Source organism: Chloroflexota bacterium (assembly GCA_020161265.1).
GTDB lineage: Bacteria > Chloroflexota > Chloroflexia > Chloroflexales > Herpetosiphonaceae > Herpetosiphon.
This window is the reverse complement of record JAIUOC010000003.1, coordinates 1-57,671: the sequence shown is the minus strand read 5'-3', so window position 1 is coordinate 57,671 and position 57,671 is coordinate 1. Positions and strand designations below refer to the sequence as shown.

53 protein-coding genes and 1 pseudogene (1 of these 54 running past the window's edge) are annotated in these 57,671 nt (G+C 51.0%); 25 read left to right on the top strand and 29 right to left on the bottom strand.

What is annotated here, in order from left to right:
- Positions 1–1,193, bottom strand: partial view of a cation:proton antiporter gene (locus LCH85_07450; GenBank protein ID MCA0351817.1) — the 5' portion only. 145 nt of this gene lie to the left of the window's left edge; only the first 1,193 of its 1,338 coding nucleotides appear in the window; its start codon is at positions 1,191–1,193; the stop codon falls past the left edge of the window.
- 264 nt (positions 1,194–1,457) lie between these two features.
- Here LCH85_07450 and LCH85_07445 point away from each other — a divergent pair, with 264 nt between their 5' ends.
- The 8 genes from LCH85_07445 to LCH85_07410 all read left to right on the top strand — a co-directional run bounded on the left by LCH85_07445 (position 1,458) and on the right by LCH85_07410 (position 9,946).
- A complete protein-coding gene (locus LCH85_07445; GenBank protein MCA0351816.1) occupies positions 1,458–1,826 on the top strand; it encodes a hypothetical protein in 369 nt (122 codons plus the stop codon).
- Complete coding sequence (mnmE, locus tag LCH85_07440; protein MCA0351815.1) at positions 1,826–3,190, top strand: tRNA uridine-5-carboxymethylaminomethyl(34) synthesis GTPase MnmE; 1,365 nt, start codon at positions 1,826–1,828, stop codon at positions 3,188–3,190. Before LCH85_07445 ends, mnmE begins: the two co-directional genes overlap by 1 nt.
- A gap of 22 nt (positions 3,191–3,212) precedes the next feature.
- Positions 3,213–4,241 (top strand): STAS domain-containing protein, encoded by a 1,029-nt coding sequence (locus LCH85_07435; GenBank protein ID MCA0351814.1) that lies wholly within the window; start codon positions 3,213–3,215, stop codon positions 4,239–4,241.
- A gap of 13 nt (positions 4,242–4,254) precedes the next feature.
- On the top strand, positions 4,255–4,533 hold the full coding sequence (locus LCH85_07430) for an acylphosphatase (GenBank protein MCA0351813.1): 279 nt from the start codon (positions 4,255–4,257) through the stop codon (positions 4,531–4,533).
- Positions 4,534–4,539: 6 nt separating this feature from the next.
- The gene (locus LCH85_07425; protein MCA0351812.1) at positions 4,540–5,106 is read left to right on the top strand and encodes a DJ-1/PfpI family protein; all 567 of its coding nucleotides are present in this window, start codon (positions 4,540–4,542) and stop codon (positions 5,104–5,106) included.
- A gap of 32 nt (positions 5,107–5,138) precedes the next feature.
- Positions 5,139–6,833 carry an iron ABC transporter permease gene (locus tag LCH85_07420; protein ID MCA0351811.1) on the top strand — a complete coding sequence of 565 codons (1,695 nt, stop codon included), beginning with the start codon at positions 5,139–5,141 and terminating at the stop codon, positions 6,831–6,833.
- 61 nt (positions 6,834–6,894) lie between these two features.
- The gene (locus tag LCH85_07415; protein ID MCA0351810.1) at positions 6,895–9,270 is read left to right on the top strand and encodes a response regulator; all 2,376 of its coding nucleotides are present in this window, start codon (positions 6,895–6,897) and stop codon (positions 9,268–9,270) included.
- Positions 9,200–9,946, top strand: coding sequence for a YdcF family protein (locus LCH85_07410; GenBank protein MCA0351809.1), 747 nt, complete (start codon positions 9,200–9,202; stop codon positions 9,944–9,946). Before LCH85_07415 ends, LCH85_07410 begins: the two co-directional genes overlap by 71 nt.
- Positions 9,947–9,994: 48 nt before the next feature.
- Here the strand turns inward: LCH85_07410 and LCH85_07405 are convergent, their stop codons facing one another.
- Positions 9,995–10,978 carry a glycine cleavage system protein T gene (locus LCH85_07405; GenBank protein ID MCA0351808.1) on the bottom strand — a complete coding sequence of 328 codons (984 nt, stop codon included), beginning with the start codon at positions 10,976–10,978 and terminating at the stop codon, positions 9,995–9,997.
- 15 nt (positions 10,979–10,993) lie between these two features.
- On the bottom strand, positions 10,994–11,599 hold the full coding sequence (locus tag LCH85_07400; protein ID MCA0351807.1) for a DsbA family oxidoreductase: 606 nt from the start codon (positions 11,597–11,599) through the stop codon (positions 10,994–10,996).
- A gap of 136 nt (positions 11,600–11,735) precedes the next feature.
- Between LCH85_07400 and LCH85_07395 the strand changes: the two genes are divergently transcribed.
- The 4 genes from LCH85_07395 (at position 11,736) to LCH85_07380 (ending at position 14,988) form a co-directional block, all read left to right on the top strand.
- Positions 11,736–12,980, top strand: a complete 1,245-nt coding sequence (locus LCH85_07395; GenBank protein MCA0351806.1) for an exonuclease SbcCD subunit D — start codon at positions 11,736–11,738, stop codon at positions 12,978–12,980.
- 292 nt (positions 12,981–13,272) lie between these two features.
- Positions 13,273–13,722: a hypothetical protein gene (locus tag LCH85_07390; GenBank protein MCA0351805.1), complete on the top strand. Its 450-nt coding sequence runs from the start codon at positions 13,273–13,275 to the stop codon at positions 13,720–13,722.
- 389 nt (positions 13,723–14,111) lie between these two features.
- Complete coding sequence (locus tag LCH85_07385) at positions 14,112–14,564, top strand: hypothetical protein (protein MCA0351804.1); 453 nt, start codon at positions 14,112–14,114, stop codon at positions 14,562–14,564.
- Positions 14,557–14,988, top strand: a complete 432-nt coding sequence (locus LCH85_07380; protein MCA0351803.1) for a hypothetical protein — start codon at positions 14,557–14,559, stop codon at positions 14,986–14,988. The genes LCH85_07385 and LCH85_07380 overlap by 8 nt, the downstream gene beginning before the upstream one ends.
- Here LCH85_07380 and LCH85_07375 read toward each other — a convergent pair.
- Both LCH85_07375 and LCH85_07370 read right to left on the bottom strand, forming a co-directional pair.
- On the bottom strand, positions 14,977–15,585 hold the full coding sequence (locus LCH85_07375) for a trimeric intracellular cation channel family protein (protein ID MCA0351802.1): 609 nt from the start codon (positions 15,583–15,585) through the stop codon (positions 14,977–14,979). The two genes, LCH85_07380 and LCH85_07375, sit on opposite strands and share 12 nt — an antisense overlap.
- 114 nt (positions 15,586–15,699) lie before the next feature.
- A complete protein-coding gene (locus tag LCH85_07370) occupies positions 15,700–16,266 on the bottom strand; it encodes a GNAT family N-acetyltransferase (protein MCA0351801.1) in 567 nt (188 codons plus the stop codon).
- Between the two features lie 75 nt (positions 16,267–16,341).
- Between LCH85_07370 and LCH85_07365 the strand changes: the two genes are divergently transcribed.
- Both LCH85_07365 and LCH85_07360 read left to right on the top strand, forming a co-directional pair.
- Complete coding sequence (locus LCH85_07365; GenBank protein ID MCA0351800.1) at positions 16,342–16,719, top strand: hypothetical protein; 378 nt, start codon at positions 16,342–16,344, stop codon at positions 16,717–16,719.
- Entirely contained in the window at positions 16,707–17,690 is a 984-nt protein-coding gene (locus LCH85_07360; GenBank protein MCA0351799.1) for a hypothetical protein, read from the top strand. Before LCH85_07365 ends, LCH85_07360 begins: the two co-directional genes overlap by 13 nt.
- A 50-nt stretch (positions 17,691–17,740) precedes the next feature.
- Here the strand turns inward: LCH85_07360 and LCH85_07355 are convergent, their stop codons facing one another.
- A complete protein-coding gene (locus tag LCH85_07355; GenBank protein MCA0351798.1) occupies positions 17,741–20,665 on the bottom strand; it encodes a protein kinase in 2,925 nt (974 codons plus the stop codon).
- A gap of 404 nt (positions 20,666–21,069) precedes the next feature.
- Between LCH85_07355 and LCH85_07350 the strand changes: the two genes are divergently transcribed.
- From LCH85_07350 to LCH85_07340, 3 genes are read left to right on the top strand one after another with little or no spacing between them, the layout of a single operon-like run.
- On the top strand, positions 21,070–21,930 hold the full coding sequence (locus LCH85_07350; protein ID MCA0351797.1) for an alpha-L-glutamate ligase: 861 nt from the start codon (positions 21,070–21,072) through the stop codon (positions 21,928–21,930).
- Complete coding sequence (locus tag LCH85_07345; GenBank protein ID MCA0351796.1) at positions 21,927–22,403, top strand: DinB family protein; 477 nt, start codon at positions 21,927–21,929, stop codon at positions 22,401–22,403. The genes LCH85_07350 and LCH85_07345 overlap by 4 nt, the downstream gene beginning before the upstream one ends.
- Positions 22,400–23,005 carry an HAD-IA family hydrolase gene (locus tag LCH85_07340; GenBank protein ID MCA0351795.1) on the top strand — a complete coding sequence of 202 codons (606 nt, stop codon included), beginning with the start codon at positions 22,400–22,402 and terminating at the stop codon, positions 23,003–23,005. The genes LCH85_07345 and LCH85_07340 overlap by 4 nt, the downstream gene beginning before the upstream one ends.
- 20 nt (positions 23,006–23,025) lie before the next feature.
- Here LCH85_07340 and LCH85_07335 read toward each other — a convergent pair whose 3' ends face one another.
- The 11 genes and pseudogenes from LCH85_07335 to LCH85_07285 all read right to left on the bottom strand — a co-directional run bounded on the left by LCH85_07335 (position 23,026) and on the right by LCH85_07285 (position 37,061).
- Complete coding sequence (locus LCH85_07335; GenBank protein ID MCA0351794.1) at positions 23,026–23,475, bottom strand: hypothetical protein; 450 nt, start codon at positions 23,473–23,475, stop codon at positions 23,026–23,028.
- Positions 23,472–24,566 (bottom strand): bifunctional GNAT family N-acetyltransferase/class I SAM-dependent methyltransferase, encoded by a 1,095-nt coding sequence (locus tag LCH85_07330; GenBank protein MCA0351793.1) that lies wholly within the window; start codon positions 24,564–24,566, stop codon positions 23,472–23,474. Before LCH85_07330 ends, LCH85_07335 begins: the two co-directional genes overlap by 4 nt.
- A gap of 65 nt (positions 24,567–24,631) precedes the next feature.
- Positions 24,632–26,314, bottom strand: coding sequence for an RluA family pseudouridine synthase (locus LCH85_07325; GenBank protein ID MCA0351792.1), 1,683 nt, complete (start codon positions 26,312–26,314; stop codon positions 24,632–24,634).
- A gap of 459 nt (positions 26,315–26,773) precedes the next feature.
- Positions 26,774–28,381 (bottom strand): methylcrotonoyl-CoA carboxylase, encoded by a 1,608-nt coding sequence (locus tag LCH85_07320; protein ID MCA0351791.1) that lies wholly within the window; start codon positions 28,379–28,381, stop codon positions 26,774–26,776.
- A gap of 54 nt (positions 28,382–28,435) precedes the next feature.
- Positions 28,436–28,864, bottom strand: a complete 429-nt coding sequence (locus tag LCH85_07315; protein ID MCA0351790.1) for a YkgJ family cysteine cluster protein — start codon at positions 28,862–28,864, stop codon at positions 28,436–28,438.
- A gap of 201 nt (positions 28,865–29,065) precedes the next feature.
- A complete protein-coding gene (locus LCH85_07310; GenBank protein ID MCA0351789.1) occupies positions 29,066–29,731 on the bottom strand; it encodes a hypothetical protein in 666 nt (221 codons plus the stop codon).
- Positions 29,728–30,411, bottom strand: coding sequence for a TlpA family protein disulfide reductase (locus LCH85_07305; GenBank protein MCA0351788.1), 684 nt, complete (start codon positions 30,409–30,411; stop codon positions 29,728–29,730). Before LCH85_07305 ends, LCH85_07310 begins: the two co-directional genes overlap by 4 nt.
- 232 nt (positions 30,412–30,643) lie before the next feature.
- The gene (gene bglX, locus LCH85_07300) at positions 30,644–32,809 is read right to left on the bottom strand and encodes a beta-glucosidase BglX (GenBank protein MCA0351787.1); all 2,166 of its coding nucleotides are present in this window, start codon (positions 32,807–32,809) and stop codon (positions 30,644–30,646) included.
- A 288-nt stretch (positions 32,810–33,097) separates the two neighbouring features.
- Positions 33,098–34,831: a rhamnogalacturonan lyase gene (locus LCH85_07295; protein MCA0351786.1), complete on the bottom strand. Its 1,734-nt coding sequence runs from the start codon at positions 34,829–34,831 to the stop codon at positions 33,098–33,100.
- 192 nt (positions 34,832–35,023) lie between these two features.
- Positions 35,024–35,419 (bottom strand): annotated as a pseudogene (locus LCH85_07290) (cellulose-binding domain-containing protein).
- A gap of 205 nt (positions 35,420–35,624) precedes the next feature.
- The gene (locus LCH85_07285) at positions 35,625–37,061 is read right to left on the bottom strand and encodes a cellulose binding domain-containing protein (GenBank protein ID MCA0351785.1); all 1,437 of its coding nucleotides are present in this window, start codon (positions 37,059–37,061) and stop codon (positions 35,625–35,627) included.
- Between the two features lie 950 nt (positions 37,062–38,011).
- Between LCH85_07285 and panC the strand changes: the two genes are divergently transcribed.
- The 6 genes from panC (at position 38,012) to LCH85_07255 (ending at position 47,510) form a co-directional block, all read left to right on the top strand.
- Positions 38,012–38,842 (top strand): pantoate--beta-alanine ligase, encoded by an 831-nt coding sequence (panC, locus tag LCH85_07280; GenBank protein ID MCA0351784.1) that lies wholly within the window; start codon positions 38,012–38,014, stop codon positions 38,840–38,842.
- Between the two features lie 283 nt (positions 38,843–39,125).
- Entirely contained in the window at positions 39,126–40,760 is a 1,635-nt protein-coding gene (locus tag LCH85_07275; protein ID MCA0351783.1) for a response regulator, read from the top strand.
- Positions 40,761–40,764: 4 nt separating this feature from the next.
- A complete protein-coding gene (locus tag LCH85_07270; GenBank protein ID MCA0351782.1) occupies positions 40,765–43,641 on the top strand; it encodes a GAF domain-containing protein in 2,877 nt (958 codons plus the stop codon).
- Between the two features lie 117 nt (positions 43,642–43,758).
- The gene (locus LCH85_07265) at positions 43,759–45,615 is read left to right on the top strand and encodes an arylsulfotransferase family protein (GenBank protein MCA0351781.1); all 1,857 of its coding nucleotides are present in this window, start codon (positions 43,759–43,761) and stop codon (positions 45,613–45,615) included.
- A 132-nt stretch (positions 45,616–45,747) separates the two neighbouring features.
- Positions 45,748–46,833 carry a hypothetical protein gene (locus LCH85_07260; GenBank protein MCA0351780.1) on the top strand — a complete coding sequence of 362 codons (1,086 nt, stop codon included), beginning with the start codon at positions 45,748–45,750 and terminating at the stop codon, positions 46,831–46,833.
- On the top strand, positions 46,833–47,510 hold the full coding sequence (locus LCH85_07255; protein ID MCA0351779.1) for a hypothetical protein: 678 nt from the start codon (positions 46,833–46,835) through the stop codon (positions 47,508–47,510). The genes LCH85_07260 and LCH85_07255 overlap by 1 nt, the downstream gene beginning before the upstream one ends.
- On the opposite strand, the gene LCH85_07250 is transcribed toward LCH85_07255, so the two are convergent.
- A complete protein-coding gene (locus tag LCH85_07250; protein ID MCA0351778.1) occupies positions 47,486–48,382 on the bottom strand; it encodes a LysR family transcriptional regulator in 897 nt (298 codons plus the stop codon). The genes LCH85_07255 and LCH85_07250 overlap by 25 nt on opposite strands.
- A gap of 170 nt (positions 48,383–48,552) precedes the next feature.
- Here LCH85_07250 and LCH85_07245 point away from each other — a divergent pair, with 170 nt between their 5' ends.
- Entirely contained in the window at positions 48,553–50,283 is a 1,731-nt protein-coding gene (locus LCH85_07245; GenBank protein ID MCA0351777.1) for an FAD-binding protein, read from the top strand.
- Positions 50,284–50,408: 125 nt separating this feature from the next.
- Here the strand turns inward: LCH85_07245 and LCH85_07240 are convergent, their stop codons facing one another.
- The 5 genes from LCH85_07240 to rpoN all read right to left on the bottom strand — a co-directional run bounded on the left by LCH85_07240 (position 50,409) and on the right by rpoN (position 53,815).
- Entirely contained in the window at positions 50,409–50,711 is a 303-nt protein-coding gene (locus tag LCH85_07240; GenBank protein ID MCA0351776.1) for a hypothetical protein, read from the bottom strand.
- A gap of 69 nt (positions 50,712–50,780) precedes the next feature.
- Positions 50,781–51,746 carry a diacylglycerol kinase family lipid kinase gene (locus LCH85_07235; protein ID MCA0351775.1) on the bottom strand — a complete coding sequence of 322 codons (966 nt, stop codon included), beginning with the start codon at positions 51,744–51,746 and terminating at the stop codon, positions 50,781–50,783.
- Positions 51,743–52,123: a hypothetical protein gene (locus tag LCH85_07230; protein ID MCA0351774.1), complete on the bottom strand. Its 381-nt coding sequence runs from the start codon at positions 52,121–52,123 to the stop codon at positions 51,743–51,745. Before LCH85_07230 ends, LCH85_07235 begins: the two co-directional genes overlap by 4 nt.
- Positions 52,110–52,400 (bottom strand): hypothetical protein, encoded by a 291-nt coding sequence (locus tag LCH85_07225; protein ID MCA0351773.1) that lies wholly within the window; start codon positions 52,398–52,400, stop codon positions 52,110–52,112. Before LCH85_07225 ends, LCH85_07230 begins: the two co-directional genes overlap by 14 nt.
- A gap of 29 nt (positions 52,401–52,429) precedes the next feature.
- Positions 52,430–53,815 carry an RNA polymerase factor sigma-54 gene (gene rpoN, locus LCH85_07220; protein ID MCA0351772.1) on the bottom strand — a complete coding sequence of 462 codons (1,386 nt, stop codon included), beginning with the start codon at positions 53,813–53,815 and terminating at the stop codon, positions 52,430–52,432.
- A 152-nt stretch (positions 53,816–53,967) separates the two neighbouring features.
- On the opposite strand from rpoN, the gene LCH85_07215 reads away from it, so the two are divergent.
- On the top strand, positions 53,968–54,744 hold the full coding sequence (locus tag LCH85_07215) for a dimethylargininase (protein MCA0351771.1): 777 nt from the start codon (positions 53,968–53,970) through the stop codon (positions 54,742–54,744).
- A 52-nt stretch (positions 54,745–54,796) separates the two neighbouring features.
- Here LCH85_07215 and rplA read toward each other — a convergent pair whose 3' ends face one another.
- From rplA to tuf, 6 genes are all read right to left on the bottom strand, one after another.
- Entirely contained in the window at positions 54,797–55,510 is a 714-nt protein-coding gene (gene rplA / locus LCH85_07210) for a 50S ribosomal protein L1 (GenBank protein MCA0351770.1), read from the bottom strand.
- Positions 55,511–55,710: 200 nt separating this feature from the next.
- Positions 55,711–56,136 (bottom strand): 50S ribosomal protein L11, encoded by a 426-nt coding sequence (gene rplK / locus LCH85_07205; GenBank protein ID MCA0351769.1) that lies wholly within the window; start codon positions 56,134–56,136, stop codon positions 55,711–55,713.
- 35 nt (positions 56,137–56,171) lie between these two features.
- Positions 56,172–56,738 carry a transcription termination/antitermination protein NusG gene (gene nusG / locus LCH85_07200; protein ID MCA0351768.1) on the bottom strand — a complete coding sequence of 189 codons (567 nt, stop codon included), beginning with the start codon at positions 56,736–56,738 and terminating at the stop codon, positions 56,172–56,174.
- Positions 56,739–56,763: 25 nt separating this feature from the next.
- Entirely contained in the window at positions 56,764–56,979 is a 216-nt protein-coding gene (gene secE / locus LCH85_07195; GenBank protein MCA0351767.1) for a preprotein translocase subunit SecE, read from the bottom strand.
- A gap of 68 nt (positions 56,980–57,047) precedes the next feature.
- Positions 57,048–57,212 (bottom strand): 50S ribosomal protein L33, encoded by a 165-nt coding sequence (gene rpmG, locus LCH85_07190; GenBank protein ID MCA0351766.1) that lies wholly within the window; start codon positions 57,210–57,212, stop codon positions 57,048–57,050.
- A 151-nt stretch (positions 57,213–57,363) separates the two neighbouring features.
- On the bottom strand, positions 57,364–57,671 hold a 308-nt coding region (gene tuf, locus LCH85_07185), incomplete at its 5' end, for an elongation factor Tu (GenBank protein ID MCA0351765.1).

The window sequence follows — 57,671 nt, the reverse complement described above, 5'->3', positions numbered from 1 at the left end:
AGCACGGTCATGGCAAACACATCTTCGCCAATAATGCCTTGACGAATCCCAACACTAGCCACAATCAAGCCAACTTCGCCCCGCGAAATCATGCCCAAACCAACTTGCAGCGATTCTTTATTGTTCATGCCGCCAATTTTTGCCCCCAGCCCACAGCCTACAATCTTAGTAACCACTGCAATCACACACAGCACAGCGGCGAAGGCCACCAAATCGCTTGGCAACGAGAAAATATTGGCATGCAAGCCGATGCTCGCAAAGAAGATTGGCACAAAGAAGGCATAGGTCAAGGTTTGCACGCCATCTTCAATCCGGTTGTGATAGGGCGTGCGGCCCAAAAATACGCCCATCAAAAATGCCCCAGTAATCGCCGCCACCCCACCCAAGGCTTCGGCGCTCCACGAGGCAAACAGTACCAACACCAGCGCCGTGCTCACCAACGGTTGACTAATCGGCAATTTAGCAGCTTTACGAATAATCCATGGCAAAGCGCGTAGCCCAAAAATGCTCATCACCACGAAATACAGCAGCATCACGCCGACAATGCTCAGCACTGTCATAACCCCGCCGCCGCTGCTCGCCGTCAAGGCCACAAAGGTCGAAAGCAAGACAATTACCAACACATCATCGACAATCGCCGCGCCCAACAACGATAGCCCAACCCGTGAACGCAATTTGCCCAATTCAAGCAAGGTTTGGGCCGAAATCGAAACGCTGGTAGCGGTCAGCAAAATGCCAATAAACAGGCTTTTGGTGAATGAATAGTTATTCGGCCAGAACCATGCGAGGGCAAAACCACCAAGCAATGGGATGATGACCCCCAACACTCCAGCGATCGTCGAGACCTTGCCCGCCGCCAGCAGATCGGGCAATTTAACCTCAAGCCCAGCCACAAACATCAAGAAAATCACCCCAATTTCGGCAATCTCAAAAACCGTATCTTGTAAGTGGGTGCTGGTGAAAAAGCTTAGGTTGAGAAAATCCAAAACACTGGGGCCAAGCAAAATCCCCACTAAAAGCTCGCCTAAAACGGCAGGTTGTTTGAGCTTGGTGCTCACAAGCCCACCAATTTTGGCAGCGGCGATCAAAACGGCCAAAGCCAACACCAACTGCAACAGCGGCGACATTCCATCGCCTCCAGCAGCGGCGGCAGGCGAAGGGGCGACGTTGGATTGAACCAAGACCAGCGACATACGCTCCTCCTAATTTGGTCGTGCTTGCGGCTATACCCTGCTATATCCGTCAAATCAACCAAAACTAAACTAAAAAAGCCGCATTACTGCGACTGACTCCACCATGGTTGCCTCGGCTACGAGACAGTATTCATTTGGGCATGGGCCTCTATGCAAGAACTGTACCCGAAAAAATCGGCTTGGTCAAACACACGACCCAACTCACAGTATGATATGATCTAGCCGATTTGATTAACTAGCTCAATTCTAGAAGGATGTTGCCCTATGAGCGATGCACCTGAGATGCTGCCCGATGAGCAGCCAGATGCTGCGCCGGTTTTCGATAAAGCGGCAGCTCGCGCCCGCTATCGTGCGATGATGCGCAGTTGGCCGATGCGTTTGATGTTTGCCATGACTGGTGTGGTGATTGTGGCAACCTGGGTTTTTGCCTTTGCCGCCGCCTATGGCCCCGATGTCAAAGAACTGCCAAACCATGATTTATCGGTGGCAGTCGCCGATTGTAAAACCTGCCATAACGCTGGCTTGCCGACCGCTCCCAGTTTTAACCATAGTTTTGCGCCAACCTGTGGCTTTTGCCATGTGCAAAGTATGCCCGCAACTATGCCCTTGACCAGTACATCGAGGTTGCGCTAATGCTCTACGCTGATACGATCGCTGCGTTGGCCACCCCACCTGGCGTTGGCGGGGTTGGGATTATTCGGGTCAGCGGCCCCCAAAGCTTAGCCATCGCCCAAGCCTTGATCAAACCGCGCCGCAAAGGCGCTTGGCGCTCTTACCAAATGCGCTATGGCCATGTGCTCGATGAACATGGACAGGTTGTGGATGAAGTTTTGGCGGTTTTTTTCAAGGGGCCACGCTCGTTCACCGGTGAAGATATTTTAGAAATTCACTGCCACGGCGGCCCGCTGCCCTTGCGCCGCACCCTAACGTTGGCTCTGGCCCATGGCGCTCGTTTAGCTAACCCAGGCGAATTTAGCCTACGCGCTTTTGCCAATGGCCGCATCGATTTAGTGCAAGCTGAGGCAACCCTCGATGTGATCGAAGCTCAAACCAACTTGGGGCTTAGCTTGGCGCTCGATCAACTGGGCGGCGGGCTTTCGCGTGATCTGCGCACGTTGCGCGAGCAGTTGATGTATCCATTGGCCTATGTCACTGCCCTCACCGATTTTCCCGAAGATGATGTGCCCAGCGAGGAACTACAACAGCCCTTGCAGCAAGCCCAAAGCCTGCTCAGCCAACTGCTTGCTGGGGCCGATCAAGGCGTGGTCGTGCGCGAAGGGGCACGCGCCGCCTTGGTTGGTCGGCCCAACGCTGGCAAATCGAGTTTGATGAATGCCCTATTGCGCACCGAACGCGCCATCGTCACCGCTATTCCTGGCACAACCCGCGATACCTTGGAAGAAACCGCCAATCTGGGCGGAATTCCGGTGGTGCTGATTGATACCGCTGGAATTACCGAAACTGACGATCTCGTTGAACGAATTGGGGTCGAACGCTCACGCGCCGCCCTCAGCAAAGCCGATTTGGTATTACTCTTGATCGATGGTTCGCAGCCGCTAAGCCCAGAAGATTTGGCAATTGCTCGATTAACTCATGAACGACCCACAATCGTCATTGCGACCAAAGCCGATTTAGGTCAACATGCCGATTTAACCGCGCTGACTCAAAGCCACCCCAAGCTCCGTGGCAGCATCGCAATCTCGTCGCAGGCTGGCACAGGCTTGGATTATTTAGGTACAATGGTAGCCGAACAGTTGCTTGGTGGTTTGCCGCTCAGCGATGCCCGCTTAGTCACCAATCCACGCCATCGCGAGGCTTTGCGCCGCGCCAACGCCGCCTTAGAACAAGCCATCCAAGGCTTACGCGAAGGCCGCCCTGTTGATCTGATTGCGATCGATTTGCACGAAGCAATCGCCAGCCTAGGCGAAATTACTGGCGAAACGGTCGAACATGATTTATTGAATATGATCTTTAGTCGCTTTTGTATTGGCAAATAATCACGCCCACAAGGAGCCAGCCGTGCCCGATTCAAAGCAGCTACCCGTTGAACGTGCCAAATTGTATGCGCGAATTATGCTCGGCATTACAGCATTGTTTTTGCCAATTTCAATTTTTGATTGGGCCAATGTTCAATCACAAATTAATTTCTATGTGGCAATTATTCATGGATTACTAATTGTTGGTTATATGTTCTTACTCAAGCCAAACAATTTATATCCATTAACGCTTGTATTGCATTTTGCCAGTTCGATTACTGTAGCCGTGGTCAATCATAATATTGGTGGCTTTGTATCGTATAATTTTGCGATTATTTGTATTGAGTTAATGGGCACAGGTTTTATTTTGGCGCGGGCACGCTGGATTATTGCCGCAACAGCAATGAGTATTATCATTCACTTGATTGCAATTATCAATGAAATTACACTCTTTTGGGGCTTTAGTGATCCAAATTCGCTGATTATGATGAGTGTCAATGATAATTATAAATATCTTGCCATTGTTTCACAAACAATTTTATTACTTGGTACAGGTGCAATTATCACTATTTTGACCCATGTGATTAATCAACGTGAACATGAATTAGAACAATCGCGCCAAGCAATGCAACAGCGCTCCGACGAACTAGCTGCCTTGGCAATTCGGCTTGAAACTTCGAATCAACAATTAGTTTCAACCGAAACGACGCTGCGCCAAACGGTTGATGCCTTGACTGTGGCGGCCTTGCCCGTCGGCGATGATGTGGTGGTGCTACCACTAATCGGCGGCTTCGATACCCAACGCGCCAAAGCGGTGGAAGATTCCTTGCTAAGCTACATTCACGAACAACGGGCGAATACCTTAATTCTCGATTTAACCAGCGTTCTCGTCGCATCCGATAGCTTGCTGACCATGCTTGAACGAATTATCCAAGGGGCAAAATTATTAGGCACGCGGGTGATTTTGGCTGGATTACAACCCGAAGTAGCTCCAATGATGGTACAGTTAAAGCTCAACCGCCAAACCGTGCTGTCAGCACCAACCTTGGCGGCAGCCTTAGAACTTCGCTAAATAAGGGGGATATGTGGAAACAACGCGGGCTCATGTGATTGTCACTGGAACGGTTCAGGGAGTCAATTTTCGCGCGACCTGCCGCGATCAAGCGCGTTTGGCCAAAATTGGTGGCTGGGTTAAAAATTTGCCCGATGGCAGCGTCGAAGCGATTTTCGAGGGCAGCCAAGCTGGCGTGCAGCGCATGATCAGTTGGTGTTATAGCGGCCCAATTCATGCCAAAGTGCAACATGTTGAGGTCACTTGGCAAGAGCCAACCCACCGTGAGCCAACCTTTGATATTGCGTGGTAATCAATCATGAGCATTAAATCAATTGGTATCTTGATTTTCAACGATGCCGAGGAACTGGATTTTATCGGGCCGCTCGAAGTGTTTGGCATGGCAAGCAATTGGGTTGATCTCACAATTCACACGGTTGCTGAACAAACCCAAACGGTCAAAGCTCGTTATGGCCTGAAAATCCAGTCCGATTATAGTTTTGCCGATGCCCCAGCATTTGATGTGGTTTTAGTGCCAGGTGGGATTGGCGCACGCACCCATGCCCGTCACAACAACTTAATTCTCGATTATTTACGCCAACAACAGCAACGTGGCTGGGTTGTTTCAGTGTGCACAGGCGCGTTGGTACTCGCTTCGGCAGGCTTGCTCGATGGCAAACAGGCCACCACCCACTACACCGCACTGGATCTCTTGGCCGAAAATAGCCAGATTACTGTTGAACGCCAACAACGCTATACTATCACGCCACCAATCGCCACCTCGGCAGGGGTTTCGGCAGGCATCGATTTGGCGCTAGCCTTGTTGGAAACGTGGTTTAGCCCCGAACTACGCGCCCAAGTCGCCGAACGAATCGAATGGCGCTAACATCGCTCCAGCTTGGCTAGTTGAGAAACTTTATGTCAAATATTAATCAGCGGCGCATTCAATGGCTCTATTGGCTTTTGGCCTTGCCTGCGCTAGCTTTTTTTGTGCTCTTTTTTGGTGTGCCACTCTGGGCGATTATGCAACGGGCGTTTGCCGAAAAAGGCCTTGGCTCGGCAATTCAAACCGTATTCAGCAATCGCAGTTTGCTGCAAGTTGTGGCTTGGAGCGCCTGGCAAGCGACGCTTTCAACCCTGTTAACCTTGCTTTTGGGCGTGCCAACTGCCTATATTTTGGCTCATTATCGATTTCCGGGGCGGGCATTGCTGCGCTCGCTGATTGCCGTGCCGTTTGTGCTGCCAACCGTTGTGGTGGCTTTGGCCTTTCGGTCACTCTTGGGTGAGCGTGGTTTGATCAATCGCTGGTTGGTGGCTTGGTTGGAGTTGACCCAGCCGCCGTTGGAGCTTGAGCAAAGCCTTGGCATGATTTTAATTGCCCATGTTTTTTTCAATTTGACCGTGGTGGTACGTTTGCTGACAGCCTATTGGAGCAACCACGATCCACGATTAGAGGCTTCGGCTCAGGTTTTGGGTGCGCCGCGCTGGCGAGTTTGGCTCGAAGTGACCTTACCTTTGGCAATGCCCGCCTTATTGGCAGCAGCATTATTGGTGTTTACCTTCACGTTTTCGGCCTTTGGCACAGTGCTGTTATTGGGCAGCAGCCAGCAACGCACAATCGAAGTTGAAATTTATGATCAAGCGATTCATCAATTTAACTTGCCTGTCGCTGCAACCCTCTCGCTCTTGCAAATTCTCACCAGTTTGGGCTTGACCTTGGCTTATACGCGGCTGGTTCGGCGCAGCAGCGTGCCCCAAGAAGCCCAAGGATTGCCCTTGCGTCGCGCACGAACCTGGCCAAGTCGCGTGGCGGTTGGCGCGGTCATGCTGCTTACGAGTAGTTTAATCGTGCTGCCGCTAGCAAGTTTGGTATTGGGAGCAATGCGGATCGAAGGCCAGTGGAGCCTTGAGTATTTTCGCATGCTAGGGGTTAATCAGCGTGGTAGTTATGCCTATGTACCGCCAACCCAAGCCATGCTCAACTCATTGCGCTATGCGGGCATTACCACGATCTTGGCGTTAATTTTTGGTTTGCCCTGCGCCTATCTATTGGCCCAACCCCAAGGCCGCTTGAGCCGCTTGCTCGATGGTGTGTTGATGCTCCCCTTGGGCACATCGGCAGTAACAGTCGGCTTAGGCTATATTATCGCTTTTCGTTCATATGCATTTTGGGGTTGGGAAACACCCGATCTGCGCCGTTGGTCAGGTTTGTTGCCGCTTGCTCACACCCTGTTAGCCTTGCCGTTTGTGATTCGCACCATGGTGCCAGCCTTGCGCCGTTTAAACCCACAGTTGCGCGAAGCAGCTCGAATGTTGGGTGCAAAACCATGGCAGGCTTGGCGTGAAGTTGATTTGGGCTTGCTGCTGCCAAGCATCATGGCCGCAGGCTTATTTGCCTTTACTGTATCGTTGGGCGATTTTGGCGCAGCCTTGGTGGTGAGCGTAACCAGCCCAGCCACCGCCACCATGCCAGTCGTGATCTTTCGCTTTTTAGGCCAACCAGGGGCCAGCAACTATGGCCAAGCCTTAGCAATGAGCAGCCTTTTGATGGGCATAACCTTCATAAGTTTTCTGCTTTTAGAGCAATTTCGCGACCAAACGAGCGAATGGTGATCGCTAGACAGCATAGAGTATAATAGCAATGGAATCAGTTGGCTTGGCTAAGGAAGTTTGCATGAAACGCGGGTCGGTACGCCGTACAATGATCACGATTGCAGCGATCATTTTGAGCTTAATGACCGGATTAAATATCATCGGGGTTGTTGAGCGTAGCATGCTCAATAATGATATTGAATATGTGATTGATTTAGAAGATGCCGAACGTTTAGCTCGCGAAATTAGCCTCTATACTCAATATCAAGCCCATGCACTCGATGCCTATGCCTTAGGTGAAGTCGAGGAGCGTGAACACTATACCCGTTATCGCCAAGCCTTCGATGACAAACGCCTAGAGCTTGAACAATTCTTCAAGAACATACAGCCGAACCCAGAAACCAAAATCGCCTTCGAAAATGTCCAAAAACTCAGCACCGACTACCAAGATGCCGGTGTTGCCTACCTCGCTCAAATCGATCTACGTTTGCAAGAATCAGCGCCAACTCGCTCGGCGGCTGAACTTTACGCATGGGAAGTACTCGACGAACGCGCCGATCAACTCGACGAGGCCACCCAAGTGCTATCCGATATCATTGATGATCAATCTGAAGCACTTGAAACGACAATTACCAAGCAAAATGGCCGCATGATTGTGGCGCTGACTGGACGCAGCTTGGCCATATTTGTGTTGCTCATTCTGTTTGTCTACTATCTGCTGGGGCGGGTTGGCGGCCAATTCAAGTTGGTGCGCGATGGAGCACAGCGCTTTGCTGATGGCGATTTTACCACCGATATTCCAATTCGCCGTTATGATGAAGTAGGTCGCCTCGCCGCGATGTTCAATACCATGGCCCAAACGATTCGTGGCCAAATCGAACGGCTTGAGCAAGCCAAAGATCATGCCCAACGCTTGCAATTTGTGGCCGAAGAAGCCAATCGCGCCAAAAGTAATTTCTTGGCCAATATGAGCCACGAATTGCGCACCCCACTTAATGCGATCATCGGCTATAGCGAAATTCTCCAAGAAGAATGTGAAGACCTCGGCCAAACCGCGATGATCGAAGATCTCGATCGGATTCGGCTCTCAGGGCGACATCTACTGACCTTGATCAACGATATTTTGGATTTGGCCAAGATTGAATCGGGCAAGGTTGAGATTTTGCCTGAGGAAATTTCGCTGCCCCAACTGCTGCATGATGTGCGCTCAACCGTCGATCCCATGATCATCAAAAATGAAAATCGCTTGGTGATCGAATCAGCAGCTGGTTTGCTGACGATGATTAGCGATGAGACCCGTTTACGCCAGATTTTGGTCAATTTGCTGAGCAACGCGGCGAAATTCACTGAGCATGGCCGCATCACCCTACGCGTCCAACCAAGCGAGGAAGCAGGTTGGATCGATTTCAGCGTGCATGATAATGGTATTGGCATGAGCAACGCCCAATTATCACGCTTGTTTCAGCCATTTACCCAAGCCGATGCCTCGACCACCCGTAAATATGGCGGCACTGGGCTGGGGTTGGCCTTAAGTCGGCGCTTGGCTCAATTGCTCGGCGGCGATATTCGGGTACAAAGTGAATTGGGAGTTGGCTCAACCTTCAGCGTGCACCTACCACAATCAGTCATCGATATGGCTCCAGTTTCATTGTTTGATGAAGCGCCGATTATCATCAGCGATGCCAACAACAACCAACCCAAAGTGCTAATTATCGACGATGATCGTAATGTCCACCACCTGCTTTCACGCACGCTCAAGCGCGAGGGCTGGAGCGTACTCAGTGCATTTGATGGTGAAGATGGCTTAGCGATGGTGCGCAATCATCATCCAACGGCAATTTTGCTCGATGTGTTGTTGCCAGGCCATGTCAATGGTTGGGAGATTTTAGCCGAAATCAAGGCCGACCCCAAAATTGCGGCAATTCCGGTGATTATGCATACGATTGTGGCCGAACCAAACCAAGGGGTTTCGTTTGGGGTTTATGATTATTTGATTAAGCCCGTTGATCGCGGCCAATTGCTGCGCACGCTGCGTAGTTGTATCGACCCGCAAAATGCTAAAACCCAATTGGTTTTGGTGGTCGATGATGATCAGGATAGTCGGGCGATGCTGCGACGCATGCTCGAAGGCGCTGGATGGAAAGTCTATGAGGCTGCCAACGGGCGCGAAGCCTTGGGCGCATTGCATAGCCGCCCATTTGGCGCGATGATTCTCGATCTCATGATGCCCGAAATGGATGGGTTTGAAACGATCGCGGCCTTGCAAGAGCTTGAGCAATTCCGCGATTTGCCGATTATTGTGGTTTCGGCCAAAGAACTCACCGAAGCTGAGCGGCAACAGCTTGAAGAGACCGTTGAACGGGTGGTCAGTAAGGGGAATGTGCGGCGTGAAGAGATTTTGGCGTTGGTGCGCGAGCAAGTTCGGCGGCGAGTCGAGCAACCGCCTACAACCACGTAAATTGCTCAAATTTGGTTTACGCTTGGCATTGCTGGCAATTTTAGGTCTGTTACTGGTCAATGGTTGGGTGCGCTGGGCAACTGCCAATTATCGTTTTGCTGATGTGGCGAGCATTCCAAGCCAACAAGTTGCAATCGTATTTGGGGCTGGTATTCGCTACAATCAACCAAGTGCCGCCCTACGTGAGCGGCTTGATGGTGCAATTCAGCTCTATCAAGCAGGCCGCGTCCAGCATTTGCTCATGAGCGGCGATAATAGCCAAACCAACTACGATGAAGTAAGCGTGATGCGTGATTATGCGATCGCCCACGGCATACCAGCCAGCGCCATCACCCGTGATTATGCTGGTTTTAGCACTTACGAAACTTGTTACCGCGCCAAAGCCATTTTCGGCGTAAATCAAGCAATCCTGGTTACCCAAGATTACCATCTACCTCGGGCAATTTATACTTGTCGTGAATTGGGTGTGGCCGCGATTGGCCTGAGCATCCCCGATTGGAATTTCAAGCCAGAGCAAAGCACGACCTATTATCCACCAGCAACCCAAATCCGCTACACCACCCGCGAATGGCTGGCCCGTTGCAAAGCCCTGTTTGAGGTTCACATCAGCCAGCCCCAACCAACCTTTTTGGGGCCAGCCGTTGGCCTAGGCGAAATCGCCAGCACCCAAAAGTGAACCAGCAACCGCCAAAATCATTCCAATCTCAGCGGTTGCTGCTGCATGCTACTCAACCGTCGTTGGTTCAGTTTGCGCAATAAACGGCAATTCAACCACGGTAGCCTGCTGCTCACCAATAGTCAATTCGCTACCAAGCTCGTGGCCAGTACGCACATAGCCCAAACCAATGTACTGATTCAAGGCTGGCGACCAAACCACGCTGGTCAATGTGCCAGCATCTTGGCTATTTTTAGTCAGCGTTGCGGGTACTTCAACTGCGCCGCTTAGGCGTAAACCTTGCAGCTTTTTGGCCAAACGCCCGCGACTATCCATGCGGGCAATAATTTCTTGGCCGATATAACAACCTTTGTTGAAACTGACTGCATCCCACAAATTAGCTTCAAGCGGAATAAACTCCTCGTTGAGTTCATTCAGCGCCGGATAGCCAGCTTCGACCCGCAATGTGTGATACGTCGGACGGTCAAGTAAGGCAGCATTTGCATCATCGAAGGCTTCACACAATGCATCAGCCGCCGCAAGATCGGCAAAAATAGCCCAGCCCGCGCCGCGCATCGGACGAATTCGCGCTAAACGCACTGGACAGCCATCGATTTCAGCGCTGAGGTGTTGCCATAAACCAACGTGCTCCAAGCTTTGGCTGGTCAAGCGTTCGAGCATTGCGCTGGCTTGGCTGCCATACACCCGCATCTGATGGACGCTCTCGGTCACATCGCGTACTTTAAATTGGTCGCCATAAAACTTGTTACGGCCAAAATAGGTCGTTAATTGCGCCCCGCGATTAGCACTGGTAATCACCCAAATCGTATCATCATCAATTGCCAACACCGTAATTAAATCGATAATTCGCCCAATATTGGTGGTTAGCACAGTGATTTGGCCAGTGCCAGGCGCTAAATTGAGCACTGCATTGGTCGAAAGCCGATTGATTAAGACCAAACGGTCGCGACCAGTAATTTCGATACAACCAGCTGACGAGCGATCAAGATAAACTGCATGCTCGCTAGCGGCCCGATAGGCTTGTTCATTCATAATTGACAACCTCCTCTAGTTGCTGGCTGGTGGCTCGTTGGCTTGCTGCAACACATCAGCAAAGACTTCATAGGGTTGTGCGCCGACCACCAAGTAGCGCTTAGCAAACACACTCGCAGGCACGCCACTCAAACGGAGTTGCTGGGCTAAAGCAATATCTTCCTCAACCGCAGCATCATAGAGTGGATCAGCGAGAATGGCAGCGAGATTGCTGGCATCAAGCCCCACTGCTGCGGCGCACGCTGCTAAAACTGCTGGCTGGCTAATATCTTGGGCTTGCAACCAATAGGCCGAAAGTACGGCTTGGGCAAACGCATCGCCTTGGCCTTGTTGCTCAGCCCATTTGGCTGCTCGATGCGCCCAACGGCTATCGATGCCAAATGGCCCTTGATTAATATCCACGCCATATTGGGTTTTCGCCATTGCTACCATCGCTGGCGTTTTCTCAGCGATAAACTGGCGATATTGCGCATCGGGTGGCGGCGAGCCAAATGGCCGCAACTCAAAGGCATGCCAAGTTAATTGAATATCATGAGTTTCAGCCAAGCGTTTGAGGTTGGTTGAAACAAGAAAACAAAAGGGGCAAACAAAATCCGACCAGACATCGACACTAACCGACATGATCAAAATCCTTTCCGCGCAAGAACAACCGCCAAGCCCAAACAAGCTTGATTAACTGGCGGCCTTTTCAGTCTACCATGAGCCGCCGATTGTGGTAGACTAACCAAACACATGAGCTATTAAAGGTATCTTGGGCATGAAAATTCTTCACCTCGCAGATATTCACATTGGCATGGAAAATTATGGCCGAATCGATAGCACAACTGGCCTCAATACCCGCTTAATCGATTATCTTGATCGGTTTGCCGAGGCTTTGCAGATTGGCATCGAGCATGATGTTGATTTGGTGCTGATTGCTGGCGATATTTACAAAAACCGCACGCCCAACCCAACCCATCAACGTGAATTTGCTCGTCGCCTGCGCAGTGTGCTCGATCGTGGCATTCCAGTATTTATGTTGGTTGGCAATCACGATGTTTCAGCCGCCGCAGGCAAGGCTCATTCGGTCGAAATTTTCGATACCCTCGCCATCGACGGGGTAACAATTGCCGATCGGCTTGGGATTCATACGATCGAAACTCGCGCAGGTAGCATTCAAATTGTGGCCGTGCCATGGATCAGCCGCCACGCCATTTTGACCAAAGATGATATTCGTGAATTGCCATTTGCTGAACTCGAAGCTGAATTGTTGCGGCGGGTCGGGGCTTGGCTCGAACAAGTGCCTGAGCGGTTGCGCGGCGATTTACCAGCAATTTTGACCTTTCATGGCACTGTTTCTAATGCCACGTATGGCGCTGAACGCTCGGTGATGCTAGGCAACGATCTGATTCTGCCGCCATCACTTTTGGCCCAGCCAGGCATTCAATATGTGGCCTTGGGCCATATTCACCGCTATCAAGTGCTCAGCGAAAATCCCCCAATGATCTACCCAGGCTCAATTGAGCGCATCGATTTTAGCGAGGAATCCGAGCAAAAACAGGTGGTAATTGTTGAAATTGAAAATAATTGGGAAGATGCCAGCTATCAGCCCATTGCGGTACACCCGCGCCCATTCGTTACGATTAAAGTTGATGTAACTGGCAGCAGCGACCCCATGGAGCGAGTGGCCCAAGCAATTAGTAAGCGTGATTTGAATGGCGCGGTGGTGCGTTTGTTAATTAGTGCAGCTGCTGAGCAACGCCCACAACTTGATGAAACAGAACTGCGACGCTTGCTCGAAGCAGCCGAAACCCATGTGATCGCCAGCATTGCGATTGAGGCCCAACGCAGCGAACGCACTCGCTATGCTGCGGTTGCCAGCGAATTGAATGAAGGATTAACCCCGCGCCGTGCCCTCGAAATTTATCTTGAAAGCAGCAATATCAGCGCCGCCCGCCGCGAACAGATGCTCAAAGCCGCCGATGCCTTGATTAAAGCCGAACAAGCGCTTGAGCAAGGATGAAAGTCAAAAGTCAGAAGGCAAAAATCAAAAAAGAGGCCTCAGGCTTTAATGCAGAGGCGCAGAGGGTGTGAGGGGTCAGGATTCAGGGGCGAGGGGTCAGCAGCTTGAAACACGCTGTATTAACCTGATCCCTGATCCCTCATCCCTCGTCCTTCGTGTCCTTCGTGGATCAAAAATCAACTTCGTGTGCTTCGTGGTTTCAAACTTAGGCAGGAACAAAATCTGCTATGCTAGCGTTGAATTTAGTAAGCACGTTGGCACAAGGCCAGCATGATTAAAGGAGTTTTACCGAATGCGTAAGGGATTTTTGCTGCTCGTTTTGACCTCCGTTTTAGCAGCATGCGGCACCGCAGAAAGCACACCGACCACCGTTCCTACGGCCACCGTTGCCGCAACTCCCACCAGCGATAGCGCGGCTTACCCCACCCCCGATCTTGCGCAAAGTGAGATTAATCCGATGCTGATCGAAAGTGTTGCGGTTTCGGTCAAAGAATCAATGCCGCCCCAAGTATCGGTTGAAATTAACGGCATGCTCAACGATGGTTGTACCGCCTTCCATGAAGCCAAACAATCGATCGACGGCAACACAATCAAAATTGAAGTCACAACAATTCGGCCTAAAGATGCCATGTGTAACCAACAGATCTCGCCATTTAGCACCATTATTCAAATCGAGGGCGAGCTAAAGCCAGGTGAATATACGATTTTAGTCAATGATGTCGCCGAAGCGCTTAAATTGTAAACTTGCAGATAGCTTATTATGCAGCGGGGAGCTTTGGCTCTCCGCATTTGGTTTAATTTGAATGTTATTGAGGCTCGGAAAAATGGTAGATCCGACGTAGTTGTTGGACGAAATTACGGCTCCATGGCCAGCTAAATAGCACTGGATACAACATACACAACTCTTTCACGCGAGTTCAATCGTTGCGCAAGCCCAAATCAGGTTTTTTGCAACATCCACCGGCGCTTTGGGCTTGCTTAGGTTAACTGTACCAATTGCCTATGAAAAAGTTATGGAGAATGAGTGAACGTTTTTAACCGATTTTGGCAATTTGGGCTTGCCGAGTAGCAGTCAAGGTTGTAAGGTAGAGCGATATCAGCAATGGGGCTGATCTAGAAAGGGCTGCTGTTATGATTGTTGACCTCTCGACCCGCTTGGATTGTGCCGCCAGCACCGCAATTGAGCATGTAACAACTTCGCGTCTCTTAGAATATGTTGCCAAGCCTTTGGTGACCTTCGTGCCCAAACAACCCAACCAATTGCCTGATGTTTGGCGCGATGGCACCTATTGGGTCGAATTGCGCTTGTTTGGGGTGATTCCGGTTGGCAAGCAGGCAATTGTGATCTCGCACCCCCAGCAACATCCCTTTACTTTACGCGATAATGGCCATAGCCCACTCATCAAACGCTGGGATCACACGATCGAGGTCGCGGTCGAAGGCACAAGCACGCGCTATCGAGATCATGTGGTGGTTGAGGCGGGCTGGCTCACTCCATTGATCTGGCTGTTTGCTCAGGTGTTTTATCGTCATCGTCAGCGCCGTTGGCGACGCTTGGCAGCAAGGCATTTTCGCTATGAGTAATCCACTGCTTGATCAAACCAATCCGGTGGTGCAATTGTGCGTCACTGGAACCCAAGCCGAAATGCACGATCAGATTGGCCCAGCCCAAGCGGCCTATCAACAAGCTTGGGCTGCCGCCCAAACAGCGTTAGATCGCTGTATCGCGGCGCATTATTGTGCACGGCATCAACCCCTTGCCACGATGCTCGAATGGAATCAAATCGCCCTTGAACAGGCACAGTTGGTGGAATCAAGCGCAATTAGCGAATTTCTGCCTTCGCTCTATTTAAATGTGGCTTGGTCGTATGAGCAAACCGCCCAGATCGACCAAGCCGTGGAGCACTATCAAGCGTGTTTAGCCAGTTTAGTTGCCTTGGCCGAAAGCCCTTATCGCACAATGATCAACAATAGTGCGCAGGCAGCCTTGCAACGGCTAGATCGGTAGCGTCCAATCGTAGCGCACTGCACCCAAACGCATCGCCGCCGTAATTCCAGTACAAACCAAGACTGCCAGCGCCTCAAAGCCGAGATAGGTACATAAGAGATAGCCGCAGGCTCCAACAAAGGCACAAGTAACATACAATTGGGTGCTGCGCTGAAACACCAGCGGAATTTCATTGCACAAAATATCGCGCAACATCCCGCCAACCGAAGCGGTGATCACGCCCATCAAAGCAGCAATAAACAGCGGCATCGAAGCTTCCAAGCCATAGGCCACCCCAACCGCTGTAAACAAGCCCAAACCAAACGCATCAGGAATCATAATCGCCTTTTCGGTCAAGGCGACCCAATCAGCCTTAGCCACAAAAAACGAGCCAATTGCCAAACCAAGCATCAACATTGGATAAATCGGCTGTTGTACCCAATAAAACGGGCGGCGATCGAGCAAAATATCCCGCACCGTTCCCCCACCAAACGTCGTCACAAAAGCCACCGTGTATACGCCAATTAAATCGAATGAACGGCGGCGAGCAGTAATAATGCCCGAAATGGCAAAGGCAATCGTGGCACAAATTTCAATAATCGAGAGTAGCGTTTGCACAACAACCTCTATGTTGATTTAGGTTAATACAAAACCGCGCCGAAAGCATCGGGCGCGGTTCATGTCGCGATTGTCTATCACTATACCATGAAGTTACGATCGGTCTATAGCTATTTAGGGCATGGTTGGGCTAGGCGGGTAGGCTCCATGGGCAGCTAAATATTCATCCTGCAACAAATCCATCACCAGATCATCATGCCAGCGGCCATTGCGAAAATTGATCTGGCGCAACCGCCCTGTGACTTGAAAGCCAACTTTGCTATAGACCCGCTGCGCCCGTTGGTTGTAATCGCGCACAGTCAATTGCAAACGGTGAAAATTCAGCTCGGCAAAAACATAACGCACAATTACATGCATTGCTTCGGTGCCATAGCCACAGTTCCAAAAATCTTTATCGAGCATAATCCCCAATTCGGCTGAGCGATTTTTTAATTGCGCCCCCCAAACATTGGTAAAGCCAATTAGCTGGCCAGTCTCGCTGAGTTCAATCGAAAAGCCCACATCGCTGCCACCATCACGAAACCAATGGTCAAACATCATCACATTGGTGGTTTCATGGCGTAACCGAATATCGCCATCGGTTTGCAGGGCCATAATTTCTGGGTCACCCCACCATTGATGAAAAATCGGCAGATCTTCTTGACCAACTGACCGCAGGGTCAAACGATTTGAGCTAAACATGGGGTATACTCCAGTGTAATTAAGCAGCGCTGATTGTAGCACGCTATCAGTAGTTTTGGGGTGAGAGGAATGATCATGCTCGATCTGAACCAAGTTGAGCAAGCCGCCATGCTCAGCCTTGCCCGCAACCCTCAAACCGACCCACAACAATTAATGGCGCTTGCTGAGTGGCTTAAACTGCAAGAAGGCGCTGATTCAGCTCAGCCTAGCACAAGTTTTGCTTACCTCAATAGCCAAGCACCGCAAGGCCCACTGGCAATTATCTTAGAACGCCGAACCTCGCCGCTGCTCGAAGCGCTAGTTGCCAACCCCAATCTTCCGCCCATGCTCGCTTTAGAATTTGCCGCCGATCTGCCCGCTGCGTTTTGGCGAATCCGGCATTGCCCACGTGGCTCCAATATGATCCTGAGTTTTTTAAGCGAATGGAGCCATTGCGCTGTTTGCAGTTTTTAAGCTGTTCGGCAATTCCCCAAGTTATTTTAGCGTCGATTCAAAGCATTAGCCCTGAAATTGCGCAAACCGTGCAACTGCATGTTGCTTCGAATCCTACGTTTGATGCCAATTGGTACGCCGACTATCAGCATTACAAACAACAAGTGGCCTTGCCCGATGCCACAGCAAGCACATTGTTACAAGAATTAATCGGCTTGAATGCGATCAATCAGCCAATGTTAGGCTGGCTACGCCAATCAACAGCCGAGCAGCAGCAAGCGCGCTTTAATCGAGCGGCAGCTATGCCACAGCCTGTGCTTGAGCCACAAACGCTTGACTTTACCCCAACATATCCAAGATTGCTCGAAGCGCCGCTAACCGAACGAGCTCAAGTAGCGCATTCCAATGATATTAAAGGCTTAGCAATTTTGGCTGAAGACGACGATCTTAGCATTCGATTACTGGTGGCCCAAAATCCAGCAACACCACGCACAGTCCATCAACTATTGGAGCTTGATGATTCGCAGCATGTGCGAGCGGCGCTAGCACGGAATCCCAACATTAGCCCAAAATTACTGCTGACGCTGGCGCGTGATTACACGTGGTCGGCAGTGCCAATTCGCCGAGCAGCAGCGCTCAACCCAGCCGCAACTCCCGAAATTCTAGAGCTGCTAGCGCAAGATCAGGCCTCGCTGATACGCCAAACGGTTGGGCAAAACCCGCAGGCCACAGCTGAAATTCTTGATCTTGCCCGCCAACGAGGATTAATCGAAGCCTTGTATGCGCTCGATCCATGGCTACATATGCTGGCGTTAGGTCACCCCGCGACACCGATTGAGCATCTGACGAAGGGCGTTCACTCGCCATGGTGGCAAGGACGAGCAGCTTTAGCCGAAAACCCAAGTTGCCCAAGTGACGTGCTCGAACAATTGACCAACGATGGCAATTGCTATGTCCAACGCTTGGCGCAAATGCAATTGAATGCTCGTTAAATAGCAACGAGCCGCGATTTTTCGATCGCGGCTCGTTGCAACAGATTTAGTTATTGCCAATAGCCGGTCATCAAATCGCCACCACGAGTTGGGATGCCGCCGCCACCTGGCACGGCTTGCCCAGAGCCATTGTAAACCGTGAAGGTCACTTCTTGGCTGGGGGACAATCCACAAACATTGGTATTACCAGCGCCATCGACATTGCCGCGATTGCCTAGCCCATCGACGGTCACAAACCAGCCGCCCGTGTTAACCCCACGAATATGCACGGCAAAACAGGTTGGATCAACCGCATTTTCGGCATATTTTTGGAAGTACAAGCGTTGAGCTACCGGAGCAGTCGTTGGTGGTGCTGGCTTAGTTGGGGTCGCTGGCACGGCGGTTGGTTGGGTTGCCGCAATCCGAGTGTTAGCAGTAGCAACGTCTAAACTGCTGTCCAGATCCTTGAGGGCGGCAGCTTCGCGATAGATCGCATTGGCCTCAGCGGTATCGCCAGCCTCTTCTAGCTCTCGCCCGCGTCCAAGATAGGCCTCGTACAATTGCTTGACGGTTTGTAGCTTACCCATAAGCTCGCCAAACTCAGCGCTACCAGCGGTTTGGGCTTCTTTATAGCCATTAATCGCTGCTTGCCAATCTTGTTGTTCGGCGGCAGTTTGGCCATTGCGATAGACATTCAGCACTTTGGCTAAGTTACCACCTGGTTGATGGTCGGGCTTGAAACTAAAGGTTTTGTTGAGAATTTCCAAGCTTTCAGCAACGTTGTCGGGGCCAGTCAACTCGCTGACCGCCCAATTGTAGTAAGTTGCCGAGCCAATGTTGCTCAAATCAAGATAGGCTGGATCGATGGCGAGCACTTTATCGAAGGCCGCCGCTGCATTAGGCCAATCTTGTTTGGCATAGGCCTCTTGCCCAACAATATACTCTAAGCGTTTGGCCTCTTGGGGATCGGCGGTTTCGGCCACAGTTGGGGTGGCCGCATTGGTTGCCGCAACCGTTGGAGTACTCTCACCAACTGCAACTACTGAGGTAGCCGTAGCACCACTAGCAATATTTGGATCGTCCTCGCCTTGGCCAAAGCTCAAAAATGCAATCACAATCAAGGCTAAAAGTGCACTACCTAAGGCCACGAGAACCTTTGGCGAACGGAAGAAATCCTTGGCTCTCGCGACTGGCGATGCTTTTGGTGGCATAGCATAGGGCGGTGGCGCTGGCGCATATTCAGTTTCCGCTGCCTGAGCTGCTTGAACAGGAGCCGCAGGTCGCGCAAGGTCAATCCGTTGGGCATTAATTGGCCGCGCTGGCCCCTTTTTTGGCAGTTGCTGGTTTGGCTGCGAAGCCCCAGCCATAGGTTGATAGGTTTGATTGCCAGTTGCTGGTGGATAGGCCTGATTACCCGTAGGCGGCATATAGGTTTGGTTACCAGTTGCTGGCGGTGGATAAGCTTGTGGCTGATTCGGCGGATAGGCCGGATACATCACGGTGCTTTCGTTATCAACTGGTTGGTTGGTACGGCTTGGAATTGGCTGATTGGGCACGCTTGCATTTGGCGTGTACATCATGGTGCTTTGGTTATCCAGCGGCATCGTCGGCGCAGCTGGCAACGATTGGTTGGGCTGGGACTGCACACTCGGCAAGGGTTGATTTGGCTGGGTAATCGGCGCTTGACGCAACGGTGGGTTGGCCGCTGGTGGCGTATAAATCTGGGTTGCATCAACTGGCGGTTTAGCCACTGGTGCAGGTTGTTGCACCACCGGATTCGGCGTTGGTGGCGTGTAGATTTGAGTTGCATCAACTGGCGGCTTGGCCGCTGGCGCAGGTTGTTGCACCACTGGATTCGGGGTTGGTGGCGTGTAGATTTGGGTTGGCTCGTTTGGTGGTGGCGCAGCCTGTTGATTGACCACCGGATTTGGTGTCGGCGGCGTGTAGATCATCGTGCCTTCGTTAGCCTCAGGCATGGCCGCAGCTGCCGCAGATGAGGCAGCAACCCCAGCTACAAAGGCTTGAGTTGGGTTATCGCCACTTGGCTGATTGCGTGGTGGTGGGCGATTTGGCGCTCCAGGCCGACCAGCAATTGGAATCATCGGGCGACCACTGGCATTCAATTGTTGCGCAGGTCGATCGCTGACCCGATTAAATTTAGCTTGTTTCAAGGCCTCGACAAAATCCGACATCGTGGCAAAGCGTCGAATTGGATCTTTGGCGGTTGCTTGAGCCAAAATTTCAGCCGTTAACGGGGGCACATGCGGCGCAACATCTTGCAATGGTGGCAGCGGCGTCGTTAAAATTTTGCTCATGGCAATTTGGGCATTAGTGCTGATGTTGGCATAGGGGTTATGCCCAGCCAACGATTCATACAGAATCAAGCCCAAGGCATAAATATCCGAGCGCACATCGGCGGTTTCGCCCTCGAAAATTTCAGGCGCAGTATAGGCGACCGTGCCAGCAAAACCGCCAGCCTTGGTCATACGGGCCTCATTGTTGGCGAGAGCAATCCCAAAGTCGGCGAGCACAGCATGGCCGTTGCTACGAAACAAAATATTACTCGGCTTGATATCGCGGTGAATAAAACCCTTGCCATGGGCATAATCCAAGGCCGAGCCAATTTGCTCACCCATTTCAAGCGTCGTGTTTAATGGCTGTTGCGGCTGTTGACGCAAGCGATCAGTCAGCGTACCCCCAGCGATATATTCCATAGCGATATAGTGAATCGGCTGGTAGGGGTTTTGGGCTTGGGCAATGTCGCTGGCTTCATACAATTGCACAATATGTGGGTGGTGCAAAGTGCGATTGGCCCGCGCCTCACGCATAAAGCGCTGAAGCGTATCGTTATCGTGGGCAAAATAGGGTGGTAATACTTTGAATGCAACCAGACCATAGGCTTGATGCTGCGCTCGATAGACTTGCGCCATCCCGCCACGGCCAATCTCTTCTTGCAATGTATACTCACCCAGTTGGGTATGTTCAAATGATTTCATTGCTGTAATCCTACAACGTCAACTACGGAGTATCCGCTTCGAGTATCAAGTGCCGAAAATTGCAGGCTAGATTGATGCCCCATTATCACATTATTCGCCAACATTGACAAGCACGAAATTGATTATTTAAAAATTTCATTAATTCGGGTCTAAATCCCTTGCTAGCGCATTGAATCGGATCATACTCACTTGAAAATGCTTGCTAGCTATATGGATATTCAGCACAAACCTCCGTTGTTTCAGTCAATTATGATTAAATACAAAGCATTTTAGCTATATATAATTGTTAGGGTTCGCCAATTTCGTACTACACTATAGCAAAATGCCACTTGCAACTAACGCAGAGTGCGGTATGCTACATCCAACCACCAGAGCTTCCCGCCTAAGTTTTTTAAGGACGATCCATGAATCCGAATATTCGTTTGCTGTCGCTGGCTTGTGAACGGCTCGGTTTGACGTATGAACATTTACACTCGACGGAAAACATTCTGCGCATCGTTGGTCCTACCCGTAATTGGCTGTTTGTCAATTGGAAAGCACCGCTCAACGACAACACAATGAGCGAAATCTGCCGCGATAAAGATTATTTTTTCACCCTAACCCACAATTGGATTAAGCAACCGCAAACTGAATCGTACTTCCACCCGCTCGGGCCGGATCGTTTTGCCAAATATCGGGCCTTCGATAGCCTCGAAGCGATTGCCGACGATGTGCTGGCCAAATTCGCCTTGCCCGTAATGATCAAACGCAATCGTGGCTCGGGCGGCTTGAATGTGTTTCGCTGCCACGACCGCGAGGGCATCATTCGCGCCTTAACCAAAATTTTCGATGGCGCAAGCAAAGATTTTGATTATATCGCGCTGGCGCAAAGCACAATTGAGATTGCTCACGAATATCGCGCCGTCTTTTTGGATGGTCAGTTGATTTTGCTCTACGAAAAAAATATCGATCAAGCCATGTTTGAAGGCAATCTTAGCCCATTGCACTGGAATGGTGGCCGAGCAGTGGTGATTGACGATCAAGCCTTACATACCACGATTAGCAATTTTGCGGCCTCGCTATTTGAAGCCTTGCCTTTGCGCTGGACAGGCTTGGATATTGCCCAAGATCGCAATGGTGAATGGTGGCTGATTGAAGCTAATGCCTCGCCTGGCTTTGAATATATTGCCCGCGATGCTGGTGACGATGTGATCGTTGGCGTTTATACCCAAGTGCTCCAAACTTTAGGCGTTGTTAGCCCCAAACTGGTAGGAGAACTGGCATGATTGAGCAGCGCGACCAATGGATTGCCCAAATTGAACAATTGCCTGCCCAACTGACTGAGTTGGTGCGACCACTCAGCCCAAGCCAACTGACCACACAATTTTTAGCTAACGAGTGGAGCGTCGCCCAAAATATTCATCATCTGGCCGATTCGCATATGAATTCGTATATTCGTTGCAAATTGATCGCCAGCGAGGAAAATCCTACGCTCAAGCCCTATGATCAAGATTTGTGGGCGGCGTTTGGCGATGCACAACAGGCCGATGTCGAAATTTCATTGCAATTGTTGCGTTCGTTGCATGCCCGCTGGGTGCAATTTTGGCGCGAATTGCCTGAAGATGCTTGGCAGCGTACTGGTTTTCATCCCGAAAATGGCCCAGTCAGCTTAATCAGTTTGGTCGAAACCTACGCCAACCATGGCCTCGGCCATATCGACCAAATTCAGCGCACCTTGGCGGCAGAGCCACAAGCATGAGCAGGCTCCAAGCGGTGTTGTTCGACGTTGATGGGGTGCTGTGCGTGCCGATGTTTCGCTTTGCCGCTTATTTGGAGCGCGAACATAACCTCAGTTTCAAGCATACCCAGCCATTTTTCCAAGGGGTATTTTTGGATTGCATCGATGGCAAGGCCGATCTGCGTGAGGTTTTGCCAGCTTACCTTGAGCAATGGGCTTGGCCCAGCGACCTTGATAGCTTCTTGGAGCGTTGGTTTCACGAAGAAAGCTTGGTTGATGCCCGCGTGTTGAATGCGATGCAGCTGCTGCGTGAGCGGGGAATGAAGTGCTATCTTGCGACCAACCAAGAGCGCCATCGTAGCAACTACCTTTGGCACGATTTGGGGATGTGGCGCTGGTGCGATGGCATGTTGGCCTCATCGAGCATTGGTACACGCAAACCAATGCCCGCCTATTTCGAGCGGGTTACCCAGCAACTTGGGCTAGCACCCGCCAGCATCGCCTTTTGGGATGATGTTCAAGCCAATGTTGTTGCCGCCCAAAGCCATGGTTGGCAAGCCCAGCACTATCGCGATTACAGCGACCTAGCGGCTTGGCTCAAAACCAACATTCCCCAGAGTTAAACCCTCAAACGAGGCTGGAGCTAGTCGGTTTGTTCGCTCCAGCCTCGTTCTTGTAATTCTTCGCGTAAACGCTCGGTCAAGCGCTCAGCATCGGTGCGCCAACTATGGGTCGCTGGAGCCAACTTCAAAAATTGGTCAAAATCGGCGATTGCCCGCGCTGCGGCATGCAAGCCATGAAAGCTATGCAAAATGCCACGTTGCAAATATGGCTCGGCCCATTCAGGCTCAAGCTTAATCAAATCGCCAAAATCGCGCACGGCTCCAGCATAATCGTCAAGCTCACGCCCACGAATCACCGCCCGCCGCAAGACCGGCATGCCCCACCACGGGGCATAGGTTTGGGCACGGGTATAGGCATTAAAAGCCCAGCGATACATTTGCTTGGAAAGCGTGCGGTTGCCCCAATAGGTGCAACTTTGGCCCCAGGCAAACCACATTTTGGCGTAGAAAGGAATTTTTGGTTCGCTCATGCAGGATCCTTTCGAGCAATCGTTTTAACCCATGGCGGGCAATTTGGCCGACTATCATCAATATTCCATTGTTCCAGCACCCGCAAGCCAACCCCCGCCAAGGCCTTAGCTACCAACTCAGGTTGATGATAGGCAAAGAAGCGTCCATCGGCCTGCATCTGTTCGCCTTCGCCAATTTTTAGGCTGAGATAACAAACCCCTTGTGACTGCAATACCCGAGCAATTTCGCTCAAGGCTAGCGAAAATTCCAAATGTGGTAGATGCAATAACGAGGCTTGCGCCCAAACGCCTTGCACGCTGGCCGCTGCAATCGGCAAACTCCGCGCATCGCCAGCAACCAAAGCAACTTCAGCCTGTTTGGCAAATTGCAACATGGCCCACGTTGGGTCAAGCCCAACTACTTGGTAGCCAGCTTCACGCAGCATCAGGGCATCGCGGCCAGGCCCACAACCAACCTCAAGAATTTTAGCGGGTGCGGCCAAGTAGTGCATAAAACGATCGCGTGATTCTAAAGTCCAAGCACTAATCGCTCCTCGCCGTTGCTGATAATCATCGGCAATCGTTTCGTAGGTCGCCACGGTTTGATTAGCCATACGCTCAGTTGGCTTATGCAGGATGGCGTAAAAATTGCCAGGAGCACTGGTCATTTCGCGACGTTCGTGATAGCGATAGCCCCAACGCTCATACATCGCCTGATTTTCGGGCGAAACTTCCAGCGCACCCAACGAAATGCTTTGATAGCCTTGGGCGCTGGCCCATTGTTCGACTGTTTGCACCAAAAGCTTGCCATAGCCACGGCCTTGAGCGGCAGGATCGACGCTCAAACGCCAGAGGTGCAAATCGGTGTCGGTTGGGCTGAATGTGCCAACCCGCACTGCTGCTACAATCTGGCTTGCCTCTTCGACCACCAAAATTTGCCAATTAGGATGTTTGGCCTGCGAGGCACTCAGGCTCTCGACAGTTTCGTTATAGACATAGGCATACAGCTCGCTTTTGGCGCGTTGCGGGGCATAGGCCGCATAGGTTACCGCAATCACCGCCGGATAATCGGCGCTGCTGGCCAAACGAACTTGCACTTGTTGACGTTCCATTGCGCTCCGACCTTAAACAGCAAAATACTCCGCTCTCTACTATACATCAGAAGTTTAAAGCAGGATTAATCGTTGGTTTGACCAGTTGCTAAAATAATTTTCAAGTGGCTTTCGCCATAGGCAGCGGGGTAATCCAAGGGCGAGGCTGGATAATTGGCTTCAATTATGCCATGCCAACGCCCTTGCTGCATACCGCGTTCAACTTGACCGCGAAATTGCCGCCGCGAAAGCCCAACATGGTTACAGCAAGCGATCAAATGGCCATCGGCTGGCAACAACTGCACCGCCAAGGCTACCAAATCGGCATAATCTTCTTCGGCTCGCCAGCGCTTGCCCCGATTGCGAGCAAACGACGGTGGATCAAGAATCACCACGTCGAATTGGCGGCCTTGGCGCACCCAACGGCTGAGCCAATCGAAAACATCGCCAAACACAAACTGACGATCTTCAACCGCCAACTGATTCAGGCCATAATTGATTTTGCCCCAATCCAGCGAGCGCCGCGAAAGATCAAGGTTAGTCACGATTGCCTCGGGGGCATCGGCAAAGGCTGCCACCCCAAAGCCACAGGTATAGGCAAACGTGTTGAGCACGCGCAATTGGCGCTTGGCAAGCAAATTGCGCACCCGTTGGCGAGTTTCACGCATATCGGCATACAAACCAATGCTCAGGCCATCGTTAGGCCGTAATTCATAGCTCAACCCAGCTTCTTGCACCATCACTTGCTCGACTGGCTCACCCCAAACTGGCCTAGCGGGAGCCAACTCAGCCATCGCGGCCTCGTCAACTTTGGCAGCAGCGCGCGGGCGATATTTGGCATACATTGCTTGTGGTTGCCATCGCGCAACCAACGCGTTGATTAAGCTAGCTGGCACTTGGCGCACATGTTCGTCATAGCATGAGGCAATTAATACCTGATCAAGTTTATCGACCGTCCAATGCTGGAGCCAAGGATGGGTCAGGCCATCGCTTGGGCCATGAAACACCCGAAACATCGTCGTAGCAGGATCGGCTGCCAGCACTGCGCGACGCTCAGCCGCCAACTCAATTAAGCCATTCAGCGCAGCTAGCTCGGTGCTTTGTTGTAATTCGGGCAGGCCTTGCGCTACCCGCGTGAATAAGGCCGGAGTTGGCGCTTGAATATGCAATGGCTGTTGGGTAAGCGGGTGGGTGAAGCGCAATTCACTGGCATGCAGCATCAGTCGTGGCGCAGCTCGTGCCACATCATACAGAGGATCGCCAACAATTGGATGGCCCAAAAATTCGCAATGCACCCGCAATTGGTGGGTTCGGCCAGTTTTCGGCTGTAATTCCAACAAGCTAAATCGCTGATCAGGGCTGCTGGCCAAGACCTGATAATGCGTAATTGCCGATTGAGCACGCCGATCATGGGCTGGAGCAACCTGAATCATGCCATCGCCAGCAGGCGCAAGTGCAGCATCGATGACCCCTTGGCTTTGGCTGGGCATGCCATACACCAAGGCTTGGTAGGTTTTTTCAATCGTATGTTCAGCAAAGGCCGTGGCTAAATTGGCATTGGCGGCGGGGTCAAGCGCAAACAGCATCACGCCCGAGGTATCGCGATCAAGTCGCTGATGAATCGCCAAATATTCAAGTTGCAATTGGGCACGCAAGGCCCGTTCAACATCGGTTAATGCTAAATCGCCTTGGGGCGCGTGGGTCGCCACCCCCGTTGGTTTATTGATCACCACGATTTGCTCGTCACGGTAGAGAATTTCTATCTGCATTGGTTTTATTCCTTCATTTAATTGCTGCTTAGTGTACCGTAAAAGAGCATAGAGCATAGAACATAGAACATAAGGGGAATCAGAAAGCAGAAGGCAAAATCGGTATGAACGATGGGGCGATGGGCTGAGGGCTATCGGAATATTATTGGGGCAATTCGTGGCTAAAAAATAATTCTTCGCGATCTTCGCGTTCTTCGTGGTTTCAACCCTTCGTGCGCTTCATGTTCTTCGTGGATTAATTGTTTAACGCAGCGGTGCAGAGATCATGCGGCTATTGGCTATCAGGAACATAATCTGCGCAATCTGTGCCAATCTGTGGCTAAAATAACGATTATTGGTGTAATTCGTGGAATTCGTGGCTAAAATAAATCTTCGTGGTTTCAACCCTTCGTGCGCTTCGTGTCCTTCGTGGATCAAATTGCCCCCTCGATCCATGAATCAAGGGGGCAGCTCGGCGCATTACATGCGAAACACACCATATTTAACATCAGCTAATGGCGCGTTGGCGGCTGCCGATAAACCCAGTGCCAAGGCCATGCGTGTATCAAGCGGATCAAGAATCCCATCATCCCACAGGCGAGCACTGGAATAATAGGGGTTGCCCTCAGCCTCGTATTTATCGAGAATTGGCTGCATAAAGGCTTGTTGCTCGGCCAAATTCATGTCTTGGCCTTTGGCTTGCAGACCATCGCGGCGCACGGTCAGCAGCACATTGGCCGCTTGCGAACCGCCCATCACCGAGATTCGGCTGTTAGGCCACATCCAGAGTTGGCGCGGGCTATAGGCTCGACCACACATACCGTAATTGCCAGCGCCAAACGAGCCGCCAATCACCACAGTAAATTTTGGCACACGCGCATTGGAAACCGCCATCACCATTTTGGCTCCGTCTTTGGCAATTCCGCGTTGCTCGTATTCGCGGCCAACCATAAAGCCCGTAATATTTTGCAAAAATAGCAGTGGAATGGCGCGTTCGTTACAAAGCTCAATAAAGTGCGCCGCCTTGAGGGCACTCTCGGAAAATAAAATGCCGTTGTTGGCCAAAATGCCCACTGGATGGCCATAAATGTGGGAAAAGCCCGTCACCAAGGTTGTGCCATAGCGGGCCTTGAATTCATCCAACCGTGAGCCATCGACGATGCGGGCGATAATTTCGCGTACATCGAATTGCTTGCGCGTATCGGCGGGAATAATGCCATACAATTCTTGAGGATCGTAGCGTGGCGCTTCGGGCGTGCGCAACGGCCATGGGTTGGCTTTGCGCCGCTGCAAATTGGCTACAATCGAGCGCGTGATTGCCAACGCATGCTCATCGTTATCGGCAAAATGGTCGGCGACACCAGATAAGCGGGTGTGCACATCAGCGCCGCCTAAATCCTCGGCGCTCACAATCTCGCCAGTGGCGGCTTTGACCAAAGGCGGGCCACCCAAAAAGATCGTGCCTTGTTCACGCACAATCACCACTTCGTCGCTCATGGCGGGCACATAGGCTCCACCAGCGGTACAACTGCCCATCACCACGGCGATTTGCGGAATGCCCAAAGCCGACATTTGGGCTTGATTGTAGAAAATTCGCCCAAAATGTTCGCGATCGGGGAAAACCTCGGCCTGCAAAGGCAAGAATGCGCCACCGCTATCGACCAAGTAAATACAAGGTAAATGGTTTTGCAAGGCGATTTCTTGAGCACGCAAATGTTTTTTGACAGTTAATGGATAGTACGTGCCGCCCTTGACCGTGGCATCGTTGGCAACGATCAGCACTTCAACTCCCGACACCCGCCCAATTCCGGTGATTACACCTGCTGCTGGCACATCATCTTCATAGACTTGCCATGCGGCTAATGTGCCAATTTCGAGCCAAGCACTGCCAGGATCAAGCAAACGCTCGATCCGATCGCGCACCAGTAATTTGCCACGGCGTTCGTGGCGGGCACGTGCTTCAACGCTACCACCTTGGGCAATTTGTTGGGTCTGTTGGCGCAGTTCGGCAGCTAATTGGCGATGAAAATCAACATTTTGGCGAAATTCAGGGCTATGGATATCGAGCGTACTCTGAATGATCGACATTGATCGTTCCTTATCACTAGACGTTCGCTGGGCACATGATACCGATGATCGCGCTTAAAACAAACCAACCCGAATCGTTTGCTCGCCATAGGGAAAATCAGGGTCATCGGGATACATGCCGTAGCGCGAGAAAACCCAAGCCCGCAAAGCATGTTCGTTATCGATTACGGCCTCGAAATGCGGTGGCTGATGGCGCTCACAGGTTGCGACTTCATACTCAACACAAACATTCGGGCGCTGCATATAAATCCCACAGCGGCTATCTTCCTGCAAATGTTCACATGGCAGGGCAATTTCCAATTCCCAGATTGATTGCTTGACTAAGCATTTGACCCCACGATGTAGCACCAACCAGCGCAACACATCAAAATCCTCACGGGTTTCGGGGGTATCAATTGGCAAGACAAACGAGCGGCAACATAAACCACCACAACCAGCACAACTTGGCTGGCTTTGGTTGAGCACATTCAAGGCAAGCGACATAATTTAGTTCCTTGTAGTCGAAATTTGGCACTGGACAACGGGTATTGTAACAAATTGGGGATCGGCTGTTGGGGACTGGGGATCGGGATTTTAATCTGGCTATCAGCTATTGGTTTTCAATAAATCTTCCAATAGCCGATAGCCGATAGCCTATTCTCTCTTCGTGGATCGAAACTGATTCTATGTTCTATGCTGATGCGGCTACAGATTTGGCAGCACTTCTACCACAATCCCAAATAGCCCAATTGCTAGTAGCAAGATTCCAGAGAAGCGATTGAGCCAACTATGCGAACGAGTTGTCCACTTGGTAAACGCCCGTTGAATAGGTTGGGCAAAAAGTGGCAACACCACCAGCGGCCAGCCAAAACCCATACCAAACCATAAAAAGTAGAGGATTCCGTCAGCCAATGCCACTGGGTCGCCAACACCCAACAGAAAAGCACTAATCACTAAGGGTCCAGTACAAGGCAAGGTCATTGGGCCTAAGCCAAGCCCATAGATAAATGCACCTGCCGCTGGATGGCGCATAATTGGCATTTGGAGTTGGCTCATTCGGGTAAAGGGGTTGCGATCAAGCAGCATCAAGATACCAAGGATAATCACGATTGTATAGAGAATTGGTAAGAGCACAGGCAAGAACGTGCTGAGCGATTGCTGTAATAAAAATGCGATCAAGCCAACCACCAACATCAGGGTTAAAATGCCACTCAGCACTAAGATTCCTAATCCTGCCATAAACCAAGCAGGTCGCGCCTGTTTCTGCGTTCCTGCCAAATAGGCCAACATTCCAGGGTAGAGCGGTAACATACAAACATTGCCGAGAATCGCCCCATTGCCCAATACAAAGGCCTCAAAATATTGGCTCATGGTGCGGTTGCTCCTGCTGCTTGAAGCGCACTGAGTAACACATCGCTTGGTTCGATTCCAGTGCTGAGTTCAGTCGTCGTTCCATCAGGGCGAATAATAAAATGTGGCGTTGCTGGAGGATTGGTGATGGTTCGACCAAAGACTGCGGTTAATTCGCGCAACAGCTCGGGAGTGCTCACGGCAAAAAGCCAATCAAACCCAGCTTCATCAGCATAGGCTGCAAGATCATTTGCCGCAAGATCGGTTTCAACACTTAGCCCAATAAATACAACATCGGGATTAGTCAGTTGGGCCTGAGTTTCAGCCACAATCGTAAGTTGTTTACGACAATTGCTGCACCACGTTGCCATTGGCTCAACGTAGATGGTCTTGCCATAAAAATCTGCGAGGGTAAACGATTCACCAGTTCGCGCATTAATTAATGGCAATCTTTGCCAAGCTGCAAGATTCGCGACTGTTGGTACAACCGTTGGTTCAGGGTCATTAACTGTTGCTGGAATTACCGTTGGTGACTGGTTGCCATTGCCTGAATCGGTGACACTGGTGGCCGCAATTGCGGCGGTGGTAGCAGTAGCCGCAACCACAGGTGATGATGGGGTAGTAGGATTGGCTGCACTCCCACAGGCCGACAGCAAAATCATACCAAGCATACAGAGCGTGACCCAACGTAGATGGCGCATACTATCCTCCAAAAGATCGATTCTTGCCCATCTAGTATAGATAGATTTATTTGTATCAAATCTTACAGAAAGCTTACAAAGACAATCATCAAGTTTTGATCCAGAAGCGCAGAGGTATTATGGCTTGAGGCTGAAGGCTATTGGCTGGCGGAACATTTGTTGAAAACCAATAGCCTATAGCCTATAGCCTATAGCCTATTCTCTCTTCGTGAACCAGAACTGGTTTTATATTCTATGCTCTATGTTCTTTGCTCTCGGCTACTAATTCAAAGCTTGCCTGCAAACCACCAAGGCTGCTTGGCGCAACCCAAAGATTAAATTCGCCTGGCTCGACGATCCGTTGCATGGCATTGTTATGGAAACTCAAGTCAGCGCTGCTCAGTTCAAATGTTACCGTTTGGCTCTGGCCTGGCTCCAAATGAATCCGTTGGAAGCCTTTGAGTTCTTTGATTGGCCGAGTCATACAGCCAACCAAATCGCGAATATACAATTGCACAACTTCTGTGCCAGCATACTTACCTGTGTTGGTAATTGTGGCGGTGATGCTGAGCGTATCGCCGATAGTGAGTTTTTGGCTCGATAAACCTAAATTGCTATAGCTAAATGTGCTGTAGCTCAAGCCATAACCAAAAGCAAACAAGGGCCGATGATCAACATCGAGATAGCTTGAGGTAAAGCCACTGGGATCAAGCGGCGTACCCGTGGGAATGCTTGGGGCATCTTCGCTTGGCGGGCGGCCAGTGTTTTTGCGGCTGTAGTAGATTGGCACTTGACCAACCGTGCGCGGGAAGCTAATCGGCAAGCGGCCTGAAGGGTTATCCAAGCCAAACAGCAAATCGGCGATTGCAGGGCCAGCCATCGTACCTGGATGCCAAGCATATAAAATTGCTTGCACTTTAGCTTGCAATTCGCCCAACACCAACGAGCGCCCAGCCATCACGACCGCAACCACTGGCTTGCCGGTTGCCACCAAGGCATCGACCAAGGCCAGTTGTGCGCCAGGTAAATCGATGAAGGCGCGGCTATGGGCTTCGCCACTCAAGCCAGCATCTTCACCGAGGAAGGCGATAACTACATCAGCAGATTGAGCCGCCGCGACTGCCTCGTCAAACAAACTTTGATCTAAGCTGCGGGCTTCGGGCAAACCTTGGGCAAATTGCACCTGCTCAGCGCCAAGCAATGCGCGAATCGCTTGCAACGGGGTTTGGCTATCTTCGGGCTTGCCATCGAACACCCAACAGCCCAGTTGATCGGCGGCATGATTAGCGAGCGGCCCAACAATTGCCACCCGCGTTTGTTGTCGGTTGAGCGGCAAAGTTTGCTGATTGCTCAACAACACACAACTTTCTTTGGCAATTTGGCGAGCCAAGGCCAAATGATCAGGCGCAACTAACGATTCAGCTGCCGCTGCGTTGGCATAGGGTTGGTTGAATAAGCCCAAACGGAACTTGATGCGCAATATCCGCCGCACAGCATCATCAATTAAATCGAGGCTGAGTGCGCCACTTTCGATCAATTCAGCTAGATATTCGGCATAGCTGGTGCTGGCCATTTCCATATCGACCCCAGCCGTTACGCCTTTCAAGGCCGCATCGCGCAAATCAGCGGCATAGCCATGGGCGATCATTTCGGCAACCGAGGCCCAATCGCTGACCACCATGCCATCGTAGTTCCACTCGCCTTTTAAGATTTGGCGCAGCGTAAATTCGTTGCCCGAAGTTGGCACGCCATTTAAATCGTGGAAGGCGCTCATCATGGTGGCCACCCCAGCATCGGCAGCAGCTTTGAATGGCGCTAAATACACATCACGCAAGAGCACTTCGGGAATCCAAGCAGTGTTGTAATCGCGGCCATTTTCGCTTGCGCCATAGCCCACATAATGTTTGGCACAAGCAGCAATCGCATCGGGGGCGGTCAAATCGTCGCCTTGAAAGCCCTCGACCATCGCTACACCCATCAAACTTGAAAGATAGGCATCTTCGCCACAGCTTTCGGCGATGCGGCCCCAACGTGGGTCGCGTGAAATATCGATCATCGGGGCGAATGTCCAGTTGATCCCTGAGGCCGAGGCTTCGCGGGCGGCAATCCGCGCGGCTTCGCGCACAAGCTGAGGATTAAACGAAGCAGCCTGGCCAAGTGGAATTGGGAAGATTGTGCGAAAACCGTGGATCACATCGCGGCCAATTAACAGCGGAATGCCCAAGCGTGATTCTTCAACGGCAATGCGCTGAATTTCGTGGGCATCAGCATCAATCACATTCAAAACCGACCCCAAGTTGCCTTCGCGCACCAGTTGTTGCTGATGTTCGCCAGTGCCATGAAGCTGGCGCATTTGGCCAATCTTCTCGGCAAGAGTCATTTGGGCCAACAATGCTTCAATTTGTTGCTCATACTGCATATTCGTTTGTCCTCATTGAGCCGAATGACTGTCATAGTCAAGTCGGCAATTGCCATTCGACAGCCCAGAAATGGCAGTTGCCACGCATGCAGGATCGGTTTTTTGGATTTGGGGCTAGGAATATTTGGTTGAAATTACTGATTTTTACTTTCGGTAACGTTTCCGGTATCGTTAACGGATATTCTGTAAGCGCTTGCAATTGTGCCGTTAAGCATAAACTCTGTCAAGTTGATAAAAAGGCCGAGGAAATTCCTCGGCCTTTGATACTTAAATTTGGGCTAGATCAATTTAGCGTAAGTAGATATTCGGTTGCGGTGGGTTGCTCATGCCATCGCCCAAGAAAAAGCTGGGATGCGGTGGTTGATTGTAGGCGGTGTTTTGCCAAGCAATTGCCACCCGATATTGAGCATCGTGCATCAAGGTGAAGATGCGGCGGTTGGTACTGGTGCTAGTCGAATAAATCCGCAGTGCGGTGTTATCGCTGGTGCGCCAAATCACCTCTTCGCGCCAATCGCCCAAAATATCGCCGCTGAGCGCTGGGGTCGATTTGGTGCTGTTGTTAGAGCTAACGTTACTGCCAGTCAACAAGCGTGTATCGCCCGATGTGCCATATTTGTCGATGCGGGTGGCATCGAGCAATTCGCGCACTGGGTCACCATCCCACCAAATCAAGAAGTTGGTGGCTGATGGTTTGCGGCCAAGGGTTGCCCCGCTAACGCTACGCAAATTGCTATCCATCGATGACCACGATTCAGCGCCTGGGCTGCCCGACCAAATATCGCCCGAAACGCCGCGCCCATTATCGCCGCCCGCCGCTGTTTGCCACAAAATTTGGCCTGTGCGGGCATCAGCAAACCACGAACTAGGCTTTGATGAATCTTCGCTGACTTTGAAGACTTCTAAGCCAGCCCGACTTGGATCAAGATCGCCGACGTGCATGGCATCGCCGTGACCATTGCGGGTGTTCCACAGCGGCTGACCATTATCATTAATCGTCATGGCTCCAAAGATAATCTCATCTTTGCCATCTTGATCAACATCGGCGATCGAAAGGCTATGGTTGCCTTGCCCAGCATATTGGCTGCCCGCCACATTGCTATCAAACGTCCAGCGCTTGGTCAGGCTGCCATTGCGAAAATCCCAAGCGGCGATTACGCTGCGGGTGTAGTAGCCGCGGCTCATAATCAGGCTCGGGCGTTGACCATCGAGGTAGGCAATTCCACCCAAAAAGCGATCAACGCGGTTGCCATAGCTATCGCCCCACGACGAAACCGTGCCCCGCGCAGGATCATAATTGACGGTCGAGCGAATCACTCCAGTTTGGCCATTGAACACGGTCAAATATTCGGGGCCAGCAAGAATGTAGCCGCTGGAGTTGCGATAATCAGCGCTGGCGTTGCCAATCACGGTGCCAGCATTATCACGCGTGCCATCGGCAGTTTTGGCGGCAACTTCGGCCTTCCCATCGCCATCCAAATCGTAGACCATAAATTGGGTGTAATGCGCTCCAGCCCGAATATTACGGCCCAAATCAATCCGCCATAAACGGGTTCCGTTCAATTTGTAGCCATCAAGATAGACATTGCCAGTATAGCCAGATTGCGAATTATCTTTGGAATTGGTTGGGTCCCATTTCAGCACAATTTCATATTGCCCATCGCCATCGAGGTCGCCGACGCTGGCATCATTGGCGGTGTAGGTGTAGGCCACACCATCGGGGGTTGTGCCACCAGTCGGAATTTGCAAGGCCACATCAAGATAGCCATTGGCGAAATTGAGCGAGTTTTCTGAGGCAGTTTGTTCAACCCCATCGATCACAGGTCGCACGGTGTAAACGCTATTGGCCGCCGCGCCGCTATCCAAATAGCTGGTAGCATTGGTAATTGGGCTAGAATTAATTTTGGTGGTACCACGATAGACGTTAAAGCCAATCGAGCTAGGATCAGTGCCAAACATCCGCCAGCTCACAAAATTATTGCTGCCTTGGCGCACGCTGATAATCCCGCGATTGAGTTTTTCCATTTGGCGGCCTGTGGTTGTGCTTGGGGTGGCCGTGGGCACGCTGGTTGGTGTGCGCGTTGCCGTCGGCACACTGGTTGCCGCATTGATTGCGGTTGGTATGCTAGTCGCAATACGGGTTGCGGTTGGCACACTGGTTGGCGTGCGGGTGGCTGTTGCCGCTGGAGTGGTTGCCGTAGGACTGACGCTGCCGCCACAAGTTACGCCATTGACCGTAAAACTGCTGGGCACGGCCAAACTACCAGTCGTGGTAGCGGTAAAGCCAAAGCTTTGGCTGCCACCAGCGGCGATATTGGCATTCCAATCAACATTTTTGGCACTAACTTGCGTGCCACTTTGAGTAAAGGTTGCATTCCACATTTGGCCAATTTGCTGGCCGCTGGCGGCACTCCAAGCAACTGTCCAGCCGTTGATCACGCTGGTTCCGGTGTTGCGCACCACCACATCGGCTTGAAAACCGCCGCCCCATTGGTTGGTGATTGCATAATTCACTTGGCAGCTGAGGCCAGTTTGGGCATTGGCGTTGGTATAACTCAAACTACTCAGTATTATTGCAATTAATAGCAGGCATATTCGCCAGCGATAGTTCATGGTTTGGGTACTCCTTTGTTGAGGGGTCAGGGATCAGGGGCTAGGGGTCAGGTCAATTGAAACTACTCTTGAGGATTCAGGGATCAGGTGTTAGGGCTAGAACGATTGAAACCACTAAGAACATGAAGGCTAATGCTATGTTCTCTGCTCTATGTTCTATGTTCTAACCCCTGATCCCTGAATCCTAGCCCCTGATCCCCTCGTATTACTTCGCCCCTGCGCCAGCCTGGACTGAACTGCTGAGCGAGCTAGCGGCTTCGGCGCTATAGCTGTAGGGCGGAGTGAAAGCAACGCCAGTGCTAATTTGGTCGCCGCTGGTGTTTTGGTAGAGGTTGCCTAAAGCCTTGAGATCGCCATCGTGCAAGCGGTGCGGCGTGTTGACCCCAATGAAGGCATTATTTTCGAGCAACACTTTGGATTGATAGCCTGAGCTAACGCAATAATCGTTGCCCGTGGTGGTGTACAAATTATTGAATACGTGAATTTTGCCGAAGCGCGTGCGTGGCATACGCTGCATTGCCCCGCCAAACCACCAGTTATGATGGAAGGTCACGTTCAATTTACCGCTATCGGTCGAGGCTGCATCGTCTGAGCTACCAATCAAGTTTGAGAAACGATGCTCTTTGTTGGTGGTATAGCCGAATTTGCTCCACGAAACCGTGATGAAATCCGAGCCATTGTTGATATCAAAGTTGCCATCTTGGCCATTGGTAATCGTCAGGTGGTCGGCCCAAATATGGTGCGAATTGCTAATCCCCAAGGCATCGCTGCCAGCGCGGCAATTATCGTAGCTTGAGCAGCTATTACCGTTGATTGCAAAATTTTGCAAAATAATATTTTGAGCGCCTGAGATTTTGACATTACCTTGGATCAAGGCTCCGTTACTACCGAGGATCGTTTTGTTCGAGGCAACCGTCAGTGTGCCTTGCATTGTGCCTGAGAACTTGATAATCATGGGTGATGATGATTTGGCGTAGTTTTGTAATTCAGTAAAGTTGGCTGCGGTAACTGTGCTGCCGCCAGCGCCACCAGTGGTTGTGCTCAAGCCCGAACCAGCAACCGTGGCCCAGCCAATCAAGCCATTGCTGACCGGTGGATTGGTTGGAACGACGGTAGCCGTGGCAATTGGAGTACGGGTAGCAGTTGCAGCTGGCGTGCGGGTGGCAGTCGCGGCTGGCGTGCGGGTGGCAGTCGCGGCTGGCGTGCGGGTGGCGGTTGGGCTAATGCTGCCGCCACAACTTACGCCATTAACCGTAAAGCCGCTGGGCACGGCCAAGCTACCAGTCGTGGTAGCGGTAAAGCCAAAACTTTGGCTGCCACCAGCGGCGATGCTCGCGTTCCAATCAACATTTTTAGCACTGACTTGGCTGCCACTTTGGGTAAAGGTTGCATTCCACATTTGGCCAACTTGCTGGCCGCTGGCGGCACTCCAAGCAACTGTCCAGCCATTGATCACGCTGGCTCCGGTGTTGCGCACGACCACATCGGCTTGAAAACCGCTACCCCATTGATTGGTAACCGCATAATTAACTTGGCAGCTTAGGCCACTTTGGGCATTGGTGATTGGGCTTTGGATTACGCCAATCAAGGCGGTGGCTAAGCCGGTGGCAATAACCCAACGTCGGGCAATTGATAATTTCATTGGTAAACTCCTAATTTTAGGGATCAGCCGTCAGGGATCAGGGGTCAGGATGATTGCAACCACGAAGCACACGAAGATCGCGAAGAAAAATTGACTATAAGCTTTTGTCCACAGGATCGATAACTTATGCAAACTCAAAGCATATTCCGATCGCCTAGCGCCCATAGCCATATCCCTATGTTCTACACTTACTGACCCCTGAATCCTAGCCCCTGACCCCTACAATGCTTGACAGGTTTTGAGACCGCTCCCAATTACAACTCACATCCAGCTATGTTTCGATTCCCCAGCGACCACGTTGCAACGCTGTGGCGCAGCACAACAATTAAACTAATCGGCAAATTCTTAACAATCATTAAAAATCATGCCTAAAAAAAGAGAGCACTGAATAGCAGGAATAATGAAATGACGAGATAAATTATTCAGTACAAATCGAACTAAATCTTAGAAATAATGTTCAATCCATCGTTTCTAAGTCAGTACCAGCATGAATAAATTTAGACAATCGAATGATTAATTCAATCAAAATTCGAGTCAAGCTTAGGTTAATTTAACCAAGAATGAGGCTTAATAAATTCTGACTAGGCTTGAAATAATCATTTTTATCAATTCATGCTTTAACAAATTGCATCAATAGAAACTTATTACAATCATTGGAATACTTCTATATTCATGCAAATTTGTTCATATATACATGATGCTAACATAGTTAAATAATTAACGCAACTTAATTTTTTAGATTTTTTTAATAAAATATCCAGATCTATAGCATACCGATAGCGACAATTCAGTAAGTTTCAATCAAAAAAAGCTATTTGATATCATCAACATGTTAGGCATAATTTGGTATAAATTAAAAATTCCCGTTACAAAATCGGCAATTTGGCGCTTTCAGCTAGATTGAATTAAGATATTTGTTAGCAAGCGTTTTTGTGGATGAGGAACTGAACATGCAAGTTGTAACAACGATCGAAGAAGTTCGGGCGGCGCGTCGCCAGTGGGCTGAGGTTGGTTTTGTACCAACCATGGGCTTTTTACATGCTGGGCATTTGAGCTTAGTCCAACAAGCCAAAGCCGAAAACGGGGTGTCCATCGCCTCGATTTTTGTCAATCCCACCCAGTTTGGCCCCAACGAAGATTTTGCCAGCTATCCACGAGATACGCCGCGCGACCTCGCGTTGTTGGAAGCGGCTGGTTGTGATTTGGTCTGGATGCCCAGCGTTGAGGAAATTTATCCAGCGGGATTTAGCAGTTATGTTGAAGTCGAAGGGGTGACAGCTCCGCTTGAGGGTGCTCGCCGACCAGGCCATTTTCGCGGCGTAGCCACGGTTGTGACCAAACTATTTAATGTCGTTCAGCCAACCAAAGCCTATTTTGGCCAAAAAGATGCCCAACAAACCGTGGTAATTCGCCAATTTGTGCGCGATTTAGCCATGCCTGTAGAAGTAGTCATCGCCCCGACGATTCGTGAGGCCGATGGTTTGGCGATGAGTAGCCGCAATAGTTACCTGAATGCTGAGCAACGCGCAGCCGCTCCAGTGCTATATCGAGCGTTAACAGCCGCTCAAACCGCCTATGTCGCAGGCCAAACCGATGCTGAGGCTATTCGCCAATTGATGTTGGAAACGCTGGCCCAAGAGCCACTAGCCCAAATCGATTATGTTAGCATCGCCGATCCACGCAGTTTACAAGAACTAACCACGATCGATCAGCAGGGCGCGTTGGTATCGCTAGCAGTGCGCATCGGCAAAACCCGTTTAATTGATAATTTAGTGATGTAACTTGGAGATCGAGGAAAGAACCCACGCAGATTTTAACCACGAAGAACACGAAGCACACAAAGGCTTTTTATCCTATAAGTTTAGTGCTCTTCGTGTTCTTCGCGGTTAAGCCAGCACAATCTTTTGCCTTTGGCTTTTATTTTCATCCTTCATCCTTTGCTCTATGTTCTTTTGCCTTTTGACTTCTGCCTTTTGACTTTTCATTCGTCCTTGCGTTCTACGCTTCTCTGTCGTATGATTTTGGCGAGAATCTCCTTGTTGAGCATTGTAGAACGGCGAGCCTATGGCAAGTGGTCAAGAAACGATTCTAGTGATCGACGATAGCGAAGCAATTCGGGTCAAACTTCAGGCTCAATTGCGTTCGCTGGGCTATCAGGTCGTGTTGGCTGAAACTGGGCGAAATGGGCTAAACGCGATTACCCAACATCATCCGCACCTCATTTTGCTCGATTATCAGTTGCCTGATACCACTGGGTTGGATTTGCTGCGTAAGCTGCGCACCGATGGCAACACCGTGCCAATTTTGCTGATGACCGCCGAAGGTTCCGAACGCATCGCCGTAACGGCCTTCAAAATGGGCGTGCGCGATTATTTGATCAAGCCTTTTGAGCCGCAAGATGTTGCTCAGGCGATTGATCGGGCGCTACGCGAGTGGCGTTTGCAACGTGAAAAAGAAATCTTGCTTGGGCAATTACAAGGCCAAGTGCGCCAATTAACGGTTTTGCATCGGGTTGGTAAGGCGGTAACTGCCCAACTTGATGCCAGCAATTTGCTTGAACGAATTGTTGAAGCCTCGGTCTTTCTTTCGAATGCCGATGAAGGCTTTGTGCAATTAATTGATGATAATCAGTTGGTTGTGCGAGCCTCACACAATATTAACCCATTGCATTTGCGCGAGCTAAGCAAACACACCGATTATGAACTGGCAACGCGCACCATTAAAACCAACAAACCAATTCGGATCAATTCCGAGCGCGATGGGATTCGGGTGCAAGCTAATTATTTGGCCCAGGCTGTGCTCATGGTGCCGTTATTGGTTGGGACTGAAGCCTTGGGCGTGCTGACCGTCGCTGCGACAACCCATCGCCGCAATTTTGATGAAGGTGATGAGCGCTTGATGCAGATGCTGGCCGACTATGCCTCGATTGCCTTGCACAACGCCCGCACCTACAGCGCATTGCGCGAAACCCAAGGTCGTTTGGTTGAAGCTGAAAAATTATCAGGCATGGGGCGCATGGCGGCTTCGCTAGCCCACGAAATCAACAATCCACTGGCGATTATTCGCTCAGGCTTGGAGTTGGTGGCGCAACAACACACCCCTGGCACGGCGCTTGGCGATCTGGTGCAAGGGCTAGATGAAGAAGTGGCGCGGATTGCGCGGTTGCTCTATACCTTGGTGAATTTCTATCAGCCCAATAACGATGGTGTGCCACCTGATCTCAATCATTTGATCATTTCACTGATGCACATCACCAAACCACAACTTGATAAAGCCAATGTTAAACTGTATCAGGAGTTGGCGACCGATCTGCCAGCGCCAAACATTAGCAGCGATGCTTGTAAGCAAGTTTTGATCAATTTGGTGCGCAATGCGATTGATGCGATGCCCGATGGGGGCAAATTGACCATTCGCACGGCCCATCAAAAGGGTCAAATTTTTGTCAATGTTGAAGATAGCGGAATTGGGATTCCTCCCGAACATCGCGAACGTATTTTTGAGCCATTCTTTAGCACTAAAGGTGTGACGGGAACGGGGCTTGGGCTTTCAGTTGTTTATGGTATTTTGCAACAAGTTGGCGGCGCAATTTCGGTAGAGAGCATCGTGGATAAAGGCTCGAACTTTACCTTGCGCATTCCGGTTGCAGCCCAACGCAGCCAATCGCCCGATCTTGATTCCGATGAATTGTTGATTGGTTAATCCGATGAATGAGTTGCCATTACAGATCTTGGTGGTCGATGACGAGCCACGCTTAAGTGGCCAGTTGCGGTTGTTATTGGAAGGGCAAGGCTACAGCGTAACCACGGCGGTTGGGGGTGCTGCGGGCATTGCCACGCTCCAAGCAAGCGACGTTGATGTCGTGCTGACTGATGTCACCATGCCTGATGTTGATGGCTATACGGTGTTGCAATGGGTGCGCGAGAATCGCCCAGACATGCCGATTATCGTCATGACTGGCTATGGTTCGCTGGAAAGTGCCACCCGTGCGCTGCGCTTAGGGGCTTACGATTATATTTTGAAGCCCTTTTCGTTGCCAACGGTGCAAGCAGCCTTGAATCGAGCTTCGGCGGCGGTTTCCAAGCGACGGGCTGATGGTCAGCGCACCGCCGAGCTTTCAGCAATTGCCGCAATCGCTCGCCAAATGGGGCGTTCGCTGGAGCCAGTTGCGATGGCTGATGCCACCTTGAGCGCAATCGCCGAATCAACTGGCGCACAAGTGGCCTTGCTCTACACCGCCGCTGAAAATGGCATGCGCTGGCATTTATGGCGACACGTTGGCCTGAATGAGCAACTTATTCAACAATTAGCCGAATTATTTCCGCCCAGCCCGCTGAGCAAAGCCACGATCGTTTGGGAAGATCGTCCACCATGGCTGGCCGAACTGCCCTATGAATTGCTGCAAAGTCTGTGTAGTAGCGTTGGGGGCAAAGTCGCTTGGGGCGCATTGCCACTCGATGCCGGGCCACAAGCGCTTATGTCGCTGGTCTTGGTTGGCTCAAGCCGCAAAACTCAAGCTTGGTCGCCACCATTTCTCATTTCGTTGGGCAATGCCTTGAGCATGGCCTTGGTCAATACGCGCTTGTTCAATGCAGTCCGCGAGGAACGCGACCGCTTGCGCTTGCTCTATGGCATCAGCCGCGAGTTGGCTAGCTCGCTTGACCCCGATCAATTGCTTTCGCGAATTATTCAACACACGGTGGCAGCAGTCAACGCTGAACGTGGTAGCATCATCATTTCATCGCAAGATGGCCGCACGACCCAGCGGATCGTTGCGCGTTATGGCATGGATCAATCGGTGACTGAATCGGTAGCAGCGGCGCTGTTGCAAGCCGGGCTTTCGGGCTGGGTTTTTCGCCAGCGCGAAGCAGCGCGAATTGCCGATGTGCGGGTTGATAAACGCTGGGTTGAATTGCCCTCAACTCGTGGTCGAGTACGTTCGGCCTTGGCCGTGCCCTTGTTGCGCGAAGATCAAGTGCTTGGCGTGATGACCTTAACGCACCCACGCATCGACCATTTTAGTGCTGCCGATTTGGAATTGGTGCGCTCGGTTTCGGCTCAAGCAGCTGTCGCGATTGAAAATGCCAATTTGTTTGCCGAGCTAGAGCAGCGGGTATTCGATCTTGAGGGCTTAAATTCGACCAGCCGCGAATTGGCTAGCTCGCTTGACCCGCTGGAAGTAGCCCGCAAAGTGGCTTATCGCTGTGCCGAAATGCTCGATGCTTCGATGGTGGCATTGCTGCATGTCGATGATAAACAAGGCACGTTGCCCTTGGTTTCCTTGATTAACGGTCAAGAACAGCCATTGTTGAAGTTGGGGCCGATTAGCGCCGCTCTGAATGATCAAGAGCCGGTGCTGTTGACCTCGGCTGGCAGCCAAATTGAACTATTAGTCAATAACGAAGAACCCTTGGGCGAAAGCTGGATTGGCGTGCCCTTGATGTTAGGTGATGGGATCAATGGGTTGTTGATTGCCGCCGATGAGCGCCGTGATGCCTTTGATGCCTACGAGCGCCAATTGCTCACAGCCTTGGCAGGCCAAGCAGCAGTAGCGATGGAAAGTGCGCGGCTGTATGTCACAGCATCCGAGGAGCGCACGCTCTTGGCAGCAGTGATTGAATCGGTCAGCGACGGCATTTTGTTGACTGATGAAGGCCAAATTGTGGTGGCCAACCCAGCCGCCGGCGCGATCGCGGGCGTTTCCAATAGTCGCTTGGTCAATCAACCCTTGCTGACCTTCTTCCCGATGTTGGCAATGCTGGCCCGCCGCGAAGATCACGAAAGCAAAGAAATTGCCATCAGCAACCGCTATTATGCGGTTAATACTGCGCCATTGCAAAACAGCTCCTTGGGTGGCCAAGTGATCGTTTTGCAGGATATTACCCATTTCAAAGAGCTAGACCAAATCAAGAGTCGCTTTGTTTCGATGGTTTCGCACGACCTCAAGTCGCCGCTAACCGCAATTCAAGGCTATGCCCAATTGGTTGCCGACGGGCATATGGGCACGGTCAATGAGATGCAGCGCGATGCCTTGCAAGCAGTTGTGCGCAATACAGGCGCAATGACCGCCTTGATCAGCGATTTGCTCGATTTGGGCAAAATCGAAGCAGGCATTGGCATTTCGCCGCAAGAAACTGATTTGGCGGTGGTGTTGCGCGAAGTCATCGACGAGCTAAAACTGCGGGCCAAAATGGGTCAAATCAGCGTCCAGCCTGAAATTCCGCCCAGTTTGCCTTTGGTGGCCGATCCCTCGCGGATGCGCCAGGTGTTTACCAATATTCTCTCAAATGCAATCAAATACACACCAAGCGGCGGGCAGGTACAGATTCGTGCCAACAATGGTGATGCCAAGGTGCATGTACAAATTCAAGACAGCGGCTTGGGCATTCCCGAAGATTCTTTGCCGCATATTTTTGAGCGCTTCTATCGCGTCAAGCGTGATATTGATTCGCCAATTGAAGGGACTGGCCTCGGCTTAGCAATTACCAAAAGCATTGTCGATGAGCATGGCGGCACGATCGAGGTGCAAAGCGTGATCGGCGAAGGCACAACCTTCAACGTCTATCTCCCTCAACACAAATAAATTCAAACAGGGCAGCCCAAACTGCCCTGTTTTTTTATGAGCATCGCCCCTTTGATGCTCGCTTAAACCTTAAGGCAGCCCAGTTGTGGGTTGCTTAGCCTAAGGAGGAAGCTAGCAATGCGACAATTATTTGGATGTCTTTGCATCCTGATCGTGGTGCTGAGTTTCAGCTTTTCCCCTCGCCAGCCTGCCCAAGCAGCCCCACTGGTCGAATATCGCAACCCTGCCCCATATTCCAAAGCGGTCAACCCCACCAATACGATCGCGATTCGCTTAGGGCCAAGCTTGAGCAAAGCTGCGGTTGCAACGCTGGATTTCCAAGTTGTTGGCTCACGCAGCGGCTTGCATACAGGCGAGGTTGTGCTAGCCGACGATCAACGCACGGTTATTTTTAAGCCGACCAGTTCATTTGCGCTTGGCGAAACCGTGCGGGTATCGATCAAAAGCAACGATATTGCTGAACTTGATCAACAAACTTGGTCGTTTGAAGTGGTTGATCGTTTGGTCGAACAAACCGATCAGGCCAAGCGACTTCAAACCGAGCTTGCTAGCGATCGCGCCAATCAACCACAATCGGAGCCGCCGACTGGTGGGAAGCAAGCCCTGCGCACATTGCCATTTAATCTGCCACCATTAACCGTTACTTTAGCAATCAGTAACACGCCAGGCTATATTTTTGTTAGCCCATTTCGGTGGCAAAGTAATTACACGCCAAATCGCTATATTCTGATGGTTGATAACACTGGAACGCCGATCTATCATCAAGGCGGTGGGCCAGGCAATTTCTTGCTCGACTTTCGCAAAGTTGCCGAGAATCGGCTAACCTATTACGATAGCCTGACCTTCAGATACCATGTGTTAAACGAACATTATCAAGAAGTTGGGCGTTATCAAGCTGGGAATGGCTACCAAATCGATTACCATGAATTTTTGCTTCAGCCCAATGGGCATGCCATTTTTATGATTTACGCCAATATTCCCTATGATTTAAGCCCTTATGGCGGCGAAGCCAACGCCACCCTGACCGAATTGGTCTTGCAAGAGTTGGATACAACAGGCAATGTCGTATTCCAATGGCGTTCAATCGAGCATATTCCAGTTTATGATACCAGCCATAGCCTGCTCGGCACAGCTCCAGTCGATTATATTCATGGCAATGCAATTGACGTTGATAGCGATGGCAATTGGTTGATTTCTAGCCGCCATACCGATGAGATTACCAAAATCAATCGCCAAACAGGGGCGGTAATGTGGCGGTTTGGTGGCGAGGGCAATCAATTTCAATTTCTAGAAAATAGCCCACGGTTTTTCCACCAGCACGATATTCGACGCTTGGAAAACGGTAATCTGCTGCTCTATAATAATTGGAACAGCCTGCCGCCAGCCGCCGATGCCTTCTCGATGGCAATGGAATATCAGCTTGATGAAACCCGTAAAACCGCCCGTTTAGTCAAGAGTTTCCGCACAAATCCCGATCAGTATGGGATTGCCATGGGCAGTGCCCAGCGCCTTAGCAATGGCAATACCGGAGTTGGTTGGGGTAGCACCCGCCCACTGTATACTGAATTTAATTCACAAGGTGAGCCAGTCTTTGAGTTAACGGCGGCTGCACCAACAGTTAGTTATCGTGCGAAACGCTTCGAATGGGAGGGTGAGCCACTTTGGCCGCCAAGCTTAGTGCCCGAAAGCAACGGCAACACCACAACCCTCTACTATAGCTGGAATGGTGCAACCAAGGTGTCCGATTATCAGGTGTACACTGGAGCAACCACTGCAACTTTGAGTTTGCAAAATACCACCCCTAAAACTAGCTTTGAAACCAACACGCTAGTAACTAACAGTGACCATTGTTTTGCCCAAGTACGTGCCCGTGATAACCAAGGCACAGTCTTAGGTTCATCGCCAATCGCCTTCTTGGCGAGCGACACCTGTACGCCCAACCGCATGTATTTGCCAAACCTAACCACCGAATAAATTATTGGGTTGTTGGCGCGGCACTGCCTTGAGTAGTGCCGCGTATTTATTTTAATTTTTGGTATATGTGACAGCCGTTGACACAAGCTCTTGCTATAGCTAGAGCGGTTGATCTAGCGAGAGTATCAAATTGTGGATGATTTCCCCACGCTGCAACTCCACCGCCAAAGTTTGCTGAGTGCGTTTCGCGATGTGCTAGCCAAAGGCCTCGATACACTGCGAGCCTATGAATGGGTTAAACTCGCTCGTTGTGCCTATTATTTGCGTGATCCGCTGGCCTCAATGTATTTGCAGCAAGCAGCAACTCAGCAAGCTAGCCCGATTGAGTTTCAAATTGCTAGCTTAAATTTCTATCGGATGGCTGGCGACCAAGCGGCGGTGCAGGCTTGTTTTCGCAAGCTGCCAACCAAACCGGCTAGCTCCGGCCAATGGGCGCAAGCAACCTATCAATGGGCCTACTTTCAAGCGCTGTTTTGGCTGGGCGATGATCGCGAATGTATCCAGCGCTATCACCATGAAGCTTCGCTGCAAACGATCAGATTAGCCAAAATCCTGGCACAATTGGCCGAAGCCCGCTTAAATCGTAACGCCAGCCAAGCCTTGGTCGTAGCCCAACACCTCGCTGAGGCCATTCGCGAGGAGCGGCTTGAGCCATGGAGCAATCTACCGCTGAATCTGTGGGATTTGTATGAGCTTAGTTGTCAGATCCTCGACCCGCCGCTGAGCATCGATGCCGCCTTGATTCAAGCAACAGCTAGCCCAGCCCAACGTTTACTGGAGTTGTTGCAAGCACAGCAGATTATGGCGCTCGAATGGTCGGTCTATAACAACAATGATGAAGCTGATGAAGGCTACTGCCTCTATTATTTGGCCGATGGCACAACCAAACCACTCAGTGCAGGCTTTGCCAATCAAGAACTAGAACGTTTGGTTTGGGATGTGGTTAATTTCGATTGGAGCAGCGAATTCTCAGATCAACAGCCATATGGGGTTTATCGGCTGGACGTGCAACAGGCTCAAGTGGTGTATTTGGGCTTGGCCTATAGCAGTTATGAGTATGAAGATCTTCAAGCCTATGCCAACGATGAACCAAATGCCATTCCCTATCCTGTGGTTCAACACCCAGCCAACCCTGAATTATATGTGATGTATCTGCCAGAAGCACAACGCCAAACTGTCGATTTAGCGCGTTGGAATGGGAAGAAACGAGGATATTGATGTCGCATCCCTATTATCACGCTCGTAGCGCGGCCCAACGTTGGGGTGGTGTGTGGCAAGATTATTGGCCGATTGAACATTGGTTTGATAGCAGCAAAAGTTATTGCATCGACCCCCGCCATCGTATGCTGCTGCATCAGCCCTACGGTATCGAATTGTGCTTGGAAATTTTTGGCGAGCTTTGGCAACGCCCTTCCGATCACCAAACCGTGCCAACTGAGCTGATCGCCATCCAGCATATTCAAGAAGATTTTGCTGGCACTGTGCCCAGCCTTGAACAATGGTTTGCCCACACAGCCACGCCTGCTTGGCTACGCCCGAGCACAGCGATTGCCGCAATGTGTGTCGAACGCTTTGGCGGCAACCAAGCCGATTACCATAGCTTTGAAACCTGGTTCAATCGGCCACAGCGCTATGGCGATGACTCGCGCTATCAACTGTTGGTGTTGAATACATTCGCCGCATTTTTGTGCGAACAAACCTTGGGGATCGTTTGGCAACGTCCATCCGATGCCAAGCAAATTCCGACGCGAATTATTGCCGAGGCGATCATCAACCGAATATGCGGCGGCTATATTCCTGCACCGTTGGAAGTGCTGAAATTCACTCCAGTCAAGCCGTGGATGAGCCAAGGAGCCAAAGCGCTTTCGCGTCAATTTGCTGAAGCGCTGGGATAATGTTGGCTGACCCATTCGTGTAGCACCCGATGTAAGGCGGCAGCAGCAGGCGAGGGTTGGCGTTGGCTATGGCGGATCAGCCGCAACGTCCGTTGCAATCCGCCAGCATCGATCATCAAGGCATGCAAACCCATGCGCTGATCGATGGCTAATTGAGGCACAACCGCCACGCCCAAGCCTGCGGCAACCAAACTCACTACCGTATCCATCTCGCCACCATCGAGCACAATGCGCGGGGCAAAGCCAGCTTGTTCGCAAAGTTGCAAGGTATAATTGCGCAACTCGTAGCCCTGCGGGAACAAAATAAAGCCCTCATCGCGTAGCTCGTTGGCGGCAATGCTCTGGCGTTGGGCAAATCGATGTTGCAAACCAACCGCCACCACCAACGGCTCGCTCAGCAAAGTCGTGGATTCGACTCCATGCACCAAGGCCGAAACAATCGCCAAATCGACCACTCCAGCATTGAGCAATTCGACCAACTCGCTAGCTCCGGCCTCGTGCAATTCGAGCTGAATTCCGCGATAGCGCCGATTGAAGGCCGCTAAGGCTTGGGGAATGAGCCGTGTGCCAACGGTTGGTGTAACGCCCAACGAGACATGGCCCACCGTCAGATCAGCACGAGATTGTAAGGCATGGCGGGCTGCTTGAAGTTCGGTCAAGACCCGCCGCGCATAGGGCAACAGTAATTTGCCCGCATCGCTTAATTCAACCCCTCGGCCAACCCGATCAAACAAATGCACCCCTAGTTCTTGCTCAAGCGCCCGCAATGCTTTGCTCAGCGATGGTTGGGCAATGTGTTGTTCGTGAGCAGCCTTAGTCACATTGCCCAAGCGGGCCACCGCCTCAAAATAGCGCAATTGGCTTAATTCCATGGTTACTCCTCGATAATTGATAGCTCAAGGCTATGATTTCTAGAGCAATCATATCTTAGACGTAGCGATTTGTTAACGGTAGAGTGTTTAACAACAACAAAATTGCTTTGGCGCAATAAGGGGCAATAGTTGATTGGGCCAAGGCTTCACGCTACACAACGAGGTAGGCTATGCGGCAACATTACACAACTGATGTTTTGGTGATTGGCACAGGTGGGGCAGGTTTACGCGCAGCGATCGAACTGCATGATCAAGGCTTGCAGGTGTTGCTGGTGGGCAAACGCCCCAAAGCCGATGCGCATACGGTTTTGGCGGCTGGCGGCATCAATGCAGCACTGGCGACGGTCGACGTTGAAGATAATTGGGCGATTCACGCCGCCGATACCTTGCAAGAAGGCCGGATGCTGGGCGACCCGCGCATGGTCGAATTGCTCTGTCAACAAGCACCCAAGGCGATTGCAGAACTTGAGGCTTGGGGTATGCCCTTTGCTCGAACCAGTTCTGGCCTGATCGATCAGCGTTATTTTGGGGCGCATCGCTATCGACGCACCTGTTTTGTTGGCGATTACACTGGGCTTGAGATCATCAAAGCCTTGATCCGTGAAGTTGAGCGCCGCCAAATTCCGATTCTCGAACGTGCCTATATCAGCGATTTGCTGCACACAGGCAATCGGGTCAATGGGGCGTATGGCTTTTGGCTAGCCGACCAACGTGAGTTTGCGATCGAAAGCAAAGCCGTGATTTTGGCGACTGGCGGCCATATTCATAGTTATCAGCGTTCCTCGTCGCGGCGGCGCGAAAATACTGGCGATGGTATGGCTTTGGGATTGCAAGTTGGTGCGTACCTAGCTGATATGGAGCTGGTGCAATTCCATCCATCGGGCATGATCTTCCCGCATGAATTGGCCGGAACCTTGGTGACTGAAGCGGTACGCGGCGAGGGTGGGCGACTTTACAACCGCCATGGCGAACGTTTTATGCTGCGTTATGATGCTGAACGCATGGAGTTATCAACGCGTGATCGGGTGGCTTTGGCCAATTACACCGAAATTATTGAAGGCCGTGGCACTGAACATGGCGGGGTTTGGCTCGATATTAGTCATATTCCAGCCAGCTTAATCCACGAGCGCTTGCCACGTATGGTTGAACAGTTTCAGGCGGTTGGGGTGGATATTACCCGCGAAGCCATGCAAATTGCTCCCACCGCCCATTATTCGATGGGTGGCTTGCAGGTCGATCCTTTCAGCCATGCCACCAACATTGCTGGGTTATATGCGGCAGGCGAGGTTACGGCGGGCGTACACGGAGCCAATCGGCTAGGCGGCAATAGTTTGGCCGAAATACTGGTATTTGGGCGAATTGCAGGCCAGCATGCCGCCGAATATGTGCGCCAACACGGCGAACAAAGCTTGCACGAAGCCCAAATGCAAGCAGCCGCTGAGCGTTTGGCCTGGGCCAGCCAACAATCAGGAGCCTTCCAACGCAGCCTAATCGACCAATTGCAACAGCTCGTTTGGCATGGCGCTGGCGTGGTACGCACCGAACAAACGCTCGAAGCTAGCCTTGATCAACTGAATACGTTGCGCTTTCAAGCCCAGCAACGCTCGGTTGGTGCAGCCGATATCGCCGCAACTTTAGATTTACAATCGATGTTATTGACCGCAGAAGCGACAATTTTGGCGGCATTGATGCGCCCCGAAAGTCGTGGTGCACACCAACGCAGCGATTACCCCGCAACTGATCCGCTCTGGCAGCGCACAATCGTGATCAAGCCCTATCGTGATGAACACGAACGCTTGCGGCTGCAACTGGATACTCAATTAATTCCCACTGCCAGCGAGCAAGTCCAGTCGGCTTTCAATCATCAAGAATATAGTGTGGCAGGGCGTTTGGTTGAATAAGCGGGGATTGAGGATTAGTTGTTAGAAATCAGACATCCGCCAATAACGTAGAAGCGCAGAGGAATAATGGCTATGGGCATCGCATCATAAACTGATGAGAACAGCATAAGCCCATAGCCGCATTCCTACTCAGGATCATCAAAATCTAAAGGGTCGTCGATTGGGGGCACATAACTGAGACCTTCTTGGATTGCCTCCATCACGTCGTCGGTTTCACCTTCGCGTAAGTTTTCGCTAGTTAATTCATCAAGCGACTCGAAGGGTTCGCTCAAATCGGCATACGCTTCGGTTTCGCCTTGTTCAATGTCGGTCACAGTAAAATCTTGGGTTTGTTCAATTTCATCAGCATTGAAAACACCCAAAATATCACTTTCTTCATTGCGATATCCCGCTAACTCACGAAGTTCATCACGTAAATCGTCAGTCATCGTAAAACTCCTTTTATCGAGGGGCCAGCGACTAGGGGCTAGGGTTCAGGAATATCTTGTCAAGCAACACTAAACGCTAATCCCTGAGCCCTGACTCCTCGCCCCTGAATCCTCAATTACGGCTTGATACTCAGCGCCGACCACAACTTCTAAGGCTTGGGGCAGCACTTCAAACACAATTGGCTCATTGGTAATTAATTCGCCATCAGCGTTGAACCAAATCTCAGGATCAGAGATAACTTGCACTTTTTTGGCTCGCCGCAACTCGACCAACTCGCTATTTAGATAATTGCCATTGACCAATAAGCGTGCCGCCGCTCCTGCCAACTGCACAATCGAGCCATAATGCACAATCACTACATCGAGTAAGCCATCTTCGGGGTTGGCTAGCGGGGCAACTTGCACTCCTGCCGCAGCGGTTCGGCCATTGGCAATAATAATATTCAGCGCATCAACTTGCTCGGGGGCTTGATCATCGTATTGAATTGTCGTGCGATAGCTGGTCAAATCGGGCAAAACACCCAAGGCTCCCCGCAAATAGGCCAACGGCCCCCAAGCCGATTTGACTTCGCTGGATAAGGCTTCGTTGAGTTGGCCACTAAACCCGCCCGCCGATACATTCAAGGCATAATGCAATTCGCGCGGCGTGCGAATCTCGATTACGTCAAGCTTACGCCGTTCGCCAACCAAAATCAATTTCCAAGCTTCTAATGGATCGATTGGCAAAGCCAAAGTCCGTGCCAAATCGTTGCCAGTGCCCAGCGGAATGATGCCCAATGGAACCCGTCGTTCGGCTTCGAGCAAGCCTTTGACAACCTCGTTGATCGTGCCATCGCCGCCAGCCGCTACAACCAATTCAGCCCCATCGGCGACTGCTTGGCGGGCCAAACGCTCACCATCGCCAGCAGCATCGGTGGTCAAGATGCTCACGCCGCTCATTGGGGCAAGCGTTTCACGTAGCAATGCACCCTGCTCGGATGTGCCTGAGGCTGGATTCATAATTAGGCTAATCTTCAAAGTGGCCTCATCGCTCATGGCTCAATACTTTCATCTGGTTGGGCATAACGATCAAATAAGCGTACCGCAAACCAACTCACCGTCATCCATGGAATAACTTGCGTACCTGGAATCAAAGCCTCGACCACACTAACTCGGCGTAAACCTTGTAAATTGAAATGGCTCAGCACAATCCACGAAATTGGCGCGGCAAACACATCAAACGCCAAATCCAGCAGGTCAAGTACAATCACTAAGCTGAGCGGCACCCGCAGCATCGTTTCGCGATAGGAAGCGCCATCAGGCACATTTAGGCTTTTCAGGCGATACCAAATCAAGGCTAGGCCAGCCAAGCCCAAGCCACCAGCAATGGCGATTATCCAACCGACAATCCGAAAGAAGCTACTCCATTCCATGGTTAGTTCTCCGTGCTTGGCGCAATTGCCAAATGCCCATTCCGACCAGTCCAAGCATAATAAGCAAGAACGTGCCACGCTCAAAACGCACGCCAGTCGTTGGTTGCGCTTGATCAAGCCAGGCCAACGGCCAAACTAAACCTTGGCTCAACCACAGCACAATTTGGGTAAATGGCTGTTCAGGGTTGGCAGCAAACAACAGCAATACCAAACGGGCAATCAATAAACTTAATCCGCCGAGTAACAACCATTCGAGCCAATGTCGCCAACGTTGCATCACACACAGCCTTTCCCCCGAACCGCTGCTTAGCGCAAGGTTGAGGGCAAAATATTCAATTGATTACGATATTTGGCAATCGTGCGCCGCGCCACCTCAAAGCCACGTTCAGCCAACAATTCAACCAACTCTTGGTCGGTGAGTGGGCGCACTTCGTTTTGCACCAATTCTAACAGCACATCCTTAACATTCAACGAGGCTGTGAAAAAATGGCTAAATGGAATCACCGAGCGATTAGGCAGTTGCACATATTTGTTGGCAGTCGCACGACTCACAGTTGATTCGTGCACACCAATGCCATCAGCAACCTCGGCGCGGGTCATTGGCCGCAGAAATCGCACACCTTGGCGCAAGAAATCTTCTTGGGTTTCAATCAAAAATTCGCTAATTCGGCGGATGGTTTCACGGCGTTGGCGAATATTGGTCAGGAACATTTGAGCACGTGCTACATATTGACTAAGATGATCGCGCTCTTCCGAAGACATTTCAGCTTCAGCTTCGCGACCACGTTTAGCCAGCGATTGATACAGCGGATTAATTCGCAAGAAGCTACGATCTGACATCAGCACTTCGGCTTCGAGTTTGCCCTCGTTCTCGCGAATAATCACATCGGGCATAATATAGTTGGTGCGGGCTGAGCCTTCGCCACTGAGCGCCAACGGATAGGGGCGCAAATGTTCACGAATAAACTCGCGCACTTCAACCACATCATCGTATTCAGCATTGAGCGCCTGGGCAATTGCCCCATAGCGATGCTCTGCCAAATCATTCCAAAATTCGGTAATCACTCGCTCCACATAGGGGTGACGTACATCTTCTTCTTCTAAACGGCGCAACTGCAACAACAAACATTCTTGCACATCACGCGCCCCAACTCCAACTGGGGCAATATCTTGCAATTTGAGCAAAACCGCAATCACCCGTTCTTCGTCGATCGTCATGGTTGCAGCAATATCGGCAGTGTTAGCATCGAGAAAGCCTTGGTCGTCCAAACAGCCAACCAAATATTCAGCGATAAAATAATCTTGCTCGGGCAACGAAGCGCGTAAATCGCGTAGCAACACCTCGCTAAGTTGAGCGGGAGTCGCCACCATCATTAATGGATCAAATTCATCGTCTTCGCCAGCAGCGGTATAATCGCCACGTTCAGCCTCGGCCAAGCGCTGATCTTCGTGAACGCAGTATAAACAGAGCATCTCGATTAAGGGGCGGCCACAACGCGAGCAGGTTTCATCTGGCTCTAGGTCAACATTCTCTAAAGCGGGATTCTCCTCTAGCTCTTGTTGGATCAATTGTTGCAATTCGTGGGTTGAAAGCACCAGCATATTGTTAAGTGCAATCAAAGCGGGCGAGGCTTTGGTTGACATAGCTTGTTGTGCTAGCGCCTCCGGCGACATACCCATTCGAAATTCCATGGCGCAACCCCTCCATAGGTTGGTGCTTGGCCAACACCTGATGCTGGCAAACATGCGAATGCTATTGTTATTATACGGTAAACCATCGTAGAACGACTGCCTGTGGTACATACGTGGATCTTTAGAAGTAGCCAAGGAGGATAGCAATTTCTATGCCAACCGCAATTGTACGTCCGGTTAGTCCGGCGATTCAACAGTGTGAATTGACTCATCTTGAACGGCAGCCAATTGATTTTAGCCGCGCTCAAAGCCAACATGCCGGTTATTGCACCACACTGGCGGCCAACGGCTATCAGGTCGTCGAACTCAGTGTAGCCGAAGATTTGGCTGATTCGGTGTTTGTGGAAGACACGGCCTTGGTCTTTTCAGAGCTGGCGATCATCACGCGGCCTGGTGCTGCATCACGTCGCCCAGAGTTGGCAGCCATGGCCAGCGTATTGCAAAACTACCGCCAACTAGCATGGCTGAGCGAACCAGCCACCCTCGATGGCGGCGATGTAGTAGTTTTGGGCAAAACGATTTGGATTGGGCTTTCGAGCCGCAGCAATCAGGCAGCGGTCGAGCAGGTGCAGGCATTAACCGCCGCATTTGGCTATCGTGTCCAGGGGGTTGAATTAGGCCAATGTTTGCATCTGAAAACTGCTGTTTGTGCGGTTGATAGCAATACCGTCTTGCTCAACCCACTGTGGGTCGAACCGCGAATGTTTGCTGATTATCAGGTGATCGAAGTTGACCCGCGTGAGGAATTTGCGGCGAATGTGGTCCAACTGCACGATGGGCGCTTACTCTACGATCAGGCCTATTCGGCAACTGCTGAACGCTTACGCCAGCGGGGCTACCAATTAATTTTGGTCGATAACAGCGAGTTGACGAAGGCTGAGGGCGCGTTGACCTGTTGCAGCGTGCTGATTCACGAAACTGAGGGCTAAAACAACATCAGCGGGAACGGCAGTAGCCATTCCCGCTGATCGCTGGTGACAATTAGGCAGTTGCTTGAGCAACATTCACATCGAGCGGAATCCCAGGGCCCATGGTGCTGGTCAGGGTAATGCTCTTGATGTAAACACCTTTTGAACCACTTGGCTTAGCAGCCTTGATCGCATCCAACAACACTACCAAGTTTTCGCGGATTTGATCAGGGGTGAAGCTGATTTTGCCGATGGCAACGTGCAACAAACCAGTTTTATCGTTGCGGAATTCGACGCGACCGCCTTGCAAAGCCTTGATCGCTTGAGGCAAATCGCCAGGAGGCACAACCGTACCGCTCTTGGGGTTTGGCATCAAGCCACGGCGACCGAGAATCCGGCCTAAGCGACCGACCTTACCCATCATGTCGGGGGTAGCAACCGCTACGTCGAAATCGATGAAGTTTTCTTTTTCGATGCGTTGGATCAACTCATCGCCGCCAACGATTTCAGCGCCAGCATTGCGAGCGATGTTTTCGGTATCGCCTTGAGCGAAAACCAACACGCGCACGCTCTTACCGGTGCCGTGGGGCAACGAAGCAGTGCTCCGCACCGTTTGGTCGGCGTGGCGAGGATCGATACCCAAGCGCACGTGGACTTCAACGGTTGCATCAAAATTGGTGAACGAAGTTTCTTTGACCAAAGCCGCAGCTTCTTCGGGCGTGTACAAGCGATCTGCTTCTACTTTTGCCGCAGCAGCCAGGTATTTTTTACCGTGTTGCTTTGCCATGAACAATTAGCTCCTTGTGGTCTTTACGAAGCGTGAACTTCTGCCACAACATCTATAAGGATGAAGGATGAGGGATGAAGGATAAAAATCGTTCAGCCATCACTTCATAGCTTGGTTTCAATAATTTAATCGGCTGACTATGTAAAAATCAAAGGATGAAAACTAATTCATAATTCATCATTCATCCTTCATATTTTCACTTAGTCTTTGATCGCAATACCCATTGAGCGGGCGGTACCAGCAATAATTTTTTCGGCAGCTTCGATATCATTAGCGTTCAAATCAGGCATTTTGGTTTCAGCCAATTGGCGTAATTGAGCGCGGGTGATTGAGCCAGCCCCTTGGGTACCAGTTTTACCGCTACCACGCTGAATGCCAGCAGCCTTGCGCAATAAGTCGGCAGCAGGTGGGGTTTTGAGAATATAGGTGAAAGAGCGGTCTGAATAAACCGTAATTTCAACTGGAATAATTGTACCAACTTGAGCTGACGTTTTTTCGTTGTAATCTTTACAAAACGCCATAATGTTGATACCAGTTGCACCAAGTGCAGGACCAACGGGTGGTGCAGGCGTTGCTTTACCAGCAGGCAATTGCAACTTAACGACTGCGGTTACTTTCTTTGCCACAGAGGACTCCTTCGCGAACTAGGTGTCGCGGGTGTTTATTCTATAACGCGAATAACTTGTAAGAAATCAAGCTCAACCGGAGCTTCACGGCCAAAGAACGAGACAAGCACGCGCACGCGCCCACGTTCTTCGTCAATCTCATCGACCACACCTTCAAAGTCGGTGAAGGGGCCATCGGTAATTTTGACAGTTTGACCAATTTCGTAGTTGACCTTGACTTTGGGTGCTTCTTCTTCCATTTGCTTCAGAATAAAGCGAACTTCTTCATCGGCCAATGGTGATGGCTTAGTTCCCATGCCCACAAACGAAGTGACACCTGGTGTATTACGCACCACATACCACGAATCGTCGGTCATGGCCATTTGAACCAGCACATAGCCAGGAAACACCTTTTTTTGAACAGTCCGACGTTGCCCATTTTTGATTTCAATCTCTTCTTCGGTTGGCACGACCACACGGAAAATTTGATTCCGCATGTCCATCGATTCAATCCGATGACGGAGATTTTGCATCACTTTGTTTTCATAGCCTGAATAGGTATGAATAACATACCAATGGACACCTTCGGGAGTAGTGGATTTTTCTTCTTCGTTGTCAGACATTCTGAGCCTCGCAGTCGGCGGGTAATTATTGGATCAGCCGCACCAGCGTTTCAAATAGCAAGTCGAAGACTGCTAGAATCGACCCAACCAACAACGAAATGCCAATAACGACCAGCGTTAAGCGTTGAGTTTCCTCGCGGCTTGGCCAAACGACCTTACGCATTTCCGAAAACGCATCGCGGAAAAATTGGGCGATTGGATTCGGTTTGTAATCTTCTTTTTCTTCTGTTGCCACGGCCACCACAACCTCCTGATGAAATAGAAATGCTGCGGGGCGCTAGGCGCGACCGCGTGTGCGCAATTCTAATACTACTTCGTTTCGCGGTGCAACGTGCGTTTGCGCAAACGTGGGCAGTATTTCATCAATTCTAAACGATTTGTGTCGTTTTTGCGATTTTTGGTCGTTGTGTAGTTGCGATCGCCACACTCGGTACAAGCCAAAGTGATTACGATGCGGTTTTCTTTCTTTGCCATGAGAACCCTCTGTAGATGTAAATCAGGGCCAAACATAATAATGCGGGGTTGCCCCCGTTCGTCATACTTGGCCTGCTGATAACGCAGGTTGAGGCACAAACGCGATCAGACCAAATGGCTGATCGCGTTTGTGCTGATTCAAAGCAATAGTTTAGGCGATGATTTCGGTCACGATGCCAGCACCCACGGTGCGGCCACCTTCACGAATCGCAAACTTCAAGCCTTGTTCGATAGCTACCGGAACGATCAACTCCACCGTCATTTGGATGTTGTCGCCTGGCATCACCATTTCCACACCTTCGGGCAAGCCAATCGCACCGGTCACGTCCGTTGTCCGAACGTAGAACTGTGGGCGATAGCCACTGAAGAATGGGCTGTGGCGGCCACCTTCTTCTTTCTTCAACACGTAGACCTCGGCCTTGAACTTGGTGTGTGGTTTGATCGAGCCTGGTTTTGCCA

Excerpts from the sequence above, each read along its gene's own strand:
- LCH85_07345 (MCA0351796.1), top strand. The coding sequence starts at position 21,927 with ATGATTGAGCAGCGCGACCAATGGATTGCCCAAATTGAACAATTGCCT.
- panC (MCA0351784.1), top strand. The coding sequence starts at position 38,012 with ATGCAAGTTGTAACAACGATCGAAGAAGTTCGGGCGGCGCGTCGCCAG.
- LCH85_07400 (MCA0351807.1), bottom strand. The coding sequence starts at position 11,599 with ATGTCGGTTAGTGTCGATGTCTGGTCGGATTTTGTTTGCCCCTTTTGT.
- LCH85_07315 (MCA0351790.1), bottom strand. The coding sequence starts at position 28,864 with ATGTCGCTTGCCTTGAATGTGCTCAACCAAAGCCAGCCAAGTTGTGCT.
- LCH85_07405 (MCA0351808.1), bottom strand. The coding sequence starts at position 10,978 with ATGAATGAACAAGCCTATCGGGCCGCTAGCGAGCATGCAGTTTATCTT.
- LCH85_07245 (MCA0351777.1), top strand. The coding sequence starts at position 48,553 with ATGCGGCAACATTACACAACTGATGTTTTGGTGATTGGCACAGGTGGG.
- nusG (MCA0351768.1), bottom strand. The coding sequence starts at position 56,738 with ATGTCTGACAACGAAGAAGAAAAATCCACTACTCCCGAAGGTGTCCAT.
- LCH85_07325 (MCA0351792.1), bottom strand. The coding sequence starts at position 26,314 with ATGCAGATAGAAATTCTCTACCGTGACGAGCAAATCGTGGTGATCAAT.
- LCH85_07340 (MCA0351795.1), top strand. The coding sequence starts at position 22,400 with ATGAGCAGGCTCCAAGCGGTGTTGTTCGACGTTGATGGGGTGCTGTGC.
- LCH85_07390 (MCA0351805.1), top strand. The coding sequence starts at position 13,273 with ATGCGTAAGGGATTTTTGCTGCTCGTTTTGACCTCCGTTTTAGCAGCA.
- mnmE (MCA0351815.1), top strand. The coding sequence starts at position 1,826 with ATGCTCTACGCTGATACGATCGCTGCGTTGGCCACCCCACCTGGCGTT.
- LCH85_07425 (MCA0351812.1), top strand. The coding sequence starts at position 4,540 with ATGAGCATTAAATCAATTGGTATCTTGATTTTCAACGATGCCGAGGAA.
- LCH85_07255 (MCA0351779.1), top strand. The coding sequence starts at position 46,833 with ATGTCGCATCCCTATTATCACGCTCGTAGCGCGGCCCAACGTTGGGGT.
- LCH85_07235 (MCA0351775.1), bottom strand. The coding sequence starts at position 51,746 with ATGAGCGATGAGGCCACTTTGAAGATTAGCCTAATTATGAATCCAGCC.
- LCH85_07285 (MCA0351785.1), bottom strand. The coding sequence starts at position 37,061 with ATGAAATTATCAATTGCCCGACGTTGGGTTATTGCCACCGGCTTAGCC.
- LCH85_07385 (MCA0351804.1), top strand. The coding sequence starts at position 14,112 with ATGATTGTTGACCTCTCGACCCGCTTGGATTGTGCCGCCAGCACCGCA.
- LCH85_07305 (MCA0351788.1), bottom strand. The coding sequence starts at position 30,411 with ATGCGCCATCTACGTTGGGTCACGCTCTGTATGCTTGGTATGATTTTG.
- bglX (MCA0351787.1), bottom strand. The coding sequence starts at position 32,809 with ATGCAGTATGAGCAACAAATTGAAGCATTGTTGGCCCAAATGACTCTT.
- LCH85_07225 (MCA0351773.1), bottom strand. The coding sequence starts at position 52,400 with ATGCAACGTTGGCGACATTGGCTCGAATGGTTGTTACTCGGCGGATTA.
- rplA (MCA0351770.1), bottom strand. The coding sequence starts at position 55,510 with ATGGCAAAGCAACACGGTAAAAAATACCTGGCTGCTGCGGCAAAAGTA.
- LCH85_07445 (MCA0351816.1), top strand. The coding sequence starts at position 1,458 with ATGAGCGATGCACCTGAGATGCTGCCCGATGAGCAGCCAGATGCTGCG.
- LCH85_07215 (MCA0351771.1), top strand. The coding sequence starts at position 53,968 with ATGCCAACCGCAATTGTACGTCCGGTTAGTCCGGCGATTCAACAGTGT.
- LCH85_07240 (MCA0351776.1), bottom strand. The coding sequence starts at position 50,711 with ATGACTGACGATTTACGTGATGAACTTCGTGAGTTAGCGGGATATCGC.
- rpmG (MCA0351766.1), bottom strand. The coding sequence starts at position 57,212 with ATGGCAAAGAAAGAAAACCGCATCGTAATCACTTTGGCTTGTACCGAG.
- LCH85_07395 (MCA0351806.1), top strand. The coding sequence starts at position 11,736 with ATGAAAATTCTTCACCTCGCAGATATTCACATTGGCATGGAAAATTAT.
- LCH85_07320 (MCA0351791.1), bottom strand. The coding sequence starts at position 28,381 with ATGTCGATCATTCAGAGTACGCTCGATATCCATAGCCCTGAATTTCGC.
- LCH85_07355 (MCA0351798.1), bottom strand. The coding sequence starts at position 20,665 with ATGAAATCATTTGAACATACCCAACTGGGTGAGTATACATTGCAAGAA.
- LCH85_07310 (MCA0351789.1), bottom strand. The coding sequence starts at position 29,731 with ATGAGCCAATATTTTGAGGCCTTTGTATTGGGCAATGGGGCGATTCTC.
- LCH85_07335 (MCA0351794.1), bottom strand. The coding sequence starts at position 23,475 with ATGAGCGAACCAAAAATTCCTTTCTACGCCAAAATGTGGTTTGCCTGG.
- LCH85_07420 (MCA0351811.1), top strand. The coding sequence starts at position 5,139 with ATGTCAAATATTAATCAGCGGCGCATTCAATGGCTCTATTGGCTTTTG.
- LCH85_07270 (MCA0351782.1), top strand. The coding sequence starts at position 40,765 with ATGAATGAGTTGCCATTACAGATCTTGGTGGTCGATGACGAGCCACGC.
- LCH85_07295 (MCA0351786.1), bottom strand. The coding sequence starts at position 34,831 with ATGGAAAAACTCAATCGCGGGATTATCAGCGTGCGCCAAGGCAGCAAT.
- LCH85_07265 (MCA0351781.1), top strand. The coding sequence starts at position 43,759 with ATGCGACAATTATTTGGATGTCTTTGCATCCTGATCGTGGTGCTGAGT.
- LCH85_07350 (MCA0351797.1), top strand. The coding sequence starts at position 21,070 with ATGAATCCGAATATTCGTTTGCTGTCGCTGGCTTGTGAACGGCTCGGT.
- LCH85_07330 (MCA0351793.1), bottom strand. The coding sequence starts at position 24,566 with ATGGAACGTCAACAAGTGCAAGTTCGTTTGGCCAGCAGCGCCGATTAT.
- LCH85_07250 (MCA0351778.1), bottom strand. The coding sequence starts at position 48,382 with ATGGAATTAAGCCAATTGCGCTATTTTGAGGCGGTGGCCCGCTTGGGC.
- LCH85_07415 (MCA0351810.1), top strand. The coding sequence starts at position 6,895 with ATGAAACGCGGGTCGGTACGCCGTACAATGATCACGATTGCAGCGATC.
- LCH85_07230 (MCA0351774.1), bottom strand. The coding sequence starts at position 52,123 with ATGGAATGGAGTAGCTTCTTTCGGATTGTCGGTTGGATAATCGCCATT.
- LCH85_07275 (MCA0351783.1), top strand. The coding sequence starts at position 39,126 with ATGGCAAGTGGTCAAGAAACGATTCTAGTGATCGACGATAGCGAAGCA.
- LCH85_07380 (MCA0351803.1), top strand. The coding sequence starts at position 14,557 with ATGAGTAATCCACTGCTTGATCAAACCAATCCGGTGGTGCAATTGTGC.
- LCH85_07370 (MCA0351801.1), bottom strand. The coding sequence starts at position 16,266 with ATGTTTAGCTCAAATCGTTTGACCCTGCGGTCAGTTGGTCAAGAAGAT.
- LCH85_07365 (MCA0351800.1), top strand. The coding sequence starts at position 16,342 with ATGCTCGATCTGAACCAAGTTGAGCAAGCCGCCATGCTCAGCCTTGCC.
- rpoN (MCA0351772.1), bottom strand. The coding sequence starts at position 53,815 with ATGGAATTTCGAATGGGTATGTCGCCGGAGGCGCTAGCACAACAAGCT.